Below are 55825 nucleotides of genomic sequence, written 5' to 3'. Positions count from 1 at the left end.
CAACTTGAAAGCCTGTATCGCTGCTGCCAAGAGCCGCGTGGCCTTCATCAACACCGGCTTCTTGGACCGCACGGGCGACGAGATGCACACCTGCATGCTGGCCGGCCCCGTCATGCGCAAGGGCGACATCAAGAACAGCACTTGGCTGGGCGCGTACGAGAAGAACAACGTCAACGTGGGCCTGGCCTGCGGCCTGCGCGGTCGCGCTCAGATCGGCAAAGGCATGTGGGCCATGCCGGACCTGATGGCCGATATGTTGAAAGCCAAGATTGGCCACCCCATGGCCGGTGCCAACACCGCTTGGGTGCCCAGCCCCACCGCCGCCACGCTGCACGCCATGCATTACCACCAAGTGGATGTGCCTGCGCTGCAAAAGCAGATGGAAAAGGCGGTCGCCAAGCAAGACCCGAAACAACTGCGCGAAGACACGCTCAACGCTTTGTTGCAGTTCCCTGTGGTGGCCAAAGACGCTGCCAACTGGTCGGCTGAAGACAAGCAAAAAGAACTCGACAACAACGCCCAAGGCATCTTGGGTTATGTGGTGCGCTGGGTTGACCAAGGTGTGGGCTGCTCCAAAGTGCCTGACATCAACGGCGTGGGCCTGATGGAAGATCGCGCCACCTTGCGCATCAGCAGCCAGCACATGGCCAACTGGATGCAGCACGGCGTGGTCACCGAAAAACAAGTGAAGCAAACCATGGAGCGCATGGCCGCTGTGGTTGATGCGCAAAACGCGGGCGACGCCGCCTACAAACCGATGGCGGGCAACTTTGCCAAGTCGGCCGCCTACAAAGCCGCTTGCGACCTGGTCTTCAAGGGCAAGGTCCAACCCAGCGGCTACACCGAGCCCTTGCTGCACGCCTGGCGTTTGAAAGTCAAGGCGGCCTGATGCTGGGCAGTTCTGGCACTTAGACAAACGACTCCTTCGGGAGCCGTTTTGCTGTCCATGCCTGAAAATAGGCGTTTTGAGGAGGGCGCGATGCGCTGGATTGACCGGATACCGAAGTGGTTGTTGGTGGCCTTGGCCATCTACTTGGCGGGCGCACCCTTTGTGCCCGAGCCGCATTTGGTGGAAAAGTGGCGCATGCTCTTCGAGGGCAGTTTGAGCCGGCCCATCGACATTTTTGACTTCTTCTTGCACACCCTGCCCCTGGTGGTGCTGGCCATTCGCCTGTGGCGTGACGCGCAGCGGCGTCGACGACCCAAGCACTGAGGGCCCAAGGTCATGACCCAGTTCACCCTTGACCCTTGCCACTGTCCTTTGTGTGGGCAGCCCAATGCCTGTGCCATGGCTTCTGGTGATGCGGTGTCTGCGGGGCCTTGCTGGTGCACGCTGGTTCAGTTCAGCCAAGATGTGCTCAGACAAGTGCCCGAAGCGGCGCGCAACCGGTCTTGTATTTGTCAGCGCTGCGCCAACCCCACTGAGCCGGTAGCGAGGGATTGAACCATGTGCCAACTGCTCGGCATGAACTGCAACACCCCAACCGATGTGACCTTCAGCTTCAGCGGCTTCGCGCAGCGCGGCGGCATCACCGACCACCACAGCGACGGCTGGGGCATCGCCTTTTTTGAAGGGCAGGGCGTGCGCCACTTTGTGGACCACCAAAGCGCCAGCACCTCGCCCATCGCCGACCTGATCCGGCGCTACCCGATCCAAAGCCAAAACGTGATTGCCCACATCCGCAAGGCCACCCAAGGTGAGGTGAGTCTGGAAAACTGTCACCCCTTTGTGCGCGAGCTGTGGGGGCGTTACTGGGTGTTTGCACACAACGGCAATTTGTCCGACTACGCGCCGCGCCTGCATGGCAGCTTCAAGCCGGTGGGACAGACCGACAGCGAACGCGCTTTTTGCTGGCTCATGCAAGAGCTGGCCAAGTCACACGCCAGCTTGCCCAGCGTGGCCGAGTTGACGATGACGCTGCGCGAGTTGGTGCCGCAGATCGCCCGTTTTGGGACCTTCAATTTTTTGCTGTCCAACGGACAAGCCTTGTGGGCGCATGCCAGCACGAACCTGCACTATGTGTTGCGCAGGCACCCTTTCACCCAAGCCACTTTGAGCGACGAAGACCTGAGCGTGAACTTTGCCGACCACACCTGCGCCAGTGACCGGGTCGCGGTGGTGGTGACCGCGCCTTTGACCACCGACGAGGCCTGGGTGGCTTTTGAGCCTGGCCGCTTGCACACCTTTGAAGGCGGGGGTCTGCTGGGGGCATGAAGTCCAGCGGTGCACGGTGATCGTTTTGTCACCAAAGCGCTTTAACATCGTGGTATGTGGATCCGTTTGAACTCGATGCTGCTGCTCGCTGTGCTGTTGGCACCCATGTTGACCTGGGCTGCCAGGCCGTTCATGACCGACGATGCCCGCATGACCACGGCGGGCAGCTGTCAACTCGAAACCTGGTCACGCCGCGATGCCAACCGCACCGAGCACTGGGCTTTGCCGGCGTGCAACCCGACAGGCCGGCTCGAGATCACGGCGGGCGGGGCCGCTTTGCGCGATGCCTCCATGGGACACAGCATGGATGCAGTGTTGCAAGTCAAAACCCTGTTCAAAACCATGGCCCCCAACGGTTGGGGCACGGGCTTGGCGCTGGGCCAGTTGCGCCACCGCCCGCACACCGATTTGGACTTTGCGCGAGGTCAAACCTATGCCTATGTGCCGGTGTCGGTGTCCTTCATGGACGACCGCTGGGTCAGCCACACCAACTTGGGTTGGGCCAGAGACCGGGCCACCGGGCGTGACCAAACCACTTGGGGCATGGGCCTGGAGTTACAGATCAATGGGCGGTGGATGTGGATTGGCGAAAGCTTTGGCAACGACCGGCAAAAACCTTTTTGGCAAACCGGCCTGCGTTACCAGGTCTTGCCGGGCTTGTTGCAGGTGGATGCCACTTTAGGAGCGCCTTGGGGTGGGCCACAATTCCAGCGGTCCGACCAGCATTGGCTGTCCTTGGGCTTGCGCTGGACGCCCGAAAAATTCCCCTGAGTTTTAAAGCGCCGCTTCCACTGCATCCATGAAGAGCGCCGCCACGTCGCAGCCCATTTGGTCGGTGATTTCCTGAAAGCAAGTCGGGCTGGTCACGTTGATCTCGGTCAGGCTCTCGCCAATGATGTCCAGGCCCACCAGCATCAGCCCGCGTGCGAAGAGGATTGGGCCGAGCGCCTCTGCGATTTCGCGGTCACGCGCCGAAATCGGCTGGGCTACGCCCTTGCCACCAGCGGCCAGGTTGCCACGCACTTCACCACCTTGCGGGATGCGGGCCAAGCAAAAGGGCACCGGCTTGCCACCGATCAGGAGCACGCGCTTGTCGCCTTGCGCGATGCCGGGCAAAAACTTTTGCACCATCACGGTTTGTGCGCCGCCCCGGTTCAGGGTTTCGATGATCACACCCAGGTTCAGACCGTCAGCTCCCACTTTGAAGATGCCCGTGCCGCCCATGCCGTCCAGGGGCTTCAAGATGATGGTGCCGTGTTCGGCATGGAAGGCGCGGATGTCGGCCTCGCTGCGCGTGACCAGTGTGGGCGCGATGAACTGTGGAAACTCCAGAATGGCCAGCTTTTCGGGGTGGTTGCGCAGGGCAGCCGGGCTGTTGAAGACCTTGGCGCCTTCGCGCTCGGCCTGGCTCAGCAAATGGGTGGCATAAAAGTATTCGCTGTCAAAGGGCGGATCGGTGCGCATGATGACTGCGCCAAAGTCTTTGAGCTTGGCGCGGCGCGTGGCGGTCTGGCTGAACCAGACATCGGGCCGGCCAGTGAGCGTGATGTCGCGCACTTGGGCCGACACGGCGTCGCCTTGCTGCCAGCGCACATCGGTCATTTGGCAAGCCACGACCTGGTGGCCGCGTTTTTGCGCTTCGCGCATCATCGCGAACGTGGTGTCCTTGTAAATCTTGAAGGACTCGAGGGGGTCGGCAATGAAGAGGATGTGCATGGACTTCATTGTAGGTCGATGGCTTTAGCCCCGACGTGGGGGTTATGGCGAACCGCGGTGCAGGATGAGACCAAGTCTCTTGTCGGGGCTGAAGCCGCCGACCTACGGGCTTAAAGGATTGTTTATTGAAACGCCACCTCGGCAAAGCTCCGCAGCTTGCGGCTGTGCAGTTGCTCGGGGCCTGCGTTGCGCAGCAAGGTCACAGCGCGGATGCCGATTTGCAGGTGCTGGTTCACGCGCTCGCGGTAAAAGTGGTTGGCCATGCCGGGCAGTTTGATCTCGCCGTGCAGCGGTTTGTCGCTCACGCACAGCAAGGTGCCATAGGGCACCCGAAAGCGAAAACCGTTGGCGGCAATGGTGGCGCTTTCCATGTCCAGGGCCACGGCGCGGCTTTGGCTGAAGCGCCGCTGCGGTGTGCTGGCCACGTTGCTGGTGGGCAGCAGTTCCCAGTTGCGGTTGTCGGTGCTGGCCACGGTGCCGGTACGCATGAAGCGTTTGAGCTCGGGGCCTTCGCAGCCGGTCACTTGGGCCACGGCTTTTTCCAGGGCCACCTGAATCTCGGCCAGCGCCGGGATCGGCACCCACAGGGGCAGCTCCTCGTCCAGCACATGGTCTTCGCGCACATAGGCATGGGCCAGCACGTAGTCGCCCAACTGCTGTGTGGTGCGCAGGCCCGCGCAGTGGCCCAGCATCAGCCAAGCGTGCGGGCGCAGCACGGCGATGTGGTCGGTGATGGTCTTGGCGTTGGCGGGCCCCACGCCGATGTTCACCATGGTGATGCCACTGTGGCCCTTGCGCACCAGGTGGTAGCCCGGCATTTGTGGCAGGCGCGGTGGTGTTTGGCCCAGAGCGTTCACGTCCTCAGGCGTGAGGCCTACACGGCGCGTGACCATGTTGCCGGGCTCGACAAAGGCGATGTATTCGCTGCCCGGGTTCTGCATTTCGGCGCGGCTCAGGGCGATGAATTCATCGATGTAGAACTGGTAATTGGTGAACAGCACGTAGTTTTGAAACCAGCGCGGCGAGGTGCCGGTGTAGTGGCGCAGGCGCTGCAGTGAATAGTCGATGCGCGGCGCGGTGAACAGCGACAGCGGCCTGGCCTCAGAGGCTGAGGGCTCGTGCGTGCCATTGGCAATCCCGTCGTCCATGGCGGCCAAGTCGGGCAGGTCAAACACCTCGCGCATCAAGGCCTGCCGCTCTCGGCTCAGGCTGCCTTCCATGTGCTCGTCGTCGGCCCATGAAAAGTGGATTGGAATCGGCTGGTTGCTGGTGCCCACCTGCAGGCTCACGCCGTGGTTTTTGAGCAGCAGCGCCAGTTGCTGGCGGATGTAAAAAGCAAACAGGTCTGGCCGGGTCAAAGTGGTTTCAAAGCGGCCGGGCTCAGCCACAAAACCATAGCTCAAGCGGCTGTCCAGCCCTGCGCTATTGCGGCTGGAGCTGCTGACCTGTATCCGCACAAAAGGGTAAAACGCCCGAACCCGCGTGCCTGCCATGTCCGCGCCCGCCACAAAGTCGCGCATGGCCAGGCGCAGGTGGTTCACGCTGTGCTGGTAAATGTGCTGGATTTGCGCCAAGGCGCTGTCGGCATCGTGGTGCTCGGATGGGGCGATGAACGGCGGCAGGTGCTGCATAAGATTCCTGGACGGTGTGTCTGGCCATGTTGCGCAACCCATGCAGGCTGCGTCTTGGTCATTTTGCTGCAATCTCGTGGCCTGGGTGTGACAGGGCTGCGCGCTTGTTGCCTTGGTGACCTCGCCGTGCTTACGGGTCGGGCATGCTGTGGATTAAACCCAACCCAAAGGGGTCAGGCCACCACATTCAGGAGTCGGTTCATGAGCAAAGCCCGCAAAGTCATCATCACCTGCGCCCCCACCGGCGCCATCCACACGCCCAGCATGTCGCCGCATTTGCCGGTGACCGCCGACGAGATCGCCGATGCGGCGATTGCCGCCGCCGAGGCGGGCGCGGCCATCTTGCACCTGCATGCGCGCGATCCGGCAGACGGCCGTCCCACGCAAGACCCAGCCTTCTTTGTGCCGTTTTTGCAAAAGATCAAAGCCCACACCAACGCCGTGATTAACCTCACCACAGGTGGCAGCCCGCACATGACGGTGCACGAGCGCATGCAGCCGGCGCTGACCTTCAAGCCCGAGGTGGCGTCGCTGAATATGGGGTCGATGAACTTTGGCCTGTTCCCCATGCTGGACCGCTTCAAAAATTTTGAGCACGAGTGGGAGCGTGAGCATCTGGAAAAAAGCCGCGACCTGGTGTTCAAAAATACCTACCAAGACATCGAAACGATTTTGCGCTTGGGCACCGAAAACGGCACCCGCTTCGAGTTCGAGTGCTACGACATCAGCCACCTGTACAACCTGGCGCACTTCCGGGATCGGGGACTGGTGAAGGGGCCTTTGTTTGTGCAATCGGTGTTCGGCATTTTGGGCGGCATTGGCCCGCACCCCGAAGACCTGATGCACATGCGCCGCACGGCCGACCGCTTGTTTGGCCTGGATTACCAGTGGTCGATTCTGGGTGCAGGCAAAGGCCAAATCGCGCTGGCCAGCATTGGCGCGGCCATGGGCTCGAACGTGCGGGTGGGGCTGGAAGACTCGCTGTGGATCGGCCCTGGAAAATTGGCCGAGTCCAGCGCTCAGCAGGTGCATCGCATCCGCACCGTGCTCGAAGCCCTGAACCTGGAGATCGCCACACCCGATGAGGCGCGCAGCATGCTGGCGCTCAAGGGCGGGAATCGGGTGAACTTCTGAGGTTCACATGTTGCGCCGGTACTGACCACCCACCTCAAACAGCGCGTTTGTGATCTGGCCGAGTGAGCAGACCCGCACCGCGTCCATCAGCACTTCGAACACGTTCCCGTTGTCGATCACGGCTTGTTGCAGGCGTTTGAGCATGGCGGGGGATTCTTTGGCGTGCAGGGCGTGGAAGTCGTTCAGGCGCTTGAGCTGTGACTGCTTTTCTTCCTCGGTCGAGCGGGCCAGTTCCAGCGTCTCCATGACCTCGTCGCCCTTGGGGTTGCGGAAGGTGTTGACGCCGATGATAGGCTGCTCGCCGGTGTGCTTGAGCATCTCGTAGTGCATGGACTCGTCTTGGATCTTGCCGCGCTGGTAGCCGGTTTCCATCGCGCCCAGCACGCCGCCGCGCTCGGCGATCTTTTCAAACTCGGCCAGCACGGCTTCTTCCAGCAACTCGGTCAACTCTTCGATGATGAAGGCACCTTGGCTCGGATTCTCGTTCTTGGCCAGGCCCCACTCGCGGTTGATGATCATCTGGATCGCCATGGCACGGCGTACCGAGTCTTCGGTGGGTGTGGTGATGGCTTCGTCAAAGGCGTTGGTGTGCAGGCTGTTGCAGTTGTCGTAGATGGCGATCAGCGCTTGCAGCGTGGTGCGGATGTCGTTGAACTGGATCTCTTGCGCGTGCAGCGAGCGGCCTGACGTTTGGATGTGGTACTTCAGTTTTTGGCTGCGCTCGTTCGCGCCGTACTTCTCTTTCATGGCCACCGCCCAGATGCGGCGAGCCACACGGCCCATGACGGTGTACTCGGGGTCCATGCCGTTGCTGAAGAAGAACGACAGGTTCGGCGCAAAGTCGTCGATGTGCATGCCGCGCGCCAGATACGCTTCCACAAAGGTGAAACCGTTGGACAGCGTGAAGGCCAGTTGGCTGATCGGGTTGGCCCCGGCTTCGGCAATGTGATAACCGCTGATGGACACCGAGTAGAAGTTGCGCACGTCGTGGTGAACAAAATACTGCGCGATGTCGCCCATCACTTTCAATGAAAACTCGGTCGAGAAGATGCAGGTGTTCTGGCCCTGGTCTTCTTTCAGGATGTCGGCCTGCACCGTGCCACGCACATTGGCCAGCACCCATTCGCGGATGTTGGCGGCTTCGGTTTCGGTGGGTTCGCGGCCGTTGTCGGTCTTGAACTTGTCGAGGTTTTGGTCGATGGCCGTGTTCATGAACATGGCCAGGATCGACGGCGCAGGGCCGTTGATGGTCATCGACACCGAGGTGGTTGGGTTGCACAGGTCAAAGCCCGAATACAGCACCTTCATGTCGTCCAGCGTGGCCACGTTCACACCCGAGTTGCCGATTTTGCCGTAGATGTCGGGGCGCAGGTCAGGGTCGTTGCCGTACAGCGTGACCGAGTCAAACGCGGTGGACAGGCGCTTGGCGGGCAAGCCCTCAGACACCAGCTTGAAGCGGCGGTTGGTGCGGAAGGGGTCGCCTTCACCGGCGAACATGCGGGTGGGGTCTTCGCCCTCGCGTTTGAAGGCAAAGGTGCCAGCGGTGTAGGGGTAGCTGCCGGGCACGTTGTCCAGCATCAGCCACTTGAGCACTTCACCATCGTCTTCGTACTGGGGCAGGGCCACTTTGCGGATGGTGGTGCCAGACAAGGATTGGGTGGTCAGAGCGGTGCGGATTTCCTTGTCGCGGATCTTCACCACGTATTCGTCACCCGCATAAGCTTTTTGCATGTCGGGCCACTGGGCCAGCAGTTTGCGGGCCGTGGGGTCTTGCGTTTGCTCGCGGCTCACGGCCAGGTCAATCGCTGCTTCGGCGGCCTTGGCGCGACCGGATTTGCCCACTTCGAGCATGCGGGCGGCAGCGCGCAGTTGCTGGATTTCGCGGGCCAGCCGCGACTGCTCGATGGCGCGCTTTTTGTAGCCGCGCACCGTGTCGCTGATTTCGGCAAGGTATCGAGTGCGCGAGGAGGGCACCACCGGGTTCTGGTGGGTGCTGTAACGCACCTTGACCACCGGCAAACGGCCTTCGGTGGTCTTCATGCCCAGATCTGCCAGTCGCGCCTTGAGGGCTTGGTAGAGGGCCGTGACGCCGTCGTCATTGAAGCGCGCAGCCATGGTGCCAAATACCGGCATTTGCTCGGTGGGCACGGTCCAGGCTTCTTTGTTGCGCTGCACCTGCTTGGCCACATCGCGCAGCGCGTCAGACGCGCCTTTGCGGTCGAACTTGTTGATGGCGACGAATTCGGCGAAGTCCAGCATGTCGATTTTTTCGAGCTGGCTGGCCGCGCCGAACTCGGGCGTCATCACGTACATGGGCACATCCACATGCGGCACGATCGCGGCGTCGCCCTGGCCGATGCCCGAAGTCTCGACGACGATCAAGTCAAAGCCTGCCACCTTGCAAGCGGCCACCACGTCGGGCAGAGCAGCCGAAATTTCACTGCCAAAGTCACGCGTGGCCAGCGAGCGCATGAACACGCGTGGGCCTTGTGACCAGGGGCTGATCGCGTTCATGCGGATGCGGTCACCCAGCAAAGCGCCACCGCTCTTGCGGCGCGAAGGATCGATGGAGATCACAGCCACGCGCAGCGCGTCGTCTTGGTCCAGGCGCAGGCGGCGTATCAATTCATCAGTGAGAGAAGACTTGCCCGCACCGCCAGTGCCGGTGATGCCCAACACGGGCACCTTTTTTTGCGTCGCTTGTTCACGCACGGCTTTGACCACGTCCGCAGCTGCCTTGTCGTTTTCCAGCGCTGTGATCAGCTGCGCCAAAGCCCGCCAGTTCATTTCGCCATGGCCCTGAATGGCGGCCACGTCTTTGGGGGCCAAGGGGCTGATGTCTTTGTCGCAGCGCATGACCATCTCGCCGATCATGCCGGCCAGCCCCATCTTCTGGCCGTCCTCGGGGCTGAAAATGCGCACGCCGTGTTCGGCCAGCATGCGGATCTCGGACGGCACGATGACGCCACCACCGCCGCCAAACACCTGGATGTGCTCACCCCCGCGGGCCTTGAGCAGTTCGGTCATGTAGGTGAAATATTCGTTGTGCCCGCCTTGGTAAGAGCTGATGGCGATGCCTTGGGCGTCTTCTTGCAGGGCGGCGGTCACCACCTCGTCCACCGAACGGTTGTGACCCAGGTGAATGACTTCGGCGCCCATGCTTTGCAGGATGCGGCGCATGATGTTGATGGCCGCATCATGGCCGTCAAACAGAGAGGCGGCGGTGACAAAGCGCACCTTGTTCGTGGGGCGGTATTCGGCCAAGGCTTTGAATTCGGCGGACAGATCGGTCATGAGGGGCTCCGGTAGCGATGCGGCTTTGACGTTGACGTAAACGTCAACCAAAACCCGCATCTTAGCTGCTGCAGCCTGTCCTGTCACGGACACTTTGGCGCGCCTGCAAAAAGCTATGATTTGCGCCTGTGGCCCCATGCTAAAGGGGCGTAATTCGCATTGACCCACTTGAATGAGCCCACCATGACCTCAGCAGCAACACCCACAAGCCCGTCCACCCCAGCGGCCACCGGCTACGCAGGCGATGTTTCACCCGAACAGGCTTGGGCTTGGGTTCAATCGGGCGAGGCCGAACTGGTGGACGTGCGCACCGATGCGGAACGTGCTTGGGTTGGTTTTGTGCCCGGTGCCCATGCCGTGGCCTGGAAGCAGTGGCCCGGCATGGCGATGAACCCGGGTTTTGACGCGGGTGTGCAGGCTTTGGGCGCGGGTGGCAAAAAGCTGGTGCTGCTGTGTCGCAGCGGTGTGCGCTCGATCGCCGCTGCCCAACGTGCGACTGAACTGGGGCTGCAAGCCTACAACATCCTCGAAGGCTTTGAGGGCGATCCGGATGATCAGGCGCACCGGGGCGTCAAAGGCGGCTGGCGCGTGAGAGGCCTGCCTTGGCAGCAAAACTGAGCCCAAACCCCAAGCCCAATTTCAAACCCCAGGCGGGCGACGCTTGACCATGTCTTGGTTGGCCATTTCGTAGGCGTGCGCCAGTTTCAACAAGTCCCAGTCGCCCTGCGGTTTGCCGATTAGCGCCAAGCCCATGGGCAAACCGTTGGCCCCAAAGCCTGCGGGCACGCTGATGGAGGGCAAACCCGCCAAGGTGGCGTAAATCACCACCTCCATCCAGCGGTGGTAAGTGTCCATGCTTCGGCCCGCAATGCTTTGCGGCCAGCGCAGTGATACATCAAAAGGCCAGACCTGAGCGACCGGAATGGCCAGCACGTCGAATTTTTCAAACAGCTGCAGCATGCTCAGGTAAAAGCGGGTGCGGCTGGCACTGGCCGACATGAGCTGCGCACCCGTGTGGGTGAGAGACTGGTCGTGTTCCCACAGCGCTTCGGCTTTGATGTGCGCCCGGTTGGCTGGGTTGACCAGCAAAGTTGCGATGCGCGGTCCCACCAAAGCCTGACGCCAGACCAGCCATGTTTGCCAAATCTGCTCGGGCGGCATGCCCAGCCGGGCTTCGTCCACGGTGCAGCCCATGCCAGAAAAGCTGTTCAGCGCCGATTCACACACTTCCAAAACGCCTTCTTCCATGGGCAGGTGGCCTTGCAGGTCGCCTAGCCAGCCGATGCGCTGGCCTTTCGGGTCGCTGTCTAACGCGCCAGCAAACACGGACGGATCACCGGTCAGGCTTAGAGGGCTGGCTGGGTGGGGGCCAGCCTGGACCGACAGCAGCTGGGCCAAGTCGGCCACATGGCGGGCCATGGGGCCTTCTGTGGCCAGTTGGGCCAGGAAGACGTCTTGTGCAGGCTGCATGGGCACCCGCCCTTGTGAGGGGCGCATGCCAAAGACATGGTTCCAGCCCGCCGGGTTGCGCAAACTGCCCATGAAGTCGGACCCATCGGCCACCGGCAACATCCGCTGGGCCAGTGCCACAGCCGCGCCGCCGCTGCTGCCGCCGGCCGATTTGTTCGGATCCCAAGCATTGCGGGTGGGGCCAAACACCTCGTTGAAGGTGTGCGAGCCCAGGCCAAACTCGGGCGTGTTGGTTTTGCCAATGACGATGGCGCCAGCAGCTTTCATCCTTTGGGCCATCAGACCGTCCTCGCCGGCCACAAAGTCTTTCATGAGTGGGCTGCCCAGACTGGTGCGCAAGCCCTGCACGTGGGCCAAATCCTTGATGGCTTGGGGCATGCCATGCATCCAGCCCATGGATTCACCCCGCGCCAATTGGGCGTCGCGTTCGCGGGCTTGACGCAGCAAGTCATCGGTATCGACACGGCTGACGATGGCGTTGCTGCCCGGATTGAATCGGTCCACCTGGGCCAGCGTCGCCAGCATGACCTCATGGCACGACACCTGCCGTTGGTGTACCGCGCGTGACAAGTCACAGGCGCTGAGGTCGATAAGGTGTGTCGGGGAAGGTGTCATCTTCTGTTTTATAGTGATACCCTTCGTTTGAACATGTCACCCTTTTGACTGGAGTGGATTTATGAAACGCCGTTCTCTTTTCGCCCTGGCTGCCTTGTCTGCTGCTTTGTTGAGTCCTTGGGCTGTTCAGGCCCAAACCAAGACGCTCAAGGTGGTGCCCCATGCCAACGTCACCATCTTGGACCCGGTGTGGAGCACGGCATTTGTTACACGCAACCATGGCTACATGATTTACGACACCTTGTTCGGCACCGATCTGTCGGGCAAGGTCAAGCCACAGATGGTGGACAAGTGGACGGTCAGCAAAGACAACCTGACCTGGACATTCAAACTGCGCGATGGTCTGGAATTTCACGACGGCAAACCCGTGACCAGCGAAGACGTGGTGGCCTCGATCAAGCGTTGGTCCAGCCGCGACAGTTTTGGCGGCGTGCTGGCCAAAAGCGTGGACAACTACAGCGCTCCCGATGCCAAGACCTTTGTCATCAAGCTCAAACAGCCTTTTGGCGTGATGCTGGAAGCCTTGGGCAAGCCCTCGTCCAATGTGCTGTTCATCATGCCCGCCCGCATCGCTGCCACACCCGGCACCGAGCAGATCAAAGAGCATGTGGGCTCTGGTCCTTATCGCTTTGTGGCCGAAGAGTATAAGCCGGGTGAGCGCCTGGTATATGTGAAAAACGACAAATACAAGCCACGTGCCGAAGCCCCTGATGGCACGACCGGCGGCAAAACAGTGCACGTGGACCGCGTGGAGTGGGTCATCATCCGCGACCCGCAAACCCAGTTCAATGCCTTGGTGGCGGGCGAGGTCGACATCGTCGAGCAGCCCACTTTTGAGCAGTACTCGTCTTTGAAGGCACAAAAAGACATCCAGATCGTGGACGCACAGCCGGCTGGTTTGCAGTTCATTTTCCGCTTCAACCACCTGCATGCACCCTTCAACAACGTCAAGATCCGTCAAGCGGCCATGGTCGCTTTGGGTCAAGAGGCGCACCTGAAAACCCAGGTGGGTGCACCGGGCATGTTTGCTTTTTGCAAGAGCATCTACCCCTGCGGCACACCGCTGGCCAGCGACAAGATGGGCATCTACACCGGCATGGCCGACCCCAAAAAGGCCGCCCAAATGCTGAAAGAAGCTGGTTATGACGGCACCCCTGTGCTCCTGATGCGCCCGACCGATTTGGCCTCGATCGCCAAACTCCCATTGGTGGCCAAGCAGCAACTGGAAGCTGCCGGTTTCAAAGTGGACATGCAGCAAATGGACTGGGCCACTTTGGTGGCACGCCGCGCCAAAAAGGATGCCCCGGCCCAAGGCGGCTGGAATGCGTTCATGACGGCCTGGACGGCGGGCGACATCTTGAACCCTTTGACCATGGCCATGATGAACGCGGCCGGTGACCGGGGTTGGTTCGGTTGGCAGGATGACAAACAGATCGAGGACTTGAAGGTCAAGTTCGCCCAGGCCACCAACGATGCGCAGAAAAAGCAGATTGCCGAGCAAATTCAGCTGCGCGCCATGGAAACCGCCTCGCACGTGCCATTGGGTCAGTACTTCAACCCCGCTGCGCTGCGCAAAAACATCTCGGGCTTGGTGCCTGCAGGTGCTCAGGTTTACTGGAACATCAAGAAAAATTGATTCGGGTCGGCACGCCAGCTTGCCGACTTTGAACGTCTTGCAGCGTCACGAAAGCCCCCATGTTGCGTTTTTTGATGCAGCGATTGCTGTCGCTGATCCCTGTCTTGTTGACGGTGGCTGTGGTGGTCTTCCTGATCTTGCGTCTCACGCCGGGCGACCCGGCGGCGGTGATCGCGGGCAACAACGCCACCAACGAAGACATTGACCGGATCCGTGAGCAATTGGGTTTGAGTGAACCCCTTTGGACACAATTTTGGATCTGGTTCAGCGGCGTGCTCCAAGGTGACTTGGGGTATTCCTTTTACCTGGGTAAACCGGTCTTGGAGTTGATTGGCCAGCGCATCGAGCCGACCCTGTCGCTGGCGGCGGGCACCATGCTCTTGGCCGTGTTGGTCGCGGTGCCTTTGGGCACCTTGGCGGCCTGGCGCATGGGCGGTTGGCTTGACCGCATCTTGTCGGGCTTTGCGGTGGCCGGTTTCTCGGTGCCGGTGTTCGTCATCGGTTACGTGCTGATCTACATCTTCGCCATCGAGCTCAAATGGTTCCCGGTGCAGGGCTACAAGCGCTTGCTGGGGCCATCTTCGCAGGGGGTGGAGGCATGGGCTTGGCAACTGGTCTTGCCTTGGCTCAGTTTGGCCACCATTTACGTGGCCTTGATTGCCCGAGTCACGCGGGCCAGTGTGTCTGAGGCCTTGACCGAAGACTACATCCGCACGGCGCGTGCCAAAGGGGTGACCGAGCAGGCTGTCTTGATGCGCCATGCGCTCAGCAATGCGGCTGTGCCCATTGTCACCGTCATTGGCATCGGCGTGGCTTTGCTGATTGGCGGCGTGGTGGTGACCGAGACGGTTTACGCCATTCCCGGTTTGGGATCGCTGACCGTGGACGCGGTGCTCAACCGCGACTTCCCGGTCATTCAGGGCGTGGTTTTGTTTTTCAGTGCGCTGTATGTGCTGATCAATTTGCTGGTCGATTTGAGCTATCTGTGGCTCGACCCGCGCATTCGGTATTGATGCCCATGAAACCCTTGGCTTCTCAATTGCTGGGCAACACCTCCATCCGTTTTGGGGCGGGGGTGTTGGGTCTTTTGATCCTGATCGCAAGTTTGGCGCCTTGGATGGGCACGGTCGACCCGGCGGCCATGGATTCGGGCCACATCAACACCTTGTCGGGCACGGTGGGGGCGTTTGCGCTGCTGGACGGCACCAGTGTGGCCCACACCTTCTGGATGGGCTCTGACAACTTCGGGCGAGACATTTACAGCCGTGTTTTGTATGGCACGCGGGTGTCTTTGTTGGTCGGCTTGTTCACGGCCTTGGCAGCCCTGCTCGTGGGCGGGACCTTGGGCATGCTGGCCGGTTATTTTCGGACTGTGGATGCGGTGTTGATGCGCTTCATGGACGGGCTGATGGCGATCCCCGCCATCTTGTTGGCGATTGCTTTGGTGGCCGCTTTGGGCGCACAGTTGTGGACTGTGGTGGTGGCCATCGCCGTGCCCGAAATTCCGCGCGTCACCCGCTTGGTGCGGTCCTTGGTATTGTCCTTGCGCGAAGAACCCTTTGTTGAGGCAGCGCGCGCCTTGGCCACGCCAACCCCCGTCATTTTGTGGCGGCACATCTTGCCCAATGCCATGGCGCCTTTGATCGTGCAGGGCACCTTCATTGCGGCCAGTGCCGTCTTGACCGAGGCGATTTTGAGTTTCCTCGGGCTGGGCTTGCCGGCCGACATCCCGACCTGGGGCAACATCATGGCCGAGGGCCGTGTGCAGTTCAGCCAGTACCCCGGCAATGTGCTGTACCCCGCCTTGTTTTTGGTGCCCACGGTGTTGGCGGTGAATTTGTTGGGCGACGGTTTGCGCGACGTGCTTGACCCCAAATTTGCCAAGAGGGGGGCGTGATGAGTGCTGAACCTGTGCCAGTGCTGTCCATCCGCGATTTGTCAGTGTCCTTGCCCTCTGGAGGCGACCGGGTGCACGCGGTGCACCAGGTGTCGCTGAGCATTCTTCCGGGTCAGACCCTGTGCGTGGTCGGTGAGTCGGGCTCGGGAAAATCGGTCATGGCCACCACCGTGATGGGTTTGCTGGCCAAAGAACTCCAAGCCAGTGGCGGCGAAATTGTGTTGCAGGGCGAGTCTTTGCTGGGGGCTTCGGCCGCACGTTTGCGGGCCTTGCGTGGGCGCAGCATGGGCATGGTGTTTCAAGAGCCCATGACCGCGCTCAACCCGGTCATGACCTGTGGTGACCAAGTCGAAGAGTTGCTCTCGACCCACACCGATTGGCCAGCGGCGCAGCGCCGGGCCGAAATCCTGCGTATTTTTGAACGCGTGCGACTGCCCGATCCTGAGCGCATGCTGCGCAGCTACCCGCACCAGCTCAGCGGTGGGCAGCGTCAGCGCATCGTGATCGCCATGGCCGTGGTGCTCAAGCCCGCACTCATCATTTGCGATGAACCCACCACGGCGCTGGACGTCACCACGCAAAAAGAAATTTTGCGTTTGATCGCCGACCTGCAGCGCGAGCAGGGCAGCGCGGTGCTGTTCATCACACACGACATGGGCGTGGTGGCCGAGATCGCCGACGAAGTCTTGGTCATGAACCAGGGCGAAGCCGTCGAGGGTGGGCCGTGTGAGCAGGTCTTGCGCCGCCCGAAAGCCGCGTACACGCGCCAGTTGCTGTCGGCCGTACCGGGCATGACGCCGCCTGCCGCCAAACCTGCTTTCACGGGTCCGGTGCTGTTGTCGGGCCAAGGCGTCGGCAAAACCTACGCCAGTCGCGACTGGCTGGGGCGCAACCGCGCCACGGCCGCTCTGCAAAATGCCCATGTCGCGGTGCATGCAGGTGAGACCGTGGGCATCGTGGGCGAGTCCGGATCGGGCAAGTCCACCTTGGCCCGTTGCCTGATCCGCTTGATCGATCCCAGCGAAGGGCGTATCCATTGGGATGAACACGAGGTGGCCCAATGGCCCGAAAGCCGTTTGCGGCCTTTGCGCAGCTTGGTGCAGGTGGTGTTCCAAGACCCCAACCGCTCGCTCAACCCGCGTCGCACAGTGGGCCAGTCTATGGTCGAAGGGGCCATGAACTTTGGCCAAACTCGCGCCCAGGCCGAAGCCCTGGCGGCTGAATTGATGTCGCAGGTGCGTCTACCGGTCGAGGCCTTGCAACGCTATCCCAGCCAGTTCAGCGGTGGGCAGCGCCAACGTTTGGCCATTGCGCGGGCCCTGGCCTGTCGACCCAAGGTGTTGGTGGCCGACGAGGCGGTGAGTGCCCTTGACGTCAGCGTTCAGGCGCAAATCTTGAATTTGCTGCGCGAAATCCAAGGGCGTTTGGGCTTGGGTCTGTTGTTCATCACCCACGACCTGCGTGTGGCCGCCCAGCTGTGCGACCGCGTGATCGTCATGCACCAGGGCCTCATCGTTGAAGAAGGCCCCACCGCCGAGCTGTACGCCAACCCCCAACAAGACTACACCCGGCGCTTGTTTGAAGCTGCACCTGCCTCCTTGCCCCCGCTAGAGGCCTGATGGCCCACACCCCAGTCCCCACGCTCGATCCACCACTCTTTATTTCACACCTCACTCGAAGCCCGAGCGCCCCGAGACGATTTCACACCGTATGACCCGTATCCTGATCGCTGGCTACCAGCACGAAACCAACACCTTTGCCCCCAGCCTGGCCGATTGGGCCGCTTTCCAGACCGGTGAGGCCTTTCCGGCCTATGTGCGCGGGCCGGCCATGGTAGAAAAAATGACCGGTGTGAATATCCCAGTGGGCGGGTTCATGGATGCGGCCCGGCGCGAAGACTGGCAGCTCGTGCCTTCGGCTTGGGCCGGGGCCACGCCATCCTCTTATGTCACGCGCGACGCTTTTGAGCGCATTTGCAGCGCCATCCTGGACGATGTGCGCGCCGCCATGGTGCAGGGCCTGGACGGTGTGTACCTGGACCTTCACGGTGCGGCTGTGGCCGAAAACGCCGACGACAGCGAGGGCGAACTCATCTCTCGCATCCGCGCTGTGGTGGGCCCCCGTGTGCCCATCGTCGCGAGCCTGGACTTGCACGCCAATGTGACCGAACGCATGCTGCGTGTGTCCGATGGTCTGGTGGCTTACCGCACCTACCCGCACATCGACATGGCCGAGACCGGCGAACGCGCGGCCCTCTTGTTGCGCGAGCATCTGCGTGAGGGGGCCAAGCGCCCGGTGCAGGCGCGTCGCCTGCCCTTTTTGATTCCGCTCAATGCGCAAAGCACCTGGATGGTCCCGGCCAAAAACCTTTACGAGGAAATGATCGCGTTGGAATCGGAGACCGGCTGCATGCTGAGTTTTTGCATGGGTTTTCCGGCGTCTGACTTTGACGAATGCGGCCCCGTGGTCTGGGGCCATGGCCCCCAAGCCGAAACAGCGGTGCAGCGCCTCTTCGAGCGCGTGGCCGAGCCCAGCCAATGGCGCCCGGATGTTTTGCCCGCCCGCGAAGCGGTGGCGCAAGCCCTGGCCACCGCCGAGGTGTCGGGCCCGCCCGTGGTCATGGCCGACACCCAGGACAACCCGGGCGCAGGTGGCGACAGCAACACCACCGGCATGCTGCACGCCTTGCTGCAGCAAGGCGCTGGCCAGCGCTGGCCAGGCCAGGTGGCTGTGGGCTTGCTTTATGACCCCGCTGCAGCCCGCATGGCGCACGAGGCCGGTGTGGGGGCAAGTCTGCAGTTGGCTTTGGGTAAGGCCGTGCCCACCTTCACCGGCGAGGCCAGTGACCCGCCATTGCAAGGCCGCTTCACGGTGCGCGCCCTGGGTGCGGATGACTGCGAGCTCAAAGGCCCGATGATGACCGGCATGAGGGCCCAGATCGGCCCCTGCGCCTGCCTGGAAATCGGCGGTGTGCTGATCGCCGTGGCCAGCGGCAAGATGCAAATGCTGGACCGTGAACTCTTTCGCGCCGTGGGCATTCAGCCCGAGCAGATGAAGCTCTTGGTGGTCAAAAGCTCCAACCATTTTCGCGCCGACTTCACACCGATTGCCAGCCGCGTGCTGGTGGCCAAAGCGGCGGGCCCGATGGCGGCCGACCCGGGCGATTTGCCTTGGAAAAAACTCAGCCCGAGCACCCGCACCAGACCCTGAAGCGCGGCCTTGATCGGCTGAGTGTGACCTTACCCACAACGATTGGAGACCCGCATGAGCAGCACCGACCTGACCCAATGCAGTGCGCATGAATTGCTGCAGCTTTACCGCAGCGGGCAGGCCAGCCCGGTGGAGGCCACGCAAGCGGTGCTCGCGCGCATCGACCATGTGAATCCGAAGATCAACGCCTTTTGCCTGGTAGACGCTCAAAGCGCCTTGGCCGGCGCCCGTGAAAGTGAAGCCCGCTGGCAAGCGCACCGCCACACCGGCGCTCCTGTGGGCGAGCTCGATGGCGTGCCCACCAGCATCAAGGACCTGATCCTCACCCGCGGCTGGCCCACCCTGCGCGGCAGTTGCACCATCGACCCCCAGCAGCCCTGGGAGGTGGATGCACCCGCCACCGCACGCCTGCGCGAATCGGGTGCGGTGCTGCTGGGCAAGACCACCACGCCAGAATTTGGCTGCAAGGGCGAGACCAATTCGCCAGCGACTGGCATCACGCGCAACCCCTGGAACCTGGCCCACACACCCGGCGGCTCCTCGGGCGGAACGGCTGCTGCGGTGGCCGCTGGTCTGGGGCCCTTGAGCGTGGGCACGGATGGTGCAGGCAGTGTGCGCATCCCAGCGGCCTTTTGCGGCAACGTGGGCCTCAAACCCAGTTTTGGGCGCGTGCCGGCGTACCCTCTGTCGCCTTTTGGCTCGGTCGCGCACTTGGGCCCACACACCCTGAGCGTGCGCGACGCGGCCATCATGATGAACGTGCTCAAAAAACCCGATGCCCGTGATTGGACATCGCTGCCGCCCGACGCGACCGACTACACCGTGGGGCTTGAAGACGGTATCCGTGGCCTGCGCATCGCGTATTCGCCCACCTTGGGTTACGCCAAAAACGTGCACCCCGAAATCGCATCGGCGGTCGATCAGGCGGTGCAAAAGCTGCAGGCGCTGGGCGCCCATGTGGAGCAGGTGGACCCGGGCTTTGACGACCCGCTCGACATCACCACTGGTCTGTGGTTTCTGGGGGCCCACACGGTCTGGTCTGGCCTCACGGCCGAGCAGCAGGCCCTGGTCGACCCGGACTTCCGAGCCGAAGCCCAATTGGGCGCGCAACTGAATGCGCAGCAGATCCAGCAGCTCCACCAGCGCCGGGGCGTGTTGGGCTCGCACATGCGCCAGTTCATGCAGCGCTACGACCTGTTGGTCACGCCTGCGGTGTCCATTCCGGCATTTGAGGCGCGTCCAGCGGGCTCGGTGCCGATGGATCCGGCCAGCATGCTCGGCTGGACACCCTTCAGCTACCCCTTCAACCTGACCCAGCAACCCGCCATCACCGTGCCCTGCGGCTTGACCCAAGCAGGCTTGCCCATGGGCCTGCAGATCGTGGGCCCGATGTTTGGCGATGCCCTGGTGCTGCGTGCCGCGCGGGCTTATGAGTCGGTGCAGCCGGTCCTGCGTCCTGACCTCTGAGGTTGTCTGACGCTGGTTGGATGTATTCCCCGAAATGAATCTGGTGAAAGGCCTAACCCACAGGCCAGCCCGAGTGAGCTTCAGCCCGCAAAGTCATCCCTCAAAAATCATTATCATCAGCGGATGACATTTTTAGCCATCGATGTGGGCAACACGCGCCTGAAATGGGCGCTGTATGACCAACCCAGCCCACAGGGGCAGTTGCTGGCGCAAGGTGCAGAGTTTCTGGAGAACATCGACCGATTGTCTGAAGGCGCTTGGGCTGCATTGCCTAAACCGGATCACATGCTGGGCTGCGTGGTGGCGGGTGACGCCATCAAGCGACGCGTGCAAGAGCAAATGGAGATTTGGGATTTCACCCCCCATTGGGTGGTGCCCAGTGCACAAGAGGCAGGTTTGATCAATGGCTACGACCACCCCTCCCGTTTGGGGGCTGACCGTTGGGTGGCCATGCTCGGTGCCAGGCAACGCATGTTGGCACAAGGCTTGGTGCGTCCTTTGGTGGTGGTCATGGTGGGCACGGCCGTGACCGTTGAGGCCATCGACGCCGAAGGGCGGTTTCTGGGGGGGCTGATCTTGCCGGGCCACGGCATCATGTTGCGTGCTTTGGAGTCGGGTACGGCCGGCTTGCACGTCCCTACAGGCGAAGTCACACCTTTTCCCACCAACACCAGCGACGCCCTGACCAGCGGCGGCACCTATGCCATCGCGGGCGCTTGCGAACGCATGGTCCAGCACCTGCGTGAGTACACCGGGCAAGAGCCCCTGTGCATCATGACCGGTGGTGCAGGCTGGAAAATGGCGCCCAGCATGTCGGTGCAGTTTGAATTGGTGGATAACCTGATTTTTGACGGCCTGCTGGCACTGGCCGCGCAGCGCTTTCAACCCAAAAATCAGCCTGCAGTGGGTGTGTTGTAGGCCGCAGTCAAGGCCTGCAAATGGCTTTGCAAATCGGTATCTGCCATGTGGGGTGTCAGCAGCGCCAACACATGCTGCGCCCCGCGGGTCAGGGCCAAGCCCGCACTGGCCGGCTCCATCGCTTGGCGAGGATTGCGCACGTACTCGTAACTCAGCCAATAGGTCACCATGACCGACATGCTGGCCGACAAGGTTTCGATGTTGTCAGGGTTCATGCGCATCAGGCCGGCAGCAGCCAGTGACTCGAGCATTTGTCTAAACGCTCGCGTCTTGCGCTCCAAGACGGCATGAAAATGCGTTTCCAGATGCCGGTTGCCCGACAGCAGGTTGTTCAGGTCGCGGTATAAAAAACGGTGGCGCCAGACCTGCTCGAACAGCGAGTGCAAAAAGAACCAGGTGTCTTCCACATCCTTCACATCAGGGGCAGCGTCCAGTAAACCCAGCATGGCGGTTTCGTACTGGTCAAACAAGTGGTTGACCAAGGCATCTTTGGAGGCAAAGTGGTAGTACAAATTGCCGGGACTGATGCCCAACTCTGCCGAGATCAAGGTGGTCGACACATTGGGCTCGCCAAACCGGTTGAACAGTTCCAGCGTCACTTCGGCAATGCGCTCTGCAGTTCGGCGGGGGGCTTTTTTAGCCATGTCTGGGCTGTGCAGTGATGGGCTCAGGCCGAGCGACTGCGGGGCTTTTTGGGGGCGGCAGCTGGCTTTTTGCCTTGCAAAGCCGCCAACTGAGCTTCAAGTTGGGCCACCCGTTCGTTCAACATTTGAATGTCCAAAAGCGATGGCATGCCCAAACGGTGCAAGGCTTTGGCCACGCGGTCCTCAAACAGGTGCTCCAGTTTGTCCACACGACCGGTCGCTTGTTGACCAAAATCAGTGGCCATGTGGCTCAGGCGCTCGGTGGCTTCTTGCAGACGTTGCTGTGCCTCGGCCTGGCTTTTTCGTTGAAAGGCCAGCCCGTCGTTCAGCAGGGCTTCAATGGCTTTGCTGCCTTGTTCTTGGGCTTTGGCCATCGCCCCCAGACCCGCCAGCCACACTTGTTGTGCAGGGGGAGTGAAGGGGCCGCTGGCCGGTGTGGGCTTGGCTGTTTTGCGCTTGGAGGGGTCTGAGGTGGCCATGGTCATTTCCTGAACAAGCCACCACTTTAACCGCTGCTTGGGGCACTGCGGCAGCCAGCCCAAGGTGTCAGCGGTTCAGCGCGCAATGCTTCTAAAATCGAGCGCAGTTGGTGCGGCATCTCGTTGCACCCCCATCCCATGATTTCATGACCCTCTTGGTAACCGGCGGCGCGGGTTTTATCGGCGCCAACTTCGTACTCGACTGGCTGGCCGCCAGCAACGAGCCCATCATCAACCTCGACAAGCTCACCTACGCGGGCAACCCCGAGACCTTGGCCAGCCTGCAAGGCGATGCACGCCACCAGCTGGTGCAAGGCGATATCGGCGACAGCGCCCTGGTCAGCCGCCTATTGGCCGAACACCGGCCGCGTGCGGTGGTCAATTTCGCGGCCGAAAGCCATGTGGACCGCTCCATCCACGGCCCGGGCGAGTTCATCCAGACCAACATCGTGGGCACCTTCAACCTGCTTGAAGCGGTGCGGGCTTATTGGAGTGGGTTGCCCGAGGGGGAGAAATCAGCCTTCCGGTTTTTGCATGTGTCCACCGACGAGGTGTATGGCTCACTGGCCAAGGGCGACCCGGCCTTCAGTGAAACCCACCGCTACGAGCCCAACAGCCCTTATTCAGCCAGCAAGGCGGCCAGTGACCACCTGGTGCGCGCTTGGCACCACACTTACGGTCTGCCGGTGCTGACCACCAATTGCAGCAACAACTACGGGCCCTACCACTTCCCTGAAAAACTCATCCCGCTCATGATCGTCAATGCTCTGGCGGGCAAGCCGCTGCCGGTGTACGGCGACGGCATGCAAGTGCGCGATTGGTTGTACGTCAAAGACCACTGCAGCGCGATCCGCCGTGTGCTGGAAGCCGGACGCTTGGGCGAGGTCTACAACGTGGGTGGCTGGAACGAGAAGCCCAACATCGAGATCGTCAAAACGGTGTGCGCGCTGCTCGACGAGTTGCGCCCCCGCACTGATGGCAAGCCGTATGCCGAGCAAATCAGCTACGTGACCGACCGCCCGGGTCACGACCGCCGCTATGCGATTGATGCGCGCAAACTTGAAGCGGAACTCGGCTGGAAGCCCGCCGAGACCTTTGAGACCGGCATCCGCAAAACCGTCGAGTGGTACCTGGCCAACCCCGATTGGGTCAGCCACGTGCAAAGCGGCGCTTACCGCGATTGGCTGAACCAAAACTACGCTGAGCGCCAAGCATGAAGATCTTGCTCTTGGGCAAAAACGGCCAAGTGGGTTGGGAGCTGCAGCGCAGCCTGGCCCCTTTGGGAGAGGTGCTGGCGCTGGACCGGCACAGCACCGACTTGTGTGGCGACTTGAGCCAGCCTGAGCGCTTGGCGCAAACGGTGCGCGACTGGCGCCCCGATGTGATCGTCAATGCCGCCGCCCACACCGCCGTGGACAAAGCCGAGTCCGAGCCCGACTTGGCCCGCTGCTTGAACGCCACCGCCCCTGGTGCGCTGGCGCAGGCCGCTGCCGACATCGGTGCCTGGCTGGTGCATTATTCGACCGACTATTTGTTCAACGGCCAGGGCGAGCAAGCTTGGCAAGAGAGCGATGCCACCGGCCCGCTCAGCGTGTACGGCCAAACCAAACTCGAAGGCGAACAGCACATCGCTGCCAGCGGCTGCAAGCACCTGATTTTTCGCACCAGCTGGGTGTACGCGGCGCGAGGTGGTAACTTTGCCAAAACCATGCTGCGCCTGGCCGCCGAGCGCGAACGCCTCACCGTCATTGACGACCAGTTTGGCGCACCCACGGGTGCAGATTTGATCGCCGACATCACCGCCCATGCCATCCGTTCGGTCTTGCACCAGCCAGCCTTGGGGGGGCTTTACCACCTGGCTGCCGCAGGCCAGACCAGCTGGCACGGCTATGCCAGCCATGTGATCACGCAGGCACGTCAGACCCGGCCAGAGCTGCCCCTGAAAGTCACAGACATCGCACCCGTGCCCACAACGTCTTTTCCGACGCCCGCGCAGCGCCCGCTCAACTCTCGCCTGGACACCCGCAAGCTGCAGCAAGCCTTTGGCCTGGCGCTGCCCGCCTGGCAACTGGGTGTGAACCGCATGCTGGCTGAAACCCTCTGAAGGGCCATTGGATTGCGGCACAATCGTTGGTACTCACTCTCTTGGCTTGCAGCTTAACCCCGTACTGTTGAAGTTTTCACCATGACCGACACCCACCCCGCCATCACCGTTGCGCCGCACGACCAGGCCCAGATCCTGGCGCAGGCCATGCCCTACATCCGCAAGTTCCACGGCAAGACGCTGGTGATCAAATACGGCGGCAACGCCATGACCGACCCGGCCCTGCAGCAGGCCTTTGCCGAAGATGTGGTGTTGCTCAAGCTGGTGGGCATGAACCCGGTGGTGGTGCATGGCGGCGGCCCACAAATTGAAACCGCCTTGAACCGTCTGGGCAAGAAGGGCGAGTTCATTCAGGGCATGCGCGTGACCGATGCCGAGACCATGGAAGTCGTGGAGTGGGTGCTGGGCGGTGAAGTGCAGCAAGACATCGTGGGCATGATCAACCGCGCAGGCGGCAAAGCCGTGGGCCTGACGGGGCGTGACGGCGGCCTGATTCGTGCGAAAAAACTGCGCCTGGTGGATGCCCAAGACCCCAGCAAAGAATACGACGTGGGCCAGGTCGGTGAGATCGAAAGCATCGATCCGTCCATCCTGCAATGTCTGCAAGACGATGCCTTCATCCCGGTGGTCAGCCCGATTGGTTTTGGTGCCAACAACGAAAGCTACAACATCAACGCCGACGTGGTGGCCGCCAAACTGGCCACCGTGCTGCAAGCCGAAAAATTGCTCATGCTCACCAACATCCGTGGCGTGCTTGATAAAGAAGGCCAGCTGATGACCGAGCTGACCCCTCACCGCATCGACGAACTGTGTGCCGACGGCACCATCAGCGGCGGCATGATCCCCAAGATCGCAGGGGCCCTGGATGCGGCCAAGAGCGGCGTGAATGCGGTGCACATCATCGACGGCCGCGTGCCACATGCCATGCTGCTCGAAGTGCTTTCTGAGCAGGCCTTTGGCACCATGATCCGCAGCCGATAAAACCGCAGCTCCCCCACGCTCAGCACCACCCTCAAGAGACGATATGCCCAAGCAAACCGAAGCGCCTGAACACGACAGCGGCGAAGACGCCACCCCCGCCCGCAAGCGCCCACGCCCGGGTGAGCGCCGTTTGCAGATTTTGCAAACCTTGGCCGCCATGCTGGAGCAGCCGGGTGCCGAGCGCGTCACCACCGCAGGCCTGGCCGCCAAAATTGGTGTGAGTGAAGCGGCTTTGTACCGCCACTTTGCCAGCAAGGCCCAAATGTTCGAAGGCTTGATTGACTTTGTGGACCAGTCCGTCATGGGCCTGATCCGCCAAGTGACCGACCGTGAACCCGCTGGCCCGCAACAAGCCGGTCGCATCGTCGCGCTGCTCTTGCAATTTGCCGAAAAAAACCCCGGCATGAGCCGCGTCATGAACGGCGAAGCCCTGGCTTTTGAACATGACCGTTTGCAAGAGCGCATCAACTTGCTGTTTGACAAGATCGAAGCGCAGCTGCGCCAATCCCTCAAAATCGCCGACACACCCACCCCCAGCGCCGATGCCCAAGTGACGGCCTCGGTGCTGGTGGCTTTCATGCAAGGGCGCTTGCAGCGCTTTGCCCGCTCGGGCTTCAAGCGCTTGCCTTCAGAGCATTTGCAGGCGGCGTTGGCTCGGGTGCTTTAAACGCGACTCAGATGAGAAGAACACTTCGAGAGTTCAGCGGAACGAGTCAAGTCAGTGATTGCCGTTGACATAGAGGGTTGACCAAGGTCCCTGTGCAACGCCGAAGACCAGCGTCTCCGTGTCGCAGCCATCGAAATGAACTTCATGGGCTGGGACATGCAAAATTGACCCCGCTGCATAAGGCACGGCCTTTTCGGGCTTGAAATCAGCACCCAGTCCCAGCATCAACACACCGCGAAGCACCATCAGGCGTGCTGGACCTGTGTGCCAGTGCGGTCTGTCCCATGCCCCAGGGGGCAGTTTCAACAGGTAGCTGAAACCCCCTGCCGGATCCTGCTTGTCGCCTTCGAGCAAGGTGTAGCAGGTGCCGTCTGGGCTGATTTCCTGCCATTCGACTTTTTCAATATCAAAGGATTGCATGGGGCAATTTTCAAGCTGTTAATCGGGGAGATGTTCCACGCAGGTGCCACCTCACCAGTTCCAAAGCGTCCCATCGTGCTGCAGCCGGTTCACCGGCAGATAAGCCCTTTGGTACGGGTACTTCGCCGCCAGTTTTTCGTCGATGTCCACCCCGTGGCCGGGGGACTCGCCGCAGTGCATCATGCCGCGCTCAAAACGAAAGTCGTGCGGGAAGACTGAGAGCATTTCTTCGCTGTGGGGCATGAACTCTTGCACGCCAAAGTTGGGCACCCAAGTGTCAAAGTGCAGCGCTGCGCCCATGCACACGGGGGAGAGGTCGGTTGCGCCATGGCAGCCGGTGCGCACCTGGTACAGGCTCGCCAAGTCAGCGATGCGCCGCAGGTGCGTGATGCCACCCGCGTGGACCACGGTGGTGCGGATGTAGTCGATCAGCTGTTTTTCGATCAGGGTCTTGCAGTCCCAGATGGTGTTGAACACCTCGCCCACCGCAATCGGCGTGGTGGTGTGGTGGCGTATCCACTGAAACGCATCCTGGTTCTCGGCCGGGGTCGGGTCTTCCATCCAGAACAGGCGCATCGGCTCCAGCGCTTTGCCCAGTTGTCCGGCCTCAATGGGCGTTAAGCGGTGGTGCACGTCGTGCAGCAAATGGATGTCGGGGCCCACGGCTTCGCGCACGGCTTCAAACAGGCCGGGCGTGTGGCGCAAATATTTTTCGGTGCTCCAGTCGTGTTCGCTCGGTAAGTTGCCGTCGGCGGGTTCATACATTCGGTTGCTGCCGCTCACGCCATAAACCTTGTTCAGGCCCGGCACGCCGCTTTGGGCCCGGATCGCCAAGTAGCCTTCTTCCTTGTGACGCAAGACTTCGTCCACCGTCTCGGCGGTGTCGCGTCCGTTGGCGTGGCCGTAGACCATCACGCCGGTGCGGCTGCGTCCGCCCAGCAGCTGGTAAAGCGGCATGTTCGCCATCTTGGCCTTGATGTCCCACAGCGCGGTGTCCACGGCGGCAATCGCGCTCATGCTCACCGGGCCGCGCCGCCAGTAGGCCCCTTTGTAGAGGTATTGCCAGATGTCTTCGATCTGCTGCGGATCGCGTCCGATCAGGCAGGGGATGACGTGGTCTTCGAGGGTGCTGACCACGGCCAGCTCTCGGCCGTTGAGCGTGGCGTCGCCCACGCCGTACACGCCTTGGTCGGTCTCGATCTTGAGGGTGACGAAGTTGCGGCCAGGGCAACAAACGATGACGCGGGCGGCGGTGATTTTCATGGCTCAGGCCTCGGTCAGTTGTTGGACGGCGTGGTCCACGCCGTGCTGCAGGATGTGTTGGTGCCAATGCGTCACACGGGCGATCCAGGCTGAGTTTTGCGGCAGGACACTGCCCCAAAGGTCTTCGCGGGCCAGCAGTGCGCGCACGCAGGCTTCAGGCTCGGTGCGCTGGGCTGCGCCCAGGACCATCAGGCTTTCGGCTTGCGGGTCGTTCAGGGCATAGGTCTGGCCTTGCTCGTCCACCCCCAAGGTGTAGCGCACGAGCACGGCAGCGGCCAGCGCGTGGTGTTCAAACGAAGCGTCTTGGGCGATCTGACCCAGCACCGAGGGGGGCCAACGCTGTGGAATTTTTTGTGAACTGTCGGTGGCGATCTGGTGCACGCTGTGCTTCAAGTACGGGTTGCCAAAGCGCGCTATCAGTGCGTCGCGGTAGTCGGCCCAGTCGCTGCGGGCAAGGTGGGGCGCGACTTCGCGGCTCATCAAGCGGTGAACAAAACGGCGGATGGCTGGTTCACCGATGCAACTCGCAATGAAGGGCCTGCCGGTGACGGCGCCCATGAGTGCCATGGCCGAATGGCTGCCGTTGAGCATGCGCAGCTTGGCTTCTTCGTAGCTGTGCACATCGGGCGTGACACGCACCCCCGCGCTTTGCAGCAAGTCGGCATCCAGCGGATCGGCAAAGCGGTCTTCGATCACCCATTCCCAAAAGCCTTCGGTGCTGAGCGACGCGTCGTCGCGCAGACCCAGCGCCTGGCTGGCGGCGGCCAGCACTTCGGTTGTGGCGGCGGGCACGATGCGGTCGACCATGCTGCATGGAAAAGCGCAGTGCGTGTCAATCCAGCGCAGCAGCTCTGAGCTCTCAGTGGTGGTGGCGGCTTTGACCAAGGCCAACAGCTTGTGCCCGTTGCCTTGCAGGTTGTCGCACGAGGCCACGGTGATGCCCGATAAACCGCCTTGCTGGCGCTGACGCAGACCGTCCAGCAGCAGTTGGGCCAAGGCAGGCGTGTAGCCTTTTTCTGTGACGGTGAGCGTGACCCAACGGGTGCTGGGTGCGGCAATGGCTTGCACCACCGCATCGCGCTCGGTGGTGGCCACATTCATGCGCCACAGAGCTCCGGGCACTTGCCACTTCACACCCATCCCATCGGCCACGCGCACGGCGTACAAGCCGTCTTGCGCACGCAGCGTGTGCACCAAGTCGGGCCGCGTCATGCCAATGCCGTGGATGCCCCAGCGCGTGTCGCCATTGGCCAGCAGTTGGTCAAACACCATGGCCTGGTGTGCCCGGTGAAAGGCGCCCAGTCCCAGGTGCACCACACCGGGGGCATGGCGTCGGCGGTCATAAATCGGGGTGTGGATGTCAGTGGGCAGCGATGCCAGAGTGAGCGCGCAAAGATGCATGGGTCTCAGAGGAATGGAACCTACGGGGAAGGTCTTGGTCAGGCAAGGCTCAACGCGCTGCCAGCTTTTTTTCAGAGGCTTCGATCTCGGCCCAGGTGGCGTCGTCGATCCAGATGCCGTTTTGTTCGCGGTCGGCACGTGCAGTGCGCTCGGGCTCGCCCGCCAGCTTCACGCCATCGCTGCCGGGTGCATCGGGGCTTTGCCGCAGCCAGTCGGCAAAGGTCAGGGCCTCTTGCTCAAACATGGCTTGTGTGCCCAGGCGCACCGGGTCGATCAGCATCGTCAGCATGCCGTTCAACACCGCCCTTTGGTGGTCGGCTTCGCGGTGCCAAGTGCCACTGCCTGTGAGCGCACCACCCAGCAGTTCGCAGGCCATGGCCATGCCAAAGCCTTTGTGGTCACCAAAAGTCATGAGTGCGCCAAACAGGCCGTTGGACTGCGGCACCACCACCACACCGGGGTTGGTGGTGGGATGGCCATGTTCGTCGATCAAGTAACCGGGTGGCACTTGCTCGCCCTTGTTGTGGGCCACACGCATCTTGCCTTGCGCCACGCGGCTGGTGGCAAAGTCCAGCACAAAGGGTGCGCGGCTGCCCATGGGCACGCCAATGCAGCAGGGGTTGGTGCCAAAGCGACCGTCTCCTCCGCCAAAGGGCGCGACCACGGGGCGCGAGAGCACATTCACAAAGTGCACCGACACCAGGCCTTGCGCCACCGCCATTTCAGCAAAGTGACCGATACGGCCCAGGTGGTGCGATCGGCTCAGGGCCACGGTGCACACGCCATGCTGCTTTGCGCGTTCAATGCCCATCTGCATGGCTTGCACACCCGTGATCTGGCCGTAGCCGCGTTGACCATCCAGGTTGAGCAGCGGTCCTGTGTCGAGCAAGACCTTCACACCCGTGTTGGGACTCAGGCCGCCTTCGAGCACCGCGTCCACATAACGCGGCACCATGCCCACGCCATGCGAGTCGTGCCCGCTCAGGTTGGCCATCACCAGGTTGTCGGCCACCTGCGCAGCCTCGGCAGGCAGGCTGCCCGCTTGTTCAATGATGCGGGTGACCTTGGTGCGCAGGTCGTGGGCAGAAATGGTGTGGCTCATATTCTCTTTAATTGGTTGGGGACAGCGCTAAAGATCTGTCCCGAAAGTCATTACATGACCGCGCCGACTTGCCATGGCACAAACTCGTTTTGGCCGTAGCCGTGGCGCTCGCTCTTGGTGGGTTCGCCCGATGCGGCAGCCAAAATCATTTCGAAAATGCGCTGGCCCATCTCGGCAATGCTCACCCCGCCGTCCACGATCTCGCCGCAGTTCAGGTCCATGTCTTCTTCCTGCTTTTTCCACAAGGCCGTGTTGGTCGAAAACTTGAGGCTGGGCGAGGGCGCGCAGCCATAAGCGCTGCCGCGCCCGGTGGTAAAGCAAATCAAGTTGGCCCCGCCCGCCACCTGGCCCGTGGCGCTCACCGGGTCGTAGCCGGGGGTGTCCATGTAGACAAAACCTTTGGCCGTGACCGGCTCGGCGTATTCGTACACCGCCTGCAGATTGCTGGTGCCGCCTTTGGCCACAGCCCCCAATGATTTCTCCAGAATGGTGGTCAGGCCACCGGCCTTGTTGCCGGGCGAGGGGTTGTTGTTCATCTCGCCGCCGTTGATGGCGGTGTAGTTTTCCCACCAGCGGATGCGCTCGATCAGTTTGTGTGCCACCTCGGGCTTGACGGCGCGGCGCGTGAGCAAATGCTCGGCCCCATAAATCTCGGGCGTCTCACTCAGGATGGCGGTGCCGCCATGCTGCACCAGCAAGTCCACCGCCGCACCCAGTGCCGGGTTGGCGCTGATGCCCGAATAACCGTCCGAGCCGCCGCATTGCAGGCCCACGGTGATGTGTTCTGCACTGCAAGGCTCGCGCTTGATGGCGTTGGCGCGGGGCAGCATCTCTTCAATCAAGGCAATGCCTTTTTCGACCGTCAAGCGTGTGCCGCCGGTGTCTTGGATGTTGAACACCTTGAGCGTGTCGCCCTCGCGCAGGCTGCTGTGCGCCAGCCAAGTGTTGAGCTGGTTGGCCTCGCAGCCCAAACCCACCACCACCACGCCCCAAAAATTGGCGTGCGTGGCATAACCGGCCAGCGTGCGCTCAAGCAACTGGATGCCCAAGCCCTCGGTGTCCATGCCGCAGCCGGTGCCGTGGGTGAGTGCCACCACGCCGTCCACATTCGGAAAATTGGCCAGTGCTGCGGGGTTGTTGCGCTTGGAAAAATGGTCGGCAATGGCGCGTGCGGCGGTGGCCGAACAGTTGACGCTTGACAACACACCGATGTAGTTGCGTGTGGCCACACGGCCGTCGCTGCGCTTGTAGCCCATGAAGCTCGCTTGCTGGCGCACCGGATCGGGCTTGACGTCTTGCCCGATCGCGTAGTCGCGCTCAAAGTTGCCTTTTTCTGCGCCCATGTTCAGGTTGTGCGTGTGCACATGCTCGCCGGGCGCGATGGGCTGGTGCGCAAAACCAATGATCTGGTTGTAGCGGCGCACCGGTTCGCCCACCGCGATGGCGCGGGTGGCGATTTTGTGGCCCGGCGGGATCAGGCCGCGCACGGCCACGCCGTCCACGGTGCTGCCGCTCATCAGTTGGGCGCGCGCAATGACGACATCGTCGGCGGGGTGCAGTCGAATGAATGAACTCATGGCAAGGTCTCAATAAAATTGTTTGGGCAACCACAGCACCAAGTTAGGAAAGTAGGTGATGACGGCCAGGCTGCCCAACAAGGGGAACAGCCAGGGCAAGATGGCCATGGTGGTGCGCTCCACACTGAGCTTGGCCACCCGCGCCAGCACGAACAGCACCATGCCCATGGGCGGGTGCAGCAAACCGATCATCAGGTTCAGCACCATGACCAGACCGAAGTGCACCAGGTCAATGCCCAGTTGTTGGCAAATCGGCACCAGGATCGGCACAAGAATGGTGATGGCGGCAGTCGGCTCCAGGAAGCAGCCGACAAACAGCATCAAGGCGTTGGCCAGCAGCAAAAACACCCAAGGCTCTTGGGTGAAGCCCAGCACCCAGCTGGAGATGGCCGTGGTCACCCCTGTGGCGGTGAGCATCCAGCCGAAGATGCTGGCAGCGGCCACGATGAACAGCACGGTGGCGGTGGTCTCGACCGTGTCCAGGCAGACTTTGACAAACATTTTCAGATTCAGGGTGCGGTACCAAAAGAAGCCCAAAATCAAGGCCCACACACAGGCGGCGATCGCGCCTTCGGTCGGCGTGAACACGCCGGTGGTCATACCGCCGATCAGGATGATGGGGGTCATGATGGGTAAGACGGCTTGGAACTTGAACAGTTTGTCGGCCACAAACAAGATGGCCAAAGCGACAAACACCGTCATCTGGGGCGGTGTGCCAAAGGTTTTGACGGTCCACCAAATGGCCAGAGGCCAGCCGATCACCACGGCGGTTTCGGTCAAGGCCTTGATGACCCGGGGCCACTCGAATTGGATATCAGCGCCCCAACCATTTTTGTGCGCAAAGTAAGCCACCGTCAGCATCATCAACAGGGCCATCAAAATGCCTGGCAAGATGCCCGCCAAAAACAGTGCACCCACCGAGACATTGGCCATCATGCCGTAGATCACAAACGGCAAACTGGGCGGAATGATGGGACCCAGCGTGGCCGATGCGGCCGTGACGCCCACCGCGAATTCGGTGCTGTAGCCATGGTCTTTCATGGCCTTGACTTCGATGGTGCCCAGGCCTGCAGCATCGGCAATGGCCGTGCCGCTCATGCCCGCAAACACCACAGAGCCGACCACGTTGACGTGGCCCAAACCGCCCTTGAGCCAGCCCACCAAGGCCAGCGCGTAGTTGTAGATGCGGTTGGTGATGCCGGCGTTGTTCATCAAGTTGCCCGCCAGAATGAAGAAAGGCACGGCCAGCAGCGGAAAGCTGTCGATGCCTGAGACCATGCGGTGGATCACCACAAATGGGGGCGAGCTTTGGGCGAAAAACAGGTAAATGAGCGAGGCTCCCGCCATGGCAATGGCCACCGGAATGCCGCCACTCATCAGCAGCAAGAAAATGATTTTCAACATGGCAGGGGCTTTCTGTCGTTCAGTGGGGCGTTCAGCGGTCCGTCATTTCGGATTCGGGGCGTTCCAGCACGGTGTAGCCGCGCTGCAGGTGGATGCGCATGACCCAGATGGACCGCAGGCACATCGCCGCAAATCCGGCCATCACCACGCCATACAGCAAGTTCATGGGCAAGTCGATGATCGTCATCTTGTAGCTGCCCAACTTCTGCATCATCTGGCCCGTCAAAAAGGTGGCTGCGCCAAAAAATCCGATGCGCATCACATCCACCAACAAGGCCACCGCGTAGGACAGCCGAGCGGGCATGAAGCGGAAGAAAAAATCAACCTGGATGTGGTTGTTCTTGGCCACACCAATGGCCGCGCCCGTGAACACCGTGGCGATCAACAAATATCGGGCGATCTCTTCGGTCCAGGAGGCCGAATCATTGAGCACATAGCGGGTGAAGAATTGGTAAAAAACCGTCAGGCCCAAGGCCCAAAAAAACAGCAAGGCCACCCAAGCCTCGATGGGCGTTCCGGACAAGTCCACCGCCTCATCGGTGGCGTGGAACTGGCCGTCGTCGCCCATGACTTTGGGCAGGGCATCCATGTCTGGCAGCTTGCTCATGGCTAATCTTTCGCAATTGAAATGTAGATGCCCGGACCCGCAGGTCCGGTCATGCAGACGCACGCTGGGCCAGTGCCCAGCGTGGTGGGGTGGACTGTGCTTGGGGCACAGCCCCAAGATCACCTGGCCGCTTGGATCTTGTCGAAGTCAGATTGCGTGAAACCCATGCCTGTCAGAGGCTTGTTTTTCAGCACCGCATCCTGGAAGGATTTGCGGTCGACTTGCACCATCTGCAAACCTTTCTTGCGGAACTCTTCCACCAGTTCGGCTTCGCTGGCCTTGACCTTGGCCGATGCGCGCACCGCAGCTTCTTGGGTCACATCGGTGAAGATCTTCTTTTCGGCATCGCTCAAGCGATTCCAGAGGTGGGGGGCAATCTGCGTGGTCAAGCCGTCCACGATGTGGCCGGTGAGCATGATGGCTTTTTGCACTTCAAAAAACTTCTTGGCCTCGATCGTGGTCAAGGGGTTCTCTTGCGCTTCCACAGTGCCGTTTTGCAGGGCCAAATACACCTCGGCAAAAGCGATGGGCGTGGGGTTGGCGCCGCAGGCCTCAGGTGTGGCGCGGTAGGCGGGCACATCGGGCACGCGGATCTTGAGGCCCTTCATGCCAGCGCAGTTGGTGAAGGCTCTTTGGGCCGTGGTGTGGCGGGCACCGTAGTAGGTGTAGGCCGTGACCTGAATGCCCGTGCGGGCGCGGAATTCACCAATCATTTCCTGGAACACGGGGCTCTTGGAGTAAGCGATCAGGTGGTCGCCATCGCGGAAGATGAAAGGGTAGTAGGCGATGCCAAAACGGGGGTAGGTGCGCGCCGCAAATGAGGGGCCGCTGATGATCATGTCCACCGTGCCCAGCGTCAGGCCCTGGTTGATGTCGGTCTCTTTGCCCAATGTGGAGGCAGGGAAGACCTGGATGTCGAACTTGCCGTTGCTGCGTTTCTTGATTTCTTCTGCAGCCCACACCGACTCGGTGTGGAAGGGCTCAGACGTCTCATAGACGTGGGCCCACTTGAGTTTTTGCTGGGCCATGACGCCGGTGCTGGCCAGCAGCGTGCCCATGGCCACCGCACCGACAGCGGCCAGGGTTTTCAGGGTGAATCGTTTGCTCATCTTTGTCTCCTTATTGAGTTTGGAAATTTGCTGACGCGGGAACAGAAAAACCACCCTAACGGGTGGGTGCGCGGCGCCAGCTCGCGCTGTATCTTTTGTGGGCTTGTTTCAGGTGTTTTTGCATGGCCTTGCGCGCGGCGCTGCTGTCGTGCGCCTCGATGGCGCGCATCACTGTTTGGTGTTCCTCGATGGCGGCTTGCCACGACTCGGGGCGTTCAAAGTAGTCGCCCAGACGCTCAAACAAGGGGCCATGGCGTGCTTGCCAATAGCGCTGCACTGTGTCGAGCAAAACACTGTTGCCGCAAGCCAGGGCGATGGCCTGGTGGAAGGCTTCGTCGCCCTCGCGCGGCACTTCATCACGCGCAGCTTCGCGCTGCATTTGCTTCAGGCCCGTTTGGATCGCTTTGATGTGGGATTTTTGGGCATGGGCGGCGGCCAGCGCAGCCACTTCGGCCTCCACCAAAATCCGCGCGCTCATCACCTCCAGGGGGCCCCAATTGGCCGGGGTGTCGGCATCGAGGTCGGCACCCAGCGCCATGTTTTTGCGTGCAGAGCTGTGGACGGCTTGCTGCACATAAATGCCCGAGCCGGTGCGCACTTCGATCATGCCCTCCACCTCGAGCGCAATCAGTGCTTCGCGCACCGAAGGACGGCTCACCCCCAACTGCAGGGCCAGATCGCGTTCCGCGGGCAAACGCGAGCCAGGCGCGAATTCACCGGACACCATCAGTTGCCGAAGTTGCTCGGCAATCTGGCGGTACAGGCGATGCGGTGCGACGGTTTGCAGGGGCATTAGGGCATCAGGGATAACGTGAATTGGACAATTGGTCAGACCAATTGTAGAATCATCACATGACCCATCAGCCCTGCCACTCCGCACAAACCCGCATGCTGTGTGTCGCAAAAATGACGGCCTGCATCGGCTGATGACCGCATGCTTCACATCCTTTTGTCCATGCCCTGCTTGCAGGGTTTCGCGGGTTCCGCGCTTTAACCCTTTATGCCCCACGTCACCATTGACCGCGTGAGCTTGCGGCAAGTCAACTTGCCGCCCAAGGTCTTGCGCACCGACGCCATTCAGTCGTTCGTGACGCAAGAAACGATTTTGCTCACGCTGCACTGCAGTGATGGCATCGACGCCACCGGCTATGCCTACACCATTGGCACAGGCGGATCATCGGTCCTCGCCTTGCTCAAAGACCACTTGGCACCGCGCCTCATTGGGCGAAACCCTGTCTTGGTCGAAGCCATCTGGAAGGATTTGTTTTTTCACACCCACGCCACCGCTGTGGGGGCCATGACCAGTTTGGCACTCGCCTGCGTGGACACGGCCCTGTGGGACTGGCGGGCGCAAAGCCAGGGCCTGCCGTTGTGGCAGTTGTTGGGCGGGGCGCAAGCGCGTGTGCCGCTCTACACCACCGAAGGCGGCTGGCTGCACCTGTCGCCCGAAGCGCTGGTGGACCAGACGCTGGAGGCGCAAGCCCAAGGTTTCAAAGGGGCCAAAATCAAGATCGGCCGCCCCCATGTGAGCGAAGACGTGGCGCGCCTGAGTGCCGTGCGCGAGGCGGTGGGGCCGGGCTTTGAGTTGATGACCGATGCCAACCAGGGCTTCAACCGTGCCGAGGTGGTGCGCCGTGCGCGCGCTTTTGATGGGTTGGGTCTGGCCTGGATCGAAGAGCCCATGCCCGCCGAAGACGTGTCGGGCCACCGCCAGTTGCGCGAGCACACCACCATCCCTGTGGCGGTGGGTGAGTCGATGTACCACCCGATGCAGTTTCGCGAATACCTGGAGCAGGGCGCGTGCTCGATCGTGCAGCCCGATGTGGCGCGCATTGGCGGCATCACACCCTGGATCAAAACCGCACACCTGGCCGAAACTTTTGACGTGGCGGTGTGCCCGCACTTCTTGATGGAGTTGCATGTGAGCCTGTGCGCGGCCGTGCCCAACGCCACCTGGGTGGAGTACATCCCGCAGCTCGACGACATCACCACTTCGCGCATGAAGGTGGCAGACGGGTTTGCCCTGCCACCCGAAACAACCGGTTTGGGCATTGCCTGGGACTGGCATGCCATCACCGCAAGACAAATCACCCAACTGGAGATCAAAGCACCATGAGACTCAAAGGAAAAATTGCGCTTGTCACCGCAGCCGGACAGGGCATTGGCCAAGCGGCGGCGCTGGCCATGGCGGCCGAAGGCGCCACGGTCTATGCGACCGATGTGGATGCCGAATTGCTCAAGAGCTACCAAGGCGTGGCGAATGTGCACACCGCCGTCCTGAACGTGCTTGACAAGCAAGCAATTGCAGCCCAAGTGGCCAGCCTGCCGCGCATCGACATCATCTTCAACTGCGCAGGCTTTGTGCACAACGGCAACATCGAACTGGCCACCGACGAAGACTGGGAATTTGCCTTCAACCTGAACGCGCGCTCGCAGTTCTGGATGATCCAGGCGGCCATTCCCAAAATGCTGGCGCAATTCGAAAAAGATGGTCATGGCGGCAGCATCATCAACATGGCCAGCGTGTGCTCCAGCGTGCGCGGCCTGCCCAACCGTTTCATCTACGGTGCGAGCAAAGCGGCCGTGATTGGCCTGACCAAAAGCGTGGCGGCCGATTACGTGCGCAAGGGCATTCGCTGCAATTGCATTTGCCCCGGCACCGTGGACACGCCTTCGCTGCAAGACCGCATCAACAGCTATGCCGACCCGGTGCAGGCGCGGCAGGACTTCATCAACCGCCAACCCATGGGGCGTTTGGCACAGGCGCACGAGATTGCGCCCATCGTCACCTTCCTCGCATCGGACGAATCCATTTTCGCCACAGGCAATGCCTATATGGTGGACGGTGGCATGACCATTTAATGACTGAAAGACACACATGAACTTGTTGGACATGAAAGGCCGCCATGCGGTCATCACCGGTGCGGCCACCGGTTTGGGCTTTGCGATTGCGCAGCGTATGCTCGCCTCCGGTGCACGGGTCACCATTTGGGATCGTGATGTGGCGGGCATGACCCAGGCGGCCGAGCAACTGCGCAAGGGTCAAATGGGTGCGGTGGTCAACACCGTGCAGGTCGATGTGGCCAGCCACGATTCGGTGGTGCAAGCCACTGCGCAGACGACGGCCCTTGCGGGAGTGGATGTGCTCGTCAACAGCGCGGGCATCACCGGCCCCAACGTCAAGGTGTGGGATTACCCGGTCGATGCCTGGAAGCAGGTGTTCGATGTGAACGTGCACGGTCTGTTTTATTGCTGCCGCGAACTCAGTGCCCACATGAAGTCGCGCAACTACGGGCGCATCGTCAACATCGCCTCGGTCGCGGGCAAAGACGGCAACCCCAATGCCAGCGCTTACAGCGCGAGCAAAGCTGCCGTGATCGGCCTGACCAAATCGTTGGGCAAAGAACTGGCCGACACGGGCGTGCGCGTCAACTGTGTCACCCCGGCGGCTGTGAAGACGGCGATTTTTGATCAAATGACGCCCGAGCACATCCAGTTCATGCTCTCCAAAATTCCGATGGCCCGGTTTGGTGAGCCCGAAGAAGTCGCCGCCATGGTGACTTGGCTGAGCACCGAAGAATGTTCCTTCTCCACTGGCGCGGTCTTTGACCTGTCGGGTGGCCGTTCCACTTATTGATTTTTTAAACACTGAAAGGCAACTATGAAACTCGTTCGCTATGGCCAAGTTGGCAAAGAAAAACCCGGTCTGATCGACGCCGATGGCCGCTTGCGCGACCTGAGCGGTGTGGTCAAGGACATCTCGCCCGACCAGCTGAACGACAAAGCTTTGGCCAAGCTGGCCAAGGTCAAGACCGACAAGCTGCCCCTGGTGCGTGGCAAAAAACGCTTCGGTACGCCCATCTCCTACACCAGCAAGTTCATCGCCATCGGCCTGAACTACGCCGACCACGCAGCCGAGTCGAACATGCCCATCCCGGCCGAGCCGATCGTGTTCACCAAAACCATCTCCTGCATTCAGGGTGCTGATGACGACGTGATGCTGCCCAAAGGCTCCAAGAAAACCGACTGGGAAGTCGAGCTGGGCATCGTCATTGGCACACGCACCCGCTATGTCACGCAAAAAGACGCCTTGAACCATGTGGCCGGTTACTGCGTGGTCAACGACGTGAGCGAGCGTGAATACCAGCTTGAGCGCGGCGCCACCTGGGACAAGGGCAAGGGCTGCGACACTTTCGGCCCCGTGGGTCCTTGGCTGGTCACGCGCGACGAAGTGCCCAACCCGCAAGCCCTGAGCATGTGGTTGGATGTGAACGGCGTGCGCTATCAAACCGGCAACACCAAGACCATGATCTTTGGCGTGGCCAAGCTGGTGAGCTACGTGAGCCAGTTCATGACGCTCGAACCCGGCGACATCATCACCACCGGTACCCCGCCCGGCGTGGGCATGGGCGTCAAGAAGGACGGCAAGCCTGCGCCCGTGTTCTTGAAGCGCGGCGATGTGATGCGTTTGGGCATCGAAGGCTTGGGTGAGCAAACCCAAAAGGTCGTGGCTTTTAAGGCCTGAAGCTAAGCCATTGAATCAGCCCCGACGTCATGGGTCCTACCGATTTACCCTTGTTGGCCAGGGTCCTTGTGGATTCGCTCGGTTTTTGGTGCAGAATAGAACGATCGTTCTTTTTTGCCAGCCATGACCGACCGCCAACCACCCTCCAACGTCGAAAGCCTGCCGCCTCCTGAGCCGGGTCGGCGCGTGCTCATCAAAGGTCAGCAAACCAAGGCCATCATCATCGATGCGGCCTTGGGCTTGGCCTCCCAAATCGGCCTGGAAGGCCTGTCCATTGGTGCCGTGGCTGAAGTCTCTGGCATGAGCAAGTCGGGTGTGTTCGCGCACTTTGGCTCGCGTGAAGAGCTGCAGATTTCGGTCATCCGCGAATACCACGACCGCTTTGAATCCAGCGTCTTTTATGCGGCCATGCAAAAGAGCCGTGGCTTGCCCCGCCTGCACGCCATGTTTGACAACTGGATGGTGCAAACTTCGGCCGAGATCGACTCCGGCTGCATTTACATCAGCGGCGCCGTTGAGTTTGATGACCGCAGCGGCCCAGTGCGCGATGCCTTGGCGTCTTCTGTGGCCACCTGGCAAACGGCTTTGCGCCGTGCCGTCGAGCTGGCACAGGCCGAAGGCCAGCTCAGCCAAGAGGCGGATGCCCACCAAATCGCATTCGAAATCCACGGCCTGATCTTGGCGCTGCACTACGAAGCCCGCTTTTTGCGCAACCCCAGCGCCACCGAACGGGCGCGCCGGGGCTTTTTGCACATCCTGGCCCGTTACGGCGGCCCCGCATTGCCACCTTCGGCCGCACCCGCTGCGGGCGCCAAGGCAGCCAAATTGGTGGCCGTGCCCAAGACCCGCCGCAAGCCTGCCGAACACTGATTTTTCACCCATTCAAGGAACCCACGATGCCCGTCTACACCCCCCCACTTCGCGACATGCAGTTTGTTTTGCACGAGTTGCTCAATGTGAGTGCCGAACTCAAGGCCCTGCCCAAGCATGCCGACACCGATGCCGACACCATCAATGCGGTGCTCGAGGAAGGTGGCAAATTTGCGGCCGAGGTGGTGTTCCCCATCAACATCTCGGGCGACACGCAAGGCTGCCAGCTCAACCGCGACACGCACGAGGTCAAAGCGCCCGACGGCTTCAAAGAAGCCTATGCGCAGTACGTGGCCGGTGGCTGGCCTGCGCTCAGCTGCGACCCCGAGTTCGGCGGTCAGGGCTTGCCCTTTGTGGTCAACCAGTGCTTTTACGAAATGCTCAACTCGTCCAACCAGGCCTGGACCATGTACCCGGGCTTGAGCCATGGTGCGTACGAGTGCCTGCACGCCCACGGCACGCCCGAGCAAAAAGCCCTGTATTTGCCCAAGCTGACCAGTGGCGAGTGGACCGGCACCATGTGCCTGACCGAGCCGCATTGCGGCACCGATCTGGGCATGCTGCGCACCAAGGCCGAGCCTCAAATCGACGGCACCTACAAGCTCAGTGGTCAAAAGATTTTCATCAGCGCAGGCGAGCACGATCTGGCCTCCAACATCGTGCACTTGGTCTTGGCCCGTCTGCCCGATGCGCCTCCCGGCAGCAAAGGCATCAGCCTCTTCATCGTGCCCAAGTTCAACGTGGCGGCCGACGGCAGCATGGGCGCGCGCAACGGCATCTATTGCGGCGGCTTGGAGCACAAAATGGGCATCCACGGCAACGCCACTTGCCAGATGGTTTTGGACGAAGCGGTGGGTACCTTGGTGGGCCAACCCAACAAAGGTTTGGCCGCGATGTTTGTGATGATGAATGCCGCCCGCCTGGGCGTGGGCAACCAATCCTTGGGCCTGACCGAAGTGGCCTACCAAAATGCATTGGCCTACGCCAAAGACCGCGTGCAAATGCGCTCGCTCACGGGCGTCAAGGCGCCCGGCAAACCGGCCGATCCGATCATCGTGCACCCCGATGTGCGTCGCATGCTCATGACCGCCAAGGCCTACGCCGAAGGCGGCCGCGCCTTGGCTTGCTATTGCGCCTTGTTGCTCGACAAAGAACTCAACCACCCCGACGAAGCCGTGCGGGCCGAAGCCGCCGAGGTTGTGGCTCTTCTCACGCCCATCGTCAAGGCCTTCACCACCGACAACGCTTGGGAGGCGACATCCGCCTGCCAGCAAGTCTTTGGTGGCCACGGTTACATCAAAGAGTGGGGCATGGAGCAGTACGTGCGCGATGCCCGCATCAACATGATCTATGAAGGCACCAACACCATCCAGTCGCTCGACTTGCTGGGCCGCAAAGTGCTGGGCAACCAAGGCGCGACGCTCAAGAAGTTCGGCAAATTGGTCGAGCAATTGGTCAAGGCCGAAATGGCCAACGAGGCCATGGGCGAGTTCATCAAGCCGCTGGCCGACTTGGGCCAAAAGCTCACGCAGTTGACGGGCGAAGTCGGCATGAAAGCCATGAGCAATGCCGACGAAGTGGGCGCTGCCGCTGTCGACTATCTGCGTGTGGTGGGTCACCTGGTGCTGGGTTACTTCTGGGCCCGTTCGGCACAAATTGCCTTGGCCAAATTGGCCGAGGCCGAAGAAGAAGCCCAGCGCCCCGATCCGTTCTATCAGGCCAAACTGCAAACGGCGCGTTTTTACTTCACCCGCCTGATGCCCGAAACCTCCAGCCTGATGCGCCGCATCCGCGCGGGCAGCGAGGTGCTGATGGACACCGACGCGGCCTTGGCATAACACGCCAGGGACATCTCACCCCTGAAACCCGGAGGACACCCCATGATCAAAACCGCTTTGACCCTCAGCATCGGTTTGGGCATTGGCCTGCTGAGTCTGGCCGCCCACGCCCAAATGAGCCCGGTGGGCCTGTGGCGCAGCATCGACGACGCCACCCAACAGCCCAAAGCCGAAATCCGGATCACCCAAAAAGCCAGTGGCGGCTTGTCGGGCGTGGTTGAGCGTTCTTTGGCCACCACCCCCAGCCCCGAACCCAACTGCAACCTGTGCACCGACGACCGCAAGGGCCGGCCCAAGATCGGCATGGAAATCATCCGGGGCGGTCAACAAAGTGACGGCAAAGCGGTGTGGGAGGGTGGGAAAATCCTCGATCCCGAGAACGGCAAAAACTACAGCCTGCGTTTGACCCCGATCGACGGCGGCAAAAAACTCGAAGTCCGTGGCTTCATCGGTGCGCCCCTGCTGGGTCGCACCCAAACCTGGATTCGGGTTCAGTGAGCCTTCTTACCCCTACGACACACCACAAGGACCTCCATGTCTGACATCCTGACCCACATCGACGCAGGGGTGATGACCATCACCTTCAACCGCCTGGACAAGAAAAATTCCATCACCTCGTCCATGTACGCGGCCATGGCCGATGCGGTGGCGCAGGCGGCGGCCGACCCCGCCGTTCGGGTCGTGGTGTTTCAGGGGCACGAAAGCATCTTCAGTGCGGGCAACGACATTGGCGACTTTTTGAACCAGCCGCCCACCACAAAAGAGTCGCCCGTGTTCCGTTTCTTGCGCGGCATCGCCACCTTCGAAAAGCCGCTGCTCGCCGCCGTGGCCGGGCCTGCGGTGGGCATCGGCACCACCCTGCTGTTCCATTGCGACCTGGTCTATGCCGGTGACAACGCCGCTTTTTCCATGCCGTTCGTCAACCTCGGCCTGTGCCCTGAGGCGGCATCCAGCCTGCTGGCCCCGCGCATGTTTGGTTACCACCGTGCGGCTGAGGCCCTGCTCATGGGCGAGCCCTTTTTTGCCGAAGCTGCGCAAGAAGTTGGCCTGGTCAACCGCGTCGTGCCGCCCACCGAAGTCAATGGTTATGCGCAGGCCCAAGCTCGAAAATTGGCCGCCAAACCTTTGACTTCACTGATCGCCACCAAGCGCCTCATGAAGGGCGACACCCAAGCCGTGCTGCAAAAGATGGACGAAGAAGGCCAAGACTTTGGCCGCATGTTGCGCGAGCCCGCCGCCAAAGAAGCCTTTGGCGCCTTCATGGAAAAACGCAAGCCCGACTTCAGCAAGGTCTGACCGTCAGGGAAGGGGCTAGTTGGCAGGGAGAGCAGGGGGCCAGTTCAGCTCGCTGCGCCCAGCCGCCACAGTGAAGTGACTTCGGCCGATCGGGCCGCATGCAAGGGGTCGGTGCTGTCTTGTGCTTTGGCATGCACAGGCTTCGCGTCCAGCCGCCCCAGCACCACCAGCCCCGCATCGGCGATCCAGCCCAGCAATGCCTCGCGGCTGCGCAGGCCCAAATGCTCGGCCAAGTCCGACAAAATCAGCCAGCCCTCGCCGCCCTCACACAAGTGTTCGCCCAGGCCCGCCAAAAAGCCTTTGAGCATCTGGCTGCCCTCGTCGTACACGGCTTGGTCGAGCAAACCCACCGGGCGTGCGGGCAACCAAGGCGGGTTGCACACCACCAAAGGCGCTTGCCCCGGCGGGAACAAATGGGTGTGCAGCAAAGTCACTTGGTTTTGCAGGCCCAAGCGCTGCAAATTGTCTCGCGCGCAGGCCACAGCCCGCTCAGACAGGTCAGTGGCCACCACCTGCTTTACGCCTCGGCGGGCCAGCACCGCCGACAACACGCCCGTGCCCACCCCCACATCAAAAGCCAGCGACTGCGCCATCAGCGCTTGTGGCAGTGGGGCCTGGGCCACCAAATCCACATACTCGCCCCGCACCGGAGAAAACACGCCGTAATGCGGGTAAATGCGCAGCGCCTCGCCCATGGCGGGCACTTCCACGCCGTTTTTGCGCCACTCAAAAGCGCCCACCGCGCCTTGCAAACTGCGCAACGAAATCACTGAGGCCTGCCCCTGCGCCGGGCCAAACGCCTGCACACAGGCTTGGCGCACATCGGGCGCTCGGCGCAAGCCCAGCCCATAGTCACCATCGAGCTCGATCAAGATCGAATTGAGCACCCGGTTGCGCTGCGACTGCGCCAGCCGGTGTGCATGAAAAGCCGCGCCTGGGGAAGGAGCAGGGCCTGCTTCGGCGGCGGCCTTTTTGGCGCGGGTCTTTTTGGGTTTGTCCATGCGCCGGGCCATGGCCTGCAGCAGCTGCCGCGCATTCTGAAAATCACTGCGCCACAGCAAACCTGTGCCCGCACACGCCAGCCGATAAGCCGTGTCGGCCGTCAGCGTGTCATCGGCCAGCACCACCGTCTTGGGCATCACCGCCCCAGAATCCATGCGCCACAAAGCCGAACGGGCCTCGCCGTTTTCTGTCCAATGCAACTCGCTCAGCCCTGTCATGGCATTCCGCCCAAGGGCGCCTGTGTAAAAAAAAGAGGGCCTGCGGCTCGGTGCGGGCTATTGTCTCAGCTGAGCGGGTCGTTCAACCAGAACGGTCATCAGAGCGGCACAGCCACCACCATCCCCACCCGCAAGTTTTGGCGTTTGTTGGCCCGCTGGTCTTGGCCGTCAGACAACTCGGTGTAGGCCAATTCGGGCGTCAGGCGCATGCCCATCCACGCATACACCTGGCTGGCGCTCACGCCCCACAGGTCGCCACGCGGGGCACTCACACGCGGGTCATAAGCCCCCAAGCTGGTGTGCACTTTGCCCGCATGCACCTTGACCATGCGTTGGCGTGCCGCATCCATCCAGCCCACGGTCAACACCTCCGAGCCCGAACCCTGTGCAGAGCCAGCCCAGCGACCGCCCTGCGTGTAGCCCTGGCTGTACACGCCATTCACATAGCCCGGAAACCTTTCTTTGGTGTCCCACGGCAAGCTGTAAGCGTTGGTGTTGGCCCATTCGGCAAACACCCGGTACTGCCCCTGGCCATAGGTGCTCTCCACGCCCCACAGGCTCATGAACTTGAAGGGCAAAGGTATGGCGCTGCCCGCCGCGTCCTCGCCCATCCACTGGGTGTAAGCGGCACAAGACCCTATCACCCCAGACCAGGACTTCGGGCAACGCACCCGCACGTCATAGCCAGCAATCTGCCCACTGCTGTCGGTGAACGGGTCCTCCGGGTTTTTATTCACCTCTTGCCCAAAAAATGACTTGGCAAAGTTCAGGGCACCGCCTGGCCGACCGGCACCGCCGGTCTGCAGACCACGGCTCAGGCCCAGCTCCAACCAGGGCTGTGGCTTCATGGTCAGCCGCATGCCCGAAAACAAAAAACCCTGCGGCTGCTTGTCCACCACCCGGGGGTCTTGCGCTTTGGCCACAAACACATCCAAGTTCCAAGGGCCCATCCAGCTCAACCAAGCGCTGTCAGAGGGGGCAACACTGGCCCGTTGAATGCCCGCACCCGTCCAAGACGGATTGTTGTGCCCACTCACCAGACTGCTCTGCCATCCTGGGCCCCACCACTGGCGGTGCGAAAACGCCTGCAGGTTCCAGCCCCCAAAGCCCAGCACCGCCGCGCTGCCATCGGGCCGCGCCTGAAACTCGCCCTCTGTACCCAAGCCACTGAACTGCGACTGCAGCGAATTGGGGCTGGCCTCCACCCGCACGCCTAGGCGGCCCGCCACCGACACATCGCCCCATGAGCGGCGCAACTCGGCCGAGCTCAGTTGCGCACTGCTGCCCGGGGTGTAGTTGTCGCCATAACCATTGAGCCCTTCAGACTCCGAGCGCAAATGCAACTGCGCACGCCCTTGGTTCTGGGCCATGTCCAGCTCCTTGAGCACAAAGTCGCGGGCGGCCTGCAACTGCGCGTCGCCTGCTGCCGGGGCCATCCGGTCCAGTGCCTGCCTGACCGCCGCAGCGGGTAAGGGCCAATGGCTGCCCGTCAAGGGCAAGGCCGCATGGTCGCCCAGCCACTGCAAATGATGCCGCGCTGTCCAACTCGGGGTGTAAGGCACGCTGGCCCCGGTTGCTGCGGTTGACTGGGCTTGCACCCCACCTGCACCCAAAGACAAAGCCACCCAACACGGCAAAACAAACCAGTGACGCATAAAAACCTCAAAAAATGAATTGCAGAATTATCACAGTTCGGCCTCAGCATGCCAGCAGACCGTAAAATCGCACATCTATTTAAGAAGCTTCCATGACGACGAGCACGCCAAGCCCAGACCCCCTCTGGGTGGCCCCATCCCTCACTGACCGCTGGTACCTGGCCTACACCAAGCCCCGCCAGGAATCCATTGCCCAGGTCAATCTGGCGCAACAAGCCTTCGACGTCTATTTGCCGCTCTACAAAAAATTCAAAAAAACCGAGCAAGGCCCCGTGGCGCTGTTTGAGCCCATGTTCCCCCGCTACATCCTGCTCAAGCCCAGCAAGCCCGAGCAAAGCATCTCTGCCGTGCGCAGCACCAAAGGCGTCACCACCTTGGTGCGCTTCGGGTTTGAGCCGGCGCAAATTCACGACGAACTGGTGCAGCGCATTCGCCAACTCGAACAAGACCGCAATCAAGCCACCTTGCAAGAGCTCAGCAACCTCAAGGCCGGCCAGACCGTGCGACTCAAACACACCGCCCTGGACGGCATCGAAGGCCTGATACAAAGCGTGTCCAGCAAACGGGTCGCGGTCTTGCTCGAAATCCTCGGACGCCCTACTGTGGTGCAGGTCGAGCACCACCAGATCGACCTCACCCACTGACCAGTCCAGACCTAGCCCGCACGCAATTGACGGCAGCCTACACCCTTGTCCAACACTCACGCCCCTGCCAAACTGCCCCAGCACATTGCCATCATCATGGACGGCAACCGCCGCTGGGCCAAAAACAAATTCATGCCAGCGACCGTGGGGCACGCCGCTGGTGCCAAACACGTGCGCGACATCGTCAAAGCCTGCGCAGACATGGGTGTGCCCCACTTGAGCATCTTTGCCTTCAGCACCGAAAACTGGAAACGCCCGGCCGAGGAAGTCTCCAGCCTCATGAACCTGTTCATGACCTATTTGCAAAAAGAGGTCGACAACATGAACCAAAACGGCGTGCGTCTGAAGGTTGTGGGTGACACAAGTCGTTTTGCATCCCCGCTTCAAGAACTCATTGTGCGGGCCGAAGCGCTAACCGCCAGCAACACCCGTATCACCCTGACGGTGTGCGCCAACTACGGCGGCCGCTGGGACATGATCCAAGCCACCCAGGCCTGGCAACAGGCCCATCCAGGCCAAAACCTGCAGAGCCTCACCGAAGAAGCCTTGGCCCCCTACCTCAGCACCGCCTATGCCCCCGAGGTGGACCTGCTCATCCGCACGGGCGGCGAGTCACGCGTGAGCAACTTCATGCTCTGGCAAGCGGCCTATGCCGAGCTGTTTTTCACCGACGACCTGTGGCCCGACTTCTCGCCTGCCCGCCTGCAAGAAGCCATCGTCTGGTTTGCCGGACGCGACCGGCGATTTGGTTCCTCTGCACCGCTGTAACCACAGGTCCAAACGGTGGGTTAAAGAAGAGGGCTAAATCAGCGCCCAAAGTTTGGGCCCCAATATCCAGCCCCCCACCGCCAACGCGCCCAGGCTGCACACCAACACCCCGGCGGCGGCCACATCCTTGGCGTCGCGTGCCACAGCATGCCACTCGGGCTGGGCCAAATCCACTGCCAGCTCAATGCCCGTGTTGAGCGCCTCAGCGCCTATCACCAAGGCAATGGCCAAAGACACCACAGCCCACTCCAAAGGGCTCAAGCCCAACCACGCCCCCAGCACCACCACCAGCACCGCCGCCACCGCGTGCACCCGGGCATTGCGCTGGCTCATCAGCACACGCAAGCCTCTGAAGGCATGGCCAAAAGACCGCAGCATAGAGTTAAGTGCGCCCATGCCGGCCAACATCACCAGCCCCGCTGCCAAAACACCGCCAGCCCGCGCGAGGACGGCAACACACTCATCTGCCCGCCCTGAATCGGCTCGGCCCACCAGGTGGCCGCGCCCCAGCCCAACAAAGCCCCCGCCGCCACATCGCGCCAATAGTGTTGGTCGGCCTCGACCCGGGCCACCCCGGTCAGGCCCGCCGCTGCATACAGCCAAGGCCTGTAAGGCGCCACCTGGCTGGCATAACGCTTGTCCATGAACCGCACCGCTGCAAAAGCCACCGCCGTGTGGCCCGACGGAAAGCTCTTGTCATCCGAGCCATCGGGCCGGGTGGCCTTGACGGTGCGCTTGAGCAACTCTGCCGCCCCCACGGTTGACGCCAAGGTCAGCGTCAGCTGCTTCATGCCCTCGGTGTCTTGCTGCCCCCGGGCCGCCCCGGCGGCCAAGGCTGGCAAACCCACCGCCAGCAAATCCGAGCCGTTCTTCCAGTTCAGGCCGTTGTCTGCCCAAGCCGACACCATGAAACAAGCAGCCAGCCCAGAACCCATGGCGGTTCGCAAAATTTGAATGAAACGTTGAACCAAGATGCAATCCCCAAAATGTAAAAACCATTTTATAAAAGCACAAACGGCGGCATCAAAAGGATAACGGGCTGCACTTGAGAAAGCCGAAAGATTCGGCGTTTACAATCGAACATAACAAAAGTTATACGCACTCTGGTTTACCCGAGTGTTGATTTGTGTTCGCTGCGCATTTGCAGCGAACACTGCGGTAGCCTGCTCGGGGCTCACTCACTTCAGTCACCTATGCCGAACACCCCTTCCTCATTTGCCCGCCAATCTGTCAATGCTTTGCTGGTTGCCGGCCTGACCTTTGGGTCTTGGCTGGCACACGCCCAAACACTGCCAACGGGCATTCTCCCTCCCGACTCCACACCACTGGGCACCACAGCAGCAGGTGCCACAGCAGCAGGCGCCACACCATCTATGGCACTGCCCGTACAGCCGCCCTTGGGCCTGGTGCCATCGCCGCTCATGCCCCAGCGCCCAGACATCGGCGCCGCAGATGCCCAGCGCACCCCTTTGGTGCAGTTTCGCCCTGCCAAGCCTCAGGCGCCCAGCCAGTTTCAGCGTTTTGTTCAAGAAAGCACGGGCAAATTGCTGCCGCATTTCGGCAGCAATTTGTTTGAAAACCCCCTGGCCTATGCCGCAGACACGGCAGCGCCCGCCCCGGCTGAATACGTCTTGGGCCCCGGCGACGAAGTACGCATCCAGATCTGGGGCGGTGTCGACTTTGCAGGCAGCCAAACCCTGGACCGCAATGGCCAGATCAACCTGCCCAAAATCGGCACCATCAACCTGAGCGGCGTGCGTGTCAAAGACCTCGAAGACACCTTGCGCAAACGCATCGCCACCGTGTTCAACACCGTGCAGGTCAATGCCGCATTGGGCAAACTGCGCGGCATCACCGTGTTTGTGGTGGGCCAAGCCCAGCAGCCCGGCACCTACAACCTCAGCGGCCTGTCCACCTTGGTCAACGCCGTGTTTGCCAGTGGCGGCCCTGGTGTCAACGGCAGCATGCGCGCCATCGAACTCAAGCGCAACGGCCAGACCGTGACCACGCTCGACCTGTACGACTTCATCGCGCGAGGCGACAAATCCAAAGACGCCACTTTGCAGCCCGGCGACGTCATCATGATCCCGCCCGCAGGCCCACGCATCGCCTTGACTGGCGTCACAGACCACGCTGCCATTTATGAAATCAAACCCGGCAGCACAGTGCAAAACATCTTGGCATTGGGGGGTGGTCTTTCCAGCTTGGCCAGCACCCAAAAAGCCCTGCTCGAAAGCATTGCCACCGCCCCTGGCAACGCCAAACGGCAAGTCAAAAACCTTCAGCTCAACGCGGCCGGGCTGGCCCATACCCTGCAAGACGGCGACGTGCTCACCCTCTTGCCCATCAGCCCTGCCTTTGCCAACGCCGTCACCTTGCAAGGCACCGTGGCCCAGCCCCTGCGCAACACCTGGTTTCCAGGCATGCGCGTGCAAGATTTGATCCCCGACCGCGAAGCCCTCATCACCCCCGAATACTACAAACGCAAAAACCAGCTGGTGCAAAACCGCTTGGCGAACCTCAAGGCCCAAGGCCTCACCCCTGCCCAAATCCAGGCCATCGAAAAAGCCCAGCAAATGCCCGAAGACCTGGCCCTGACCACCGAAGCCATCACCCAAACCAAGCCTCTCGAAACCGAAACCGCCCGTGCTGGTACCACGGTCACCGATCGGGTGCGAGGCATGTTTGACCAAATCAATTGGGACTATGCCGTCATCGAGCGCCTGAACAAAAACGAGCTGCGCACCCAACTCATCCCCTTCAACCTGGGCAGGGCCATCGTCCAGAAAGACCCGGCGCACAACCTCGAATTGCAGGCTGGCGACGTGGTCACCATCATGAGCAGTGCCGACCTGCGTCTGCCCATTGAGCGCCAATCCCGCCTGGTGCGCATCGAAGGAGAAGTCGCTTCGCCCGGCATCTACCAGGCCCTGCCTGGCGAAACATTGCCCCAACTGGTCACGCGCGTCGGTGGCCTCACGTCACAGGCCTATCTGTTTGGTGCCGAATTCACCCGCGAATCGGTGCGCAAGCAGCAGCAGCAAAACCTCGACCAAGTGGTCCGCCGCCTGGAGTCGCAGCTCTCCAGCGCTGGCGCCACCCTCACCGCCAACCTCACGGGTGACCGCGCCGCCCAAGCTGCCAACCTGCAGCAGCAACAGCAAGCGCAAATGCGTTCGCAGATCGACCGGCTCAAGACCATGGCCAGCAAAGGCCGCGTTGCCTTGGAGCTGGACCCGCTCAAAAGCGTGGTCAGCACCGGCACCGGCACCAACCCTGCACAACTGGTGCAAAGCCTGCCTGACTTGCCTCTGGAAGATGGTGACGCGTTTCTGGTGCCCAGCCAGCCTGCCTTTGTCGCCGCCATCGGCAGTGTCAACAACGAAAACGTCATGGTCTACAAACCCAACAAAACCGTGGGCGAACTCATCCGCCTGGCCGGCCTGACCGAAGACGCCAACCCCAAAACCGTGTTTGTGTTGCGTGCAGATGGCTCGATCTTGGGCCGCCAAAGCGCCGGTTTCTTCAGCAGCTTCGAAAGCACACGCCTCATGCCCGGCGACACCCTCATCGTGCCGGCCAAAGTCGACCGCGAAACCCAGTACAACTTTGTGGTCCGCGCCCTGCGTGACTGGACGCAAATCTTCAGCAACCTCGGCATCGGCGCAGCCGCCATCCGCACCCTGCGCAACTGATCCCCCATGCGCCTGACCCCCGCCCAAATCGACACCATCCCCATGCACGTTATCAAGGCGATGAAGCTTCATTTTCAATCCTTGACGGATCAGTTCTATCTGGCGGCATACCCTTGAGCCGCGTTCGCCTGGTGCAGGCCTGGATTGAAATTCACAGGGATGATTTGATGGCGGATTGGACATTGGCTGTCAACGGCGAAGCGCCGTTTCAAATTGATCCCCTGCGTTAAAGTTATCTGAACTAAGGAGACACCATGGAAGTCGTCACCCAAGTTGAACCCCTCAGCAACCACTGCTTGAAAATTTCTTTCAATACCGGCGACGTCAAAGTTTTTGATGTCAAGCCGTACTTGAACAAAGGCATTTTTGGAAAGTTAAGAGACCCTGCTTTGTTCAATCAGGCCTATGTGGCCTATGACACCGTCTGTTGGCCAGGCAATCTGGACATCGCGCCGGAAACACTTTTTATCCGGGGAATTTCGGCGAAATAGCCTGTTGCCACTCTTTGATCATGTCGGGGCTAAAGCCACCGACCTACCCATCGCCAACTAATGACCCCGTAGGTCGGCGGCTTCAGCCCCGACAAATGCACCCACACCCCGCATGACCGACAATACACACATCCCCGACACCGCAGAAGACGACGAAATCAGCCTGCTCGACCTGCTGCAAACCATCGTCGACAACCTGCGCCTGCTGATCATCGGCCCGCTGGTGGTGGGCCTGGCCGCACTGGGCTTCAGCTTTACGATCCCCCCCACCTTCACGGCCACGGTCAAGTTCTTGCCGCCCCAGCAACAGCAAAGCGCTGCCGCCAGCATGTTGGCCAGCCTGGGTGGGCTGGGTGGTTTGGCCGGGGCGGCTGCGGGCCTCAAAAACCCGGCTGACCAATACCTCGCCTTCATGAAAAGCAACAGCGTGCAAGACGAACTGATCGAACGCTTCAAGCTGCAAGAGCGCTATGAAGCCAAATTCAAAGACGACACCCGCAAAGAACTGACACAAAATGCCCGCGCCACCAGCGGCAAAGACGGCATCATCAGCATTCAGGTTGACGACAAAGACCCGAAGTTTGCCGCCGACCTGGCCAACGCCCATGTGGACGAGCTGCAAAAACTGCTGGCCCGGCTGGCCGTGACCGAAGCACAGCAACGACGCGCCTTCTTTGAAAAGCAATTGAGCCAAGTCAAAGAAAAATTCACCGAGGCCGAGCAAGCCTTGCGCGCCACGGGCGTGAGCAGCAGCGTGCTCAAATCCAACCCCACGTCTGCCCTGGCCGCTGTGGCGGGCCTCAAGGCGCAAGTCACGGCCCAAGAAGTCAAAGTGGGCGCCATGCGCGGTTATTTGGCCGACACGGCCCCTGACTTCAAACAAGCCATGACCGAGCTGGTCAACCTGCGCGCCCAACTGGCCAAACAAGAAAAAGACGAACCCGCCGCCGCAGCAGGGCAGGGCGACTATGTCGCCAAGTTCCGCGAATTCAAATACCAAGAAACCTTGTTTGAACTCTTTGCCCGCCAGTTTGAAATGGCCAAGGTCGACGAATCGCGCGAAGGCGCCGTCATCCAAGTGCTTGACGCCGCCCAACCGCCCGAGCGCAAGAGCAAACCCAAAAAAGCCCTCATCGCCATCATCGCCACCCTAGCTGCTGGCTTTGCGCTGCTGCTTTTCGTCTTCATCCGCCAAGCCTTGCGCAACGCCAGCCAAGACGGCGAATCCGCTCAAAAGCTAGCCGCCCTCAAAGCCAGCTGGCGCAAAGCGATCGGAAAAGTCAGCTGACCCTAACCCGTAGGTCGGAGCTTCAGCGCCGACAAGCTCCCCCAAGTCGGGGCTGAAGCCGCCGACCTACAAGTTGAACTGAATAATGTCATTCCTGCCGACACTGGCCTCTGTGGACGAACAACTTGGCGCGTAGTAGGATTCAATCCTTCTTGATCAAAGGGTGTACCCATGCGAACCACACAACAAATGAGCATCACGCTGCCCAATGACATGGCCGACGCAGTCAAGGCCAGAGTCCGGATTGGCGATTACGCCAGTGAAAGTGAAGTCATTCGAGAAGGTTTGCGGGCGCTTATGGCCCGTGAGCGAGCACTAGAAGGCTGGTTGCATCAGCAAGTTGGCCCAGCTTTCGACGCCATGCAGGCAGATGCAACTCTTGGCCTCAGTGCAGATCAAGTCCGTGCGCATCTGGCCAACCGTTTCAACAAGCCAGCGTGACCCACAAAGTTGTTTTCAGCCCAGAAGCACAGCAGCAACTGAGTGACTTGCTTGACTACATTGCCTACCGTGCATCACCAGCCATTGCCATGGCTTACACCGATGGCATCATCAGTTACTGTGAAAGTTTGTCCACATTTCCGCACCGGGGTACTCAACGCGATGACGTTCGTCCAGGCTTGCGAATCACAAATTACAAGAAAAGGGCGGTGATCGCATTTGCAGTCACCACTGAACAGGTCTTCATCTTGGGTGTTTTTTACGGTGGTCAAGATTATGAAACTTTGTTGCAAGACGACACTGACAACAACACCGCACACTGACGCACGCACTTAACCCGTCATTGCGAGCGAAGCGAAGCAATCCACATGAACACCCTCCACGCCCTCCAAGGCGTCTTCCAATCCCCCGCACTGCAGGCCGCAGCCTGGGGCTTTGTCAGCACATTTGCGCTGTGCGTGCTCATGGTCATCACCAAGCGCTGGCATGGCGCTTTGACCATGGACTTTACTGACGGCGTGCAAAAGTTCCACACCGCGCCCACACCCCGCGTGGGCGGCATCCCCATCGTGTTAGGTCTGGTCGTGGCTTGGGGCAAGGCGCCCGCAGACATGCAAGCCATGCTCACCCCCATCTTGTTTGCTGGTTTGCCCGCCTTCATCTTCGGCGTGGCCGAAGACATCACCAAGCGCGTGGGCGTCATGCAGCGCCTGCTGGCCACCATGGCGTCGGGCTTGTTGGCCTGGTGGATCACCGACTATTCGCTCAGCCGGGTCGACATTTGGGGCGTTGACTGGCTGTTGACCTTCACCCTGGCCTCGGTCATCTTCACCGCCTTTGCGGTAGGGGGTGTGGCCAACAGCATCAACATCATCGACGGCTTCAACGGCTTGGCCAGCACCATGTCCACCTTGGCCTTTGTGGGTTACGCCATGATCGCCTGGCAGGTGGGTGACAACACCTTGGCTGGCGTGTCATTGGTGTTGGCTGCTTGTGTGTGGGGCTTCTTCTGGGTCAACTGGCCATTTGGCAAACTGTTTTTGGGCGACGGCGGCTCTTACTTCATTGGCTTTGCACTGGCCTGGGTTGCGGTGCTGCTCATTGAGCGCAACCCCAGTGTGTCCGCCTTTGCCGCCCTCATGGTGTGTGTGCACCCAGTGACCGAAGTGCTCTTCAGCATCTACCGCCGCCGCATCAAGCAACTGCACCCCGGCCACCCCGATCGGCTGCATTTTCATAGCTTGGTCAAACAGCGTTATGTCCGTCGCTGGTTCCCCAGTCTGCCTAGTGCAGTACGCAACTCCATCACCGGCGTACTCATCGGGGGCATGACCCTCACCGCCGCCGTGGCTGCTGCCCTGGTGCACAGCAGCCCCTGGTTGTCTGCCGCTGTATTTGCGGCCCTTGCCTTGGGCTATGTGGCTGTCTACGCCCGAATGGTCCGCCACCACTGGTGCTCACCCCTGCAGTTCCTGCTGGTCAAACCCGCAGCTAAACCGGTGAGAGCCTGATCCACATACTGGCTTCTCAAAACTTCGAGGCCCCGTAGTGAAAACTACGGGGCCTCGAAGTTTTCACGCTCCCTCAAAAAGCTCCGAAAACAACGGAACGGCAAAAATATTGAGCTGACATGATCCCGGCCTGTTCTTGTTGCTGGCCTTTGCAGCCTGTCTGGGCTTTCCCTTCGCGACACTGGTTGCACAGTCCAGTATTTACGCGGTGGGGCTATTAACCTCTTCAGCATCGCCAAAGCAGCATTGCGGCAGTAAACGTCACGCTCGTCCCCATCAACCGCATCGAGATCCTCAACTCCCGCGACCGCAACATGAAGGTCTTTGAGGAGATCGTGGACAACATCCGCGCCATCGGCCTCAAAAAACCCATCACCGTGGCCGAACGCCCGGGTGACGATGGCGACCCGCGCTACGTGCTGGTTTGCGGCGAAGGGCGGCTCAACGCCTTTCGCATCCTGGGCGAGACCCATATCCCCGCCCTGGTGGTGGACGTGACCGATGAAGACGCCTTCATCATGAGCCTGGCCGAGAACATCGCCCGGCGCGGCTACCGCCCGCTGGAGATCCTGGCCGACATCGAGGTGCTGCGCAAACGCGGCTACAGCGCCGAGATCATCAT

Annotated in this window: 55 protein-coding genes (1 of these 55 cut by a window edge); 36 read left to right on the top strand and 19 right to left on the bottom strand. The window is 61.2% G+C overall.

Translation table 11 applies throughout. From position 1 onward, the window contains the following. The 5 genes from ABWQ00_RS09850 to ABWQ00_RS09830 form a co-directional block, all read left to right on the top strand. Window positions 1-889 carry the 3' end of a malate synthase G gene (locus ABWQ00_RS09850; protein ID WP_353238499.1) on the top strand. Its footprint begins 1343 nt before the window's first position, so 889 of the gene's 2232 nt are visible here — the last part of the coding sequence; its start codon lies beyond the left edge, outside the window; it ends in the stop codon at window positions 887-889. A 90-nt stretch (window positions 890-979) separates the two neighbouring features. Continuing rightward, entirely contained in the window at window positions 980-1213 is a 234-nt protein-coding gene (locus ABWQ00_RS09845) for a hypothetical protein (RefSeq protein WP_353238498.1), read from the top strand. Between the two features lie 12 nt (window positions 1214-1225). Beyond that, a complete protein-coding gene (locus ABWQ00_RS09840) occupies window positions 1226-1444 on the top strand; it encodes a cysteine-rich CWC family protein (protein ID WP_353238497.1) in 219 nt (72 codons plus the stop codon). A gap of 3 nt (window positions 1445-1447) precedes the next feature. Continuing rightward, window positions 1448-2215: a class II glutamine amidotransferase gene (locus tag ABWQ00_RS09835; RefSeq protein ID WP_353238496.1), complete on the top strand. Its 768-nt coding sequence runs from the start codon at window positions 1448-1450 to the stop codon at window positions 2213-2215. A 54-nt stretch (window positions 2216-2269) separates the two neighbouring features. After that, window positions 2270-2986 (top strand): PA4824 family protein, encoded by a 717-nt coding sequence (locus tag ABWQ00_RS09830; RefSeq protein WP_353238495.1) that lies wholly within the window; start codon window positions 2270-2272, stop codon window positions 2984-2986. A gap of 3 nt (window positions 2987-2989) precedes the next feature. On the opposite strand, the gene gshB is transcribed toward ABWQ00_RS09830, so the two are convergent. Continuing rightward, on the bottom strand, window positions 2990-3931 hold the full coding sequence (gshB, locus tag ABWQ00_RS09825) for a glutathione synthase (protein ID WP_353238494.1): 942 nt from the start codon (window positions 3929-3931) through the stop codon (window positions 2990-2992). Between the two features lie 122 nt (window positions 3932-4053). After that, window positions 4054-5562 carry an AMP nucleosidase gene (locus ABWQ00_RS09820; protein ID WP_353238493.1) on the bottom strand — a complete coding sequence of 503 codons (1509 nt, stop codon included), beginning with the start codon at window positions 5560-5562 and terminating at the stop codon, window positions 4054-4056. Between the two features lie 201 nt (window positions 5563-5763). Here ABWQ00_RS09820 and kce point away from each other — a divergent pair, with 201 nt between their 5' ends. Next, a complete protein-coding gene (gene kce / locus ABWQ00_RS09815) occupies window positions 5764-6696 on the top strand; it encodes a 3,5-dioxohexanoate:acetyl-CoA acetone transferase (protein WP_353238492.1) in 933 nt (310 codons plus the stop codon). Between the two features lie 3 nt (window positions 6697-6699). On the opposite strand, the gene icmF is transcribed toward kce, so the two are convergent. Further along, complete coding sequence (gene icmF, locus ABWQ00_RS09810; protein WP_353238491.1) at window positions 6700-9990, bottom strand: fused isobutyryl-CoA mutase/GTPase IcmF; 3291 nt, start codon at window positions 9988-9990, stop codon at window positions 6700-6702. Window positions 9991-10173: 183 nt separating this feature from the next. Between icmF and ABWQ00_RS09805 the strand changes: the two genes are divergently transcribed. Beyond that, window positions 10174-10608 carry a rhodanese-like domain-containing protein gene (locus ABWQ00_RS09805; RefSeq protein ID WP_353238490.1) on the top strand — a complete coding sequence of 145 codons (435 nt, stop codon included), beginning with the start codon at window positions 10174-10176 and terminating at the stop codon, window positions 10606-10608. Window positions 10609-10629: 21 nt separating this feature from the next. Here ABWQ00_RS09805 and ABWQ00_RS09800 read toward each other — a convergent pair whose 3' ends face one another. Next, the gene (locus ABWQ00_RS09800) at window positions 10630-12075 is read right to left on the bottom strand and encodes an amidase (protein WP_353238489.1); all 1446 of its coding nucleotides are present in this window, start codon (window positions 12073-12075) and stop codon (window positions 10630-10632) included. A 61-nt stretch (window positions 12076-12136) separates the two neighbouring features. Between ABWQ00_RS09800 and ABWQ00_RS09795 the strand changes: the two genes are divergently transcribed. From ABWQ00_RS09795 to ABWQ00_RS09765, 7 genes are all read left to right on the top strand, one after another. Next, a complete protein-coding gene (locus ABWQ00_RS09795) occupies window positions 12137-13711 on the top strand; it encodes an ABC transporter substrate-binding protein (RefSeq protein WP_353238488.1) in 1575 nt (524 codons plus the stop codon). Window positions 13712-13770: 59 nt separating this feature from the next. Beyond that, entirely contained in the window at window positions 13771-14724 is a 954-nt protein-coding gene (locus ABWQ00_RS09790; protein WP_353238487.1) for an ABC transporter permease, read from the top strand. Next, window positions 14724-15608, top strand: coding sequence for an ABC transporter permease (locus ABWQ00_RS09785; RefSeq protein WP_353238486.1), 885 nt, complete (start codon window positions 14724-14726; stop codon window positions 15606-15608). The genes ABWQ00_RS09790 and ABWQ00_RS09785 overlap by 1 nt, the downstream gene beginning before the upstream one ends. Next, entirely contained in the window at window positions 15608-17227 is a 1620-nt protein-coding gene (locus ABWQ00_RS09780; RefSeq protein ID WP_353238485.1) for a dipeptide ABC transporter ATP-binding protein, read from the top strand. Before ABWQ00_RS09785 ends, ABWQ00_RS09780 begins: the two co-directional genes overlap by 1 nt. A gap of 91 nt (window positions 17228-17318) precedes the next feature. Further along, window positions 17319-18818 carry a M81 family metallopeptidase gene (locus ABWQ00_RS09775; protein WP_353238484.1) on the top strand — a complete coding sequence of 500 codons (1500 nt, stop codon included), beginning with the start codon at window positions 17319-17321 and terminating at the stop codon, window positions 18816-18818. Between the two features lie 54 nt (window positions 18819-18872). After that, window positions 18873-20285 (top strand): amidase, encoded by a 1413-nt coding sequence (locus tag ABWQ00_RS09770; protein ID WP_353238483.1) that lies wholly within the window; start codon window positions 18873-18875, stop codon window positions 20283-20285. A gap of 123 nt (window positions 20286-20408) precedes the next feature. Next, window positions 20409-21203, top strand: a complete 795-nt coding sequence (locus ABWQ00_RS09765) for a type III pantothenate kinase (RefSeq protein WP_353238482.1) — start codon at window positions 20409-20411, stop codon at window positions 21201-21203. On the opposite strand, the gene ABWQ00_RS09760 is transcribed toward ABWQ00_RS09765, so the two are convergent. Beyond that, window positions 21179-21847 carry a TetR/AcrR family transcriptional regulator gene (locus ABWQ00_RS09760; protein ID WP_353238481.1) on the bottom strand — a complete coding sequence of 223 codons (669 nt, stop codon included), beginning with the start codon at window positions 21845-21847 and terminating at the stop codon, window positions 21179-21181. The genes ABWQ00_RS09765 and ABWQ00_RS09760 overlap by 25 nt on opposite strands. A 23-nt stretch (window positions 21848-21870) precedes the next feature. Next, on the bottom strand, window positions 21871-22326 hold the full coding sequence (locus ABWQ00_RS09755; RefSeq protein ID WP_353238480.1) for a phasin family protein: 456 nt from the start codon (window positions 22324-22326) through the stop codon (window positions 21871-21873). 146 nt (window positions 22327-22472) lie between these two features. On the opposite strand from ABWQ00_RS09755, the gene rfbB reads away from it, so the two are divergent. From rfbB to slmA, 4 genes are all read left to right on the top strand, one after another. Continuing rightward, complete coding sequence (gene rfbB / locus ABWQ00_RS09750; RefSeq protein ID WP_353238479.1) at window positions 22473-23543, top strand: dTDP-glucose 4,6-dehydratase; 1071 nt, start codon at window positions 22473-22475, stop codon at window positions 23541-23543. Next, on the top strand, window positions 23540-24430 hold the full coding sequence (gene rfbD, locus ABWQ00_RS09745) for a dTDP-4-dehydrorhamnose reductase (protein ID WP_353238478.1): 891 nt from the start codon (window positions 23540-23542) through the stop codon (window positions 24428-24430). The genes rfbB and rfbD overlap by 4 nt, the downstream gene beginning before the upstream one ends. 81 nt (window positions 24431-24511) lie before the next feature. Further along, window positions 24512-25411, top strand: coding sequence for an acetylglutamate kinase (gene argB, locus ABWQ00_RS09740; RefSeq protein ID WP_353238477.1), 900 nt, complete (start codon window positions 24512-24514; stop codon window positions 25409-25411). 43 nt (window positions 25412-25454) lie between these two features. Further along, a complete protein-coding gene (slmA, locus tag ABWQ00_RS09735; protein ID WP_353238476.1) occupies window positions 25455-26078 on the top strand; it encodes a nucleoid occlusion factor SlmA in 624 nt (207 codons plus the stop codon). Between the two features lie 51 nt (window positions 26079-26129). Here the strand turns inward: slmA and ABWQ00_RS09730 are convergent, their stop codons facing one another. The 9 genes from ABWQ00_RS09730 to ABWQ00_RS09690 form a co-directional block, all read right to left on the bottom strand. Next, window positions 26130-26498 carry a cupin domain-containing protein gene (locus ABWQ00_RS09730; RefSeq protein WP_353238475.1) on the bottom strand — a complete coding sequence of 123 codons (369 nt, stop codon included), beginning with the start codon at window positions 26496-26498 and terminating at the stop codon, window positions 26130-26132. Window positions 26499-26549: 51 nt separating this feature from the next. Continuing rightward, entirely contained in the window at window positions 26550-27761 is a 1212-nt protein-coding gene (manD, locus tag ABWQ00_RS09725; RefSeq protein WP_353238474.1) for a D-mannonate dehydratase ManD, read from the bottom strand. Window positions 27762-27764: 3 nt separating this feature from the next. Continuing rightward, window positions 27765-29162 carry a mannitol dehydrogenase family protein gene (locus ABWQ00_RS09720; RefSeq protein WP_353238473.1) on the bottom strand — a complete coding sequence of 466 codons (1398 nt, stop codon included), beginning with the start codon at window positions 29160-29162 and terminating at the stop codon, window positions 27765-27767. 49 nt (window positions 29163-29211) lie between these two features. After that, on the bottom strand, window positions 29212-30264 hold the full coding sequence (locus ABWQ00_RS09715; RefSeq protein ID WP_353238472.1) for a malate/lactate/ureidoglycolate dehydrogenase: 1053 nt from the start codon (window positions 30262-30264) through the stop codon (window positions 29212-29214). A gap of 50 nt (window positions 30265-30314) precedes the next feature. Further along, a complete protein-coding gene (locus tag ABWQ00_RS09710; RefSeq protein ID WP_353238471.1) occupies window positions 30315-31841 on the bottom strand; it encodes a UxaA family hydrolase in 1527 nt (508 codons plus the stop codon). 9 nt (window positions 31842-31850) lie between these two features. Further along, entirely contained in the window at window positions 31851-33245 is a 1395-nt protein-coding gene (locus ABWQ00_RS09705) for a TRAP transporter large permease (RefSeq protein ID WP_353238470.1), read from the bottom strand. Window positions 33246-33276: 31 nt separating this feature from the next. Further along, window positions 33277-33852, bottom strand: a complete 576-nt coding sequence (locus ABWQ00_RS09700) for a TRAP transporter small permease (protein ID WP_353238469.1) — start codon at window positions 33850-33852, stop codon at window positions 33277-33279. Window positions 33853-33971: 119 nt separating this feature from the next. After that, window positions 33972-34961 carry a sialic acid TRAP transporter substrate-binding protein SiaP gene (locus tag ABWQ00_RS09695; protein WP_353238468.1) on the bottom strand — a complete coding sequence of 330 codons (990 nt, stop codon included), beginning with the start codon at window positions 34959-34961 and terminating at the stop codon, window positions 33972-33974. 55 nt (window positions 34962-35016) lie between these two features. After that, on the bottom strand, window positions 35017-35754 hold the full coding sequence (locus tag ABWQ00_RS09690) for a FadR/GntR family transcriptional regulator (RefSeq protein WP_353238467.1): 738 nt from the start codon (window positions 35752-35754) through the stop codon (window positions 35017-35019). A gap of 207 nt (window positions 35755-35961) precedes the next feature. Here ABWQ00_RS09690 and ABWQ00_RS09685 point away from each other — a divergent pair, with 207 nt between their 5' ends. The 8 genes from ABWQ00_RS09685 (at window position 35962) to ABWQ00_RS09650 (ending at window position 43490) form a co-directional block, all read left to right on the top strand. Further along, a complete protein-coding gene (locus tag ABWQ00_RS09685) occupies window positions 35962-37077 on the top strand; it encodes a mandelate racemase/muconate lactonizing enzyme family protein (RefSeq protein ID WP_353238466.1) in 1116 nt (371 codons plus the stop codon). Beyond that, entirely contained in the window at window positions 37074-37823 is a 750-nt protein-coding gene (locus tag ABWQ00_RS09680) for an SDR family oxidoreductase (protein ID WP_353238465.1), read from the top strand. Before ABWQ00_RS09685 ends, ABWQ00_RS09680 begins: the two co-directional genes overlap by 4 nt. A 16-nt stretch (window positions 37824-37839) precedes the next feature. Further along, window positions 37840-38598: an SDR family NAD(P)-dependent oxidoreductase gene (locus ABWQ00_RS09675; RefSeq protein WP_353238464.1), complete on the top strand. Its 759-nt coding sequence runs from the start codon at window positions 37840-37842 to the stop codon at window positions 38596-38598. A 24-nt stretch (window positions 38599-38622) separates the two neighbouring features. Continuing rightward, complete coding sequence (locus tag ABWQ00_RS09670; protein WP_353238463.1) at window positions 38623-39486, top strand: fumarylacetoacetate hydrolase family protein; 864 nt, start codon at window positions 38623-38625, stop codon at window positions 39484-39486. Between the two features lie 123 nt (window positions 39487-39609). Continuing rightward, entirely contained in the window at window positions 39610-40356 is a 747-nt protein-coding gene (locus ABWQ00_RS09665; protein WP_353238462.1) for a TetR/AcrR family transcriptional regulator, read from the top strand. Window positions 40357-40382: 26 nt separating this feature from the next. Then, entirely contained in the window at window positions 40383-42194 is a 1812-nt protein-coding gene (locus ABWQ00_RS09660) for an acyl-CoA dehydrogenase C-terminal domain-containing protein (RefSeq protein ID WP_353238461.1), read from the top strand. 42 nt (window positions 42195-42236) lie between these two features. Then, the gene (locus ABWQ00_RS09655) at window positions 42237-42692 is read left to right on the top strand and encodes a DUF2147 domain-containing protein (protein ID WP_353238460.1); all 456 of its coding nucleotides are present in this window, start codon (window positions 42237-42239) and stop codon (window positions 42690-42692) included. A 36-nt stretch (window positions 42693-42728) separates the two neighbouring features. Beyond that, entirely contained in the window at window positions 42729-43490 is a 762-nt protein-coding gene (locus ABWQ00_RS09650) for an enoyl-CoA hydratase (RefSeq protein ID WP_353238459.1), read from the top strand. 44 nt (window positions 43491-43534) lie between these two features. Here ABWQ00_RS09650 and ABWQ00_RS09645 read toward each other — a convergent pair whose 3' ends face one another. Further along, entirely contained in the window at window positions 43535-44710 is a 1176-nt protein-coding gene (locus ABWQ00_RS09645; RefSeq protein ID WP_353238458.1) for a methyltransferase, read from the bottom strand. Between the two features lie 98 nt (window positions 44711-44808). Then, a complete protein-coding gene (locus ABWQ00_RS09640) occupies window positions 44809-46365 on the bottom strand; it encodes a capsule assembly Wzi family protein (protein WP_353238457.1) in 1557 nt (518 codons plus the stop codon). Window positions 46366-46457: 92 nt separating this feature from the next. Between ABWQ00_RS09640 and nusG the strand changes: the two genes are divergently transcribed. Further along, window positions 46458-47009, top strand: coding sequence for a transcription termination/antitermination protein NusG (gene nusG / locus ABWQ00_RS09635; protein WP_353238456.1), 552 nt, complete (start codon window positions 46458-46460; stop codon window positions 47007-47009). 45 nt (window positions 47010-47054) lie between these two features. Then, window positions 47055-47777, top strand: coding sequence for a polyprenyl diphosphate synthase (gene uppS, locus ABWQ00_RS09630; protein WP_353238455.1), 723 nt, complete (start codon window positions 47055-47057; stop codon window positions 47775-47777). A gap of 33 nt (window positions 47778-47810) precedes the next feature. On the opposite strand, the gene ABWQ00_RS09625 is transcribed toward uppS, so the two are convergent. Then, window positions 47811-48155 (bottom strand): diacylglycerol kinase family protein, encoded by a 345-nt coding sequence (locus ABWQ00_RS09625; protein WP_353238454.1) that lies wholly within the window; start codon window positions 48153-48155, stop codon window positions 47811-47813. Between the two features lie 29 nt (window positions 48156-48184). Continuing rightward, complete coding sequence (locus ABWQ00_RS09620; RefSeq protein WP_353238453.1) at window positions 48185-48748, bottom strand: phosphatase PAP2 family protein; 564 nt, start codon at window positions 48746-48748, stop codon at window positions 48185-48187. A gap of 222 nt (window positions 48749-48970) precedes the next feature. On the opposite strand from ABWQ00_RS09620, the gene ABWQ00_RS09615 reads away from it, so the two are divergent. The 8 genes from ABWQ00_RS09615 to ABWQ00_RS09580 form a co-directional block, all read left to right on the top strand. Beyond that, entirely contained in the window at window positions 48971-51472 is a 2502-nt protein-coding gene (locus tag ABWQ00_RS09615) for a polysaccharide biosynthesis/export family protein (protein WP_353238452.1), read from the top strand. A 77-nt stretch (window positions 51473-51549) separates the two neighbouring features. After that, entirely contained in the window at window positions 51550-51702 is a 153-nt protein-coding gene (locus tag ABWQ00_RS09610; protein WP_353238523.1) for a DUF4160 domain-containing protein, read from the top strand. Between the two features lie 24 nt (window positions 51703-51726). After that, on the top strand, window positions 51727-51963 hold the full coding sequence (locus ABWQ00_RS09605; protein ID WP_353238451.1) for a DUF2442 domain-containing protein: 237 nt from the start codon (window positions 51727-51729) through the stop codon (window positions 51961-51963). A gap of 112 nt (window positions 51964-52075) precedes the next feature. Next, a complete protein-coding gene (locus tag ABWQ00_RS09600; RefSeq protein WP_353238450.1) occupies window positions 52076-53251 on the top strand; it encodes a Wzz/FepE/Etk N-terminal domain-containing protein in 1176 nt (391 codons plus the stop codon). A 171-nt stretch (window positions 53252-53422) separates the two neighbouring features. Then, window positions 53423-53692 (top strand): ribbon-helix-helix domain-containing protein, encoded by a 270-nt coding sequence (locus ABWQ00_RS09595; RefSeq protein ID WP_353238449.1) that lies wholly within the window; start codon window positions 53423-53425, stop codon window positions 53690-53692. Continuing rightward, window positions 53689-54015 carry a type II toxin-antitoxin system RelE/ParE family toxin gene (locus ABWQ00_RS09590; RefSeq protein ID WP_353238448.1) on the top strand — a complete coding sequence of 109 codons (327 nt, stop codon included), beginning with the start codon at window positions 53689-53691 and terminating at the stop codon, window positions 54013-54015. Before ABWQ00_RS09595 ends, ABWQ00_RS09590 begins: the two co-directional genes overlap by 4 nt. Before the next feature lie 45 nt (window positions 54016-54060). Next, window positions 54061-55203 carry an MraY family glycosyltransferase gene (locus tag ABWQ00_RS09585; protein ID WP_353238447.1) on the top strand — a complete coding sequence of 381 codons (1143 nt, stop codon included), beginning with the start codon at window positions 54061-54063 and terminating at the stop codon, window positions 55201-55203. Between the two features lie 245 nt (window positions 55204-55448). Then, on the top strand, window positions 55449-55825 hold a 377-nt coding region (locus ABWQ00_RS09580; RefSeq protein WP_502908119.1), incomplete at its 3' end, for a ParB N-terminal domain-containing protein.

Source organism: Limnohabitans sp., from assembly GCF_040400975.1.
Taxonomy (GTDB): Bacteria; Pseudomonadota; Gammaproteobacteria; order Burkholderiales; family Burkholderiaceae_C; genus Limnohabitans_A.
The sequence above is the reverse complement of the archived record's forward strand: the minus strand, read 5'-3'. Positions and strand labels throughout refer to the sequence as shown.

What these genes read in the sequence shown, in the direction of transcription:
- ABWQ00_RS09695 (WP_353238468.1), bottom strand. Translation starts at nt 34,961, where the DNA reads ATGAGCAAACGATTCACCCTGAAAACCCTGGCCGCTGTCGGTGCGGTG.
- ABWQ00_RS09835 (WP_353238496.1), top strand. Translation starts at nt 1,448, where the DNA reads ATGTGCCAACTGCTCGGCATGAACTGCAACACCCCAACCGATGTGACC.
- ABWQ00_RS09840 (WP_353238497.1), top strand. Translation starts at nt 1,226, where the DNA reads ATGACCCAGTTCACCCTTGACCCTTGCCACTGTCCTTTGTGTGGGCAG.
- nusG (WP_353238456.1), top strand. Translation starts at nt 46,458, where the DNA reads ATGACGACGAGCACGCCAAGCCCAGACCCCCTCTGGGTGGCCCCATCC.
- kce (WP_353238492.1), top strand. Translation starts at nt 5,764, where the DNA reads ATGAGCAAAGCCCGCAAAGTCATCATCACCTGCGCCCCCACCGGCGCC.
- ABWQ00_RS09845 (WP_353238498.1), top strand. Translation starts at nt 980, where the DNA reads ATGCGCTGGATTGACCGGATACCGAAGTGGTTGTTGGTGGCCTTGGCC.
- ABWQ00_RS09645 (WP_353238458.1), bottom strand. Translation starts at nt 44,710, where the DNA reads ATGACAGGGCTGAGCGAGTTGCATTGGACAGAAAACGGCGAGGCCCGT.
- ABWQ00_RS09715 (WP_353238472.1), bottom strand. Translation starts at nt 30,264, where the DNA reads ATGAGCCACACCATTTCTGCCCACGACCTGCGCACCAAGGTCACCCGC.
- ABWQ00_RS09650 (WP_353238459.1), top strand. Translation starts at nt 42,729, where the DNA reads ATGTCTGACATCCTGACCCACATCGACGCAGGGGTGATGACCATCACC.
- ABWQ00_RS09805 (WP_353238490.1), top strand. Translation starts at nt 10,174, where the DNA reads ATGACCTCAGCAGCAACACCCACAAGCCCGTCCACCCCAGCGGCCACC.
- slmA (WP_353238476.1), top strand. Translation starts at nt 25,455, where the DNA reads ATGCCCAAGCAAACCGAAGCGCCTGAACACGACAGCGGCGAAGACGCC.
- ABWQ00_RS09705 (WP_353238470.1), bottom strand. Translation starts at nt 33,245, where the DNA reads ATGTTGAAAATCATTTTCTTGCTGCTGATGAGTGGCGGCATTCCGGTG.
- gshB (WP_353238494.1), bottom strand. Translation starts at nt 3,931, where the DNA reads ATGCACATCCTCTTCATTGCCGACCCCCTCGAGTCCTTCAAGATTTAC.
- ABWQ00_RS09680 (WP_353238465.1), top strand. Translation starts at nt 37,074, where the DNA reads ATGAGACTCAAAGGAAAAATTGCGCTTGTCACCGCAGCCGGACAGGGC.
- ABWQ00_RS09795 (WP_353238488.1), top strand. Translation starts at nt 12,137, where the DNA reads ATGAAACGCCGTTCTCTTTTCGCCCTGGCTGCCTTGTCTGCTGCTTTG.
- ABWQ00_RS09800 (WP_353238489.1), bottom strand. Translation starts at nt 12,075, where the DNA reads ATGACACCTTCCCCGACACACCTTATCGACCTCAGCGCCTGTGACTTG.
- ABWQ00_RS09675 (WP_353238464.1), top strand. Translation starts at nt 37,840, where the DNA reads ATGAACTTGTTGGACATGAAAGGCCGCCATGCGGTCATCACCGGTGCG.
- ABWQ00_RS09780 (WP_353238485.1), top strand. Translation starts at nt 15,608, where the DNA reads ATGAGTGCTGAACCTGTGCCAGTGCTGTCCATCCGCGATTTGTCAGTG.
- ABWQ00_RS09775 (WP_353238484.1), top strand. Translation starts at nt 17,319, where the DNA reads ATGACCCGTATCCTGATCGCTGGCTACCAGCACGAAACCAACACCTTT.
- ABWQ00_RS09700 (WP_353238469.1), bottom strand. Translation starts at nt 33,852, where the DNA reads ATGAGCAAGCTGCCAGACATGGATGCCCTGCCCAAAGTCATGGGCGAC.
- ABWQ00_RS09670 (WP_353238463.1), top strand. Translation starts at nt 38,623, where the DNA reads ATGAAACTCGTTCGCTATGGCCAAGTTGGCAAAGAAAAACCCGGTCTG.
- ABWQ00_RS09755 (WP_353238480.1), bottom strand. Translation starts at nt 22,326, where the DNA reads ATGGCCACCTCAGACCCCTCCAAGCGCAAAACAGCCAAGCCCACACCG.
- icmF (WP_353238491.1), bottom strand. Translation starts at nt 9,990, where the DNA reads ATGACCGATCTGTCCGCCGAATTCAAAGCCTTGGCCGAATACCGCCCC.
- ABWQ00_RS09615 (WP_353238452.1), top strand. Translation starts at nt 48,971, where the DNA reads ATGCCGAACACCCCTTCCTCATTTGCCCGCCAATCTGTCAATGCTTTG.
- ABWQ00_RS09765 (WP_353238482.1), top strand. Translation starts at nt 20,409, where the DNA reads ATGACATTTTTAGCCATCGATGTGGGCAACACGCGCCTGAAATGGGCG.
- ABWQ00_RS09730 (WP_353238475.1), bottom strand. Translation starts at nt 26,498, where the DNA reads ATGCAATCCTTTGATATTGAAAAAGTCGAATGGCAGGAAATCAGCCCA.
- ABWQ00_RS09665 (WP_353238462.1), top strand. Translation starts at nt 39,610, where the DNA reads ATGACCGACCGCCAACCACCCTCCAACGTCGAAAGCCTGCCGCCTCCT.
- ABWQ00_RS09595 (WP_353238449.1), top strand. Translation starts at nt 53,423, where the DNA reads ATGCGAACCACACAACAAATGAGCATCACGCTGCCCAATGACATGGCC.
- ABWQ00_RS09820 (WP_353238493.1), bottom strand. Translation starts at nt 5,562, where the DNA reads ATGCAGCACCTGCCGCCGTTCATCGCCCCATCCGAGCACCACGATGCC.
- ABWQ00_RS09760 (WP_353238481.1), bottom strand. Translation starts at nt 21,847, where the DNA reads ATGGCTAAAAAAGCCCCCCGCCGAACTGCAGAGCGCATTGCCGAAGTG.
- ABWQ00_RS09830 (WP_353238495.1), top strand. Translation starts at nt 2,270, where the DNA reads ATGTGGATCCGTTTGAACTCGATGCTGCTGCTCGCTGTGCTGTTGGCA.
- argB (WP_353238477.1), top strand. Translation starts at nt 24,512, where the DNA reads ATGACCGACACCCACCCCGCCATCACCGTTGCGCCGCACGACCAGGCC.
- rfbD (WP_353238478.1), top strand. Translation starts at nt 23,540, where the DNA reads ATGAAGATCTTGCTCTTGGGCAAAAACGGCCAAGTGGGTTGGGAGCTG.
- ABWQ00_RS09660 (WP_353238461.1), top strand. Translation starts at nt 40,383, where the DNA reads ATGCCCGTCTACACCCCCCCACTTCGCGACATGCAGTTTGTTTTGCAC.
- ABWQ00_RS09785 (WP_353238486.1), top strand. Translation starts at nt 14,724, where the DNA reads ATGCCCATGAAACCCTTGGCTTCTCAATTGCTGGGCAACACCTCCATC.
- ABWQ00_RS09640 (WP_353238457.1), bottom strand. Translation starts at nt 46,365, where the DNA reads ATGCGTCACTGGTTTGTTTTGCCGTGTTGGGTGGCTTTGTCTTTGGGT.
- rfbB (WP_353238479.1), top strand. Translation starts at nt 22,473, where the DNA reads ATGACCCTCTTGGTAACCGGCGGCGCGGGTTTTATCGGCGCCAACTTC.
- ABWQ00_RS09625 (WP_353238454.1), bottom strand. Translation starts at nt 48,155, where the DNA reads ATGCTGCGGTCTTTTGGCCATGCCTTCAGAGGCTTGCGTGTGCTGATG.
- ABWQ00_RS09605 (WP_353238451.1), top strand. Translation starts at nt 51,727, where the DNA reads ATGGAAGTCGTCACCCAAGTTGAACCCCTCAGCAACCACTGCTTGAAA.
- ABWQ00_RS09690 (WP_353238467.1), bottom strand. Translation starts at nt 35,754, where the DNA reads ATGCCCCTGCAAACCGTCGCACCGCATCGCCTGTACCGCCAGATTGCC.
- ABWQ00_RS09600 (WP_353238450.1), top strand. Translation starts at nt 52,076, where the DNA reads ATGACCGACAATACACACATCCCCGACACCGCAGAAGACGACGAAATC.
- ABWQ00_RS09770 (WP_353238483.1), top strand. Translation starts at nt 18,873, where the DNA reads ATGAGCAGCACCGACCTGACCCAATGCAGTGCGCATGAATTGCTGCAG.
- ABWQ00_RS09585 (WP_353238447.1), top strand. Translation starts at nt 54,061, where the DNA reads ATGAACACCCTCCACGCCCTCCAAGGCGTCTTCCAATCCCCCGCACTG.
- ABWQ00_RS09720 (WP_353238473.1), bottom strand. Translation starts at nt 29,162, where the DNA reads ATGCATCTTTGCGCGCTCACTCTGGCATCGCTGCCCACTGACATCCAC.
- manD (WP_353238474.1), bottom strand. Translation starts at nt 27,761, where the DNA reads ATGAAAATCACCGCCGCCCGCGTCATCGTTTGTTGCCCTGGCCGCAAC.
- ABWQ00_RS09685 (WP_353238466.1), top strand. Translation starts at nt 35,962, where the DNA reads ATGCCCCACGTCACCATTGACCGCGTGAGCTTGCGGCAAGTCAACTTG.
- ABWQ00_RS09655 (WP_353238460.1), top strand. Translation starts at nt 42,237, where the DNA reads ATGATCAAAACCGCTTTGACCCTCAGCATCGGTTTGGGCATTGGCCTG.
- ABWQ00_RS09710 (WP_353238471.1), bottom strand. Translation starts at nt 31,841, where the DNA reads ATGAGTTCATTCATTCGACTGCACCCCGCCGACGATGTCGTCATTGCG.
- ABWQ00_RS09790 (WP_353238487.1), top strand. Translation starts at nt 13,771, where the DNA reads ATGTTGCGTTTTTTGATGCAGCGATTGCTGTCGCTGATCCCTGTCTTG.